At 42.9% G+C, this 57,445-nt stretch carries 60 protein-coding genes and 1 pseudogene (2 of these 61 cut by a window edge); 13 read left to right on the top strand and 48 right to left on the bottom strand.

Translation table 11 applies throughout. From position 1 onward, the window contains the following. Positions 1 to 372 carry the 3' portion of an RNA-binding protein gene (locus GSF04_RS21650; protein ID WP_039490939.1) on the top strand. The gene continues 96 nt to the left of window position 1, outside the view, so the window shows 372 of its 468 coding nt (coding positions 97-468); the start codon falls outside the window, past its left edge; its stop codon occupies positions 370 to 372. Here the strand turns inward: GSF04_RS21650 and murI are convergent, their stop codons facing one another. Continuing rightward, entirely contained in the window at positions 373 to 1,149 is a 777-nt protein-coding gene (gene murI / locus GSF04_RS21655) for a glutamate racemase (protein WP_082083420.1), read from the bottom strand. Between the two features lie 63 nt (positions 1,150 to 1,212). Continuing rightward, complete coding sequence (locus GSF04_RS21660) at positions 1,213 to 2,340, bottom strand: DUF5610 domain-containing protein (RefSeq protein ID WP_211858772.1); 1,128 nt, start codon at positions 2,338 to 2,340, stop codon at positions 1,213 to 1,215. Between the two features lie 164 nt (positions 2,341 to 2,504). On the opposite strand from GSF04_RS21660, the gene trmA reads away from it, so the two are divergent. Beyond that, positions 2,505 to 3,599 (top strand): tRNA (uridine(54)-C5)-methyltransferase TrmA, encoded by a 1,095-nt coding sequence (trmA, locus tag GSF04_RS21665; protein ID WP_211858773.1) that lies wholly within the window; start codon positions 2,505 to 2,507, stop codon positions 3,597 to 3,599. 10 nt (positions 3,600 to 3,609) lie between these two features. Here the strand turns inward: trmA and GSF04_RS21670 are convergent, their stop codons facing one another. The 5 genes from GSF04_RS21670 to ccoG are packed head-to-tail and all read right to left on the bottom strand — an operon-like array spanning position 3,610 to position 7,881. Beyond that, positions 3,610 to 4,068, bottom strand: a complete 459-nt coding sequence (locus GSF04_RS21670; protein ID WP_211858774.1) for a DUF523 domain-containing protein — start codon at positions 4,066 to 4,068, stop codon at positions 3,610 to 3,612. Between the two features lie 48 nt (positions 4,069 to 4,116). Beyond that, positions 4,117 to 4,746 (bottom strand): thiol:disulfide interchange protein DsbA/DsbL, encoded by a 630-nt coding sequence (locus tag GSF04_RS21675; RefSeq protein ID WP_010604382.1) that lies wholly within the window; start codon positions 4,744 to 4,746, stop codon positions 4,117 to 4,119. 18 nt (positions 4,747 to 4,764) lie between these two features. Then, positions 4,765 to 5,388, bottom strand: coding sequence for a thiol:disulfide interchange protein DsbA/DsbL (locus GSF04_RS21680; protein ID WP_039490929.1), 624 nt, complete (start codon positions 5,386 to 5,388; stop codon positions 4,765 to 4,767). A gap of 16 nt (positions 5,389 to 5,404) precedes the next feature. Next, positions 5,405 to 6,379, bottom strand: a complete 975-nt coding sequence (locus GSF04_RS21685) for a serine/threonine protein kinase (RefSeq protein ID WP_010378535.1) — start codon at positions 6,377 to 6,379, stop codon at positions 5,405 to 5,407. A gap of 44 nt (positions 6,380 to 6,423) precedes the next feature. Continuing rightward, a complete protein-coding gene (gene ccoG, locus GSF04_RS21690) occupies positions 6,424 to 7,881 on the bottom strand; it encodes a cytochrome c oxidase accessory protein CcoG (protein ID WP_039490925.1) in 1,458 nt (485 codons plus the stop codon). Positions 7,882 to 8,130: 249 nt separating this feature from the next. Between ccoG and GSF04_RS21695 the strand changes: the two genes are divergently transcribed. Both GSF04_RS21695 and GSF04_RS21700 read left to right on the top strand, forming a co-directional pair. Next, on the top strand, positions 8,131 to 8,490 hold the full coding sequence (locus GSF04_RS21695; protein WP_026001103.1) for a hypothetical protein: 360 nt from the start codon (positions 8,131 to 8,133) through the stop codon (positions 8,488 to 8,490). Next, positions 8,490 to 8,693: a hypothetical protein gene (locus GSF04_RS21700; RefSeq protein ID WP_010604378.1), complete on the top strand. Its 204-nt coding sequence runs from the start codon at positions 8,490 to 8,492 to the stop codon at positions 8,691 to 8,693. Before GSF04_RS21695 ends, GSF04_RS21700 begins: the two co-directional genes overlap by 1 nt. An 11-nt stretch (positions 8,694 to 8,704) precedes the next feature. On the opposite strand, the gene GSF04_RS21705 is transcribed toward GSF04_RS21700, so the two are convergent. From GSF04_RS21705 to gspC, 13 genes are all read right to left on the bottom strand, one after another. After that, positions 8,705 to 9,274, bottom strand: a complete 570-nt coding sequence (locus GSF04_RS21705) for a UPF0149 family protein (protein WP_045988282.1) — start codon at positions 9,272 to 9,274, stop codon at positions 8,705 to 8,707. A gap of 106 nt (positions 9,275 to 9,380) precedes the next feature. Further along, the gene (locus GSF04_RS21710; protein WP_039490918.1) at positions 9,381 to 10,139 is read right to left on the bottom strand and encodes a type II secretion system protein N; all 759 of its coding nucleotides are present in this window, start codon (positions 10,137 to 10,139) and stop codon (positions 9,381 to 9,383) included. Positions 10,140 to 10,141: 2 nt separating this feature from the next. Beyond that, the gene (locus GSF04_RS21715) at positions 10,142 to 10,615 is read right to left on the bottom strand and encodes a type II secretion system protein M (protein ID WP_211858775.1); all 474 of its coding nucleotides are present in this window, start codon (positions 10,613 to 10,615) and stop codon (positions 10,142 to 10,144) included. Then, a complete protein-coding gene (gene gspL / locus GSF04_RS21720; RefSeq protein ID WP_211858776.1) occupies positions 10,612 to 11,817 on the bottom strand; it encodes a type II secretion system protein GspL in 1,206 nt (401 codons plus the stop codon). The genes GSF04_RS21715 and gspL overlap by 4 nt, the downstream gene beginning before the upstream one ends. Then, on the bottom strand, positions 11,814 to 12,815 hold the full coding sequence (gene gspK, locus GSF04_RS21725) for a type II secretion system minor pseudopilin GspK (RefSeq protein WP_211858777.1): 1,002 nt from the start codon (positions 12,813 to 12,815) through the stop codon (positions 11,814 to 11,816). The genes gspL and gspK overlap by 4 nt, the downstream gene beginning before the upstream one ends. Positions 12,816 to 12,817: 2 nt before the next feature. Next, positions 12,818 to 13,450, bottom strand: a complete 633-nt coding sequence (gspJ, locus tag GSF04_RS21730) for a type II secretion system minor pseudopilin GspJ (protein WP_211858778.1) — start codon at positions 13,448 to 13,450, stop codon at positions 12,818 to 12,820. Further along, a complete protein-coding gene (gene gspI, locus GSF04_RS21735; RefSeq protein WP_039490909.1) occupies positions 13,450 to 13,827 on the bottom strand; it encodes a type II secretion system minor pseudopilin GspI in 378 nt (125 codons plus the stop codon). The genes gspJ and gspI overlap by 1 nt, the downstream gene beginning before the upstream one ends. Further along, entirely contained in the window at positions 13,824 to 14,417 is a 594-nt protein-coding gene (locus tag GSF04_RS21740; RefSeq protein ID WP_039490907.1) for a prepilin-type N-terminal cleavage/methylation domain-containing protein, read from the bottom strand. The genes gspI and GSF04_RS21740 overlap by 4 nt, the downstream gene beginning before the upstream one ends. Positions 14,418 to 14,420: 3 nt before the next feature. Then, a complete protein-coding gene (gspG, locus tag GSF04_RS21745) occupies positions 14,421 to 14,846 on the bottom strand; it encodes a type II secretion system major pseudopilin GspG (RefSeq protein ID WP_026001105.1) in 426 nt (141 codons plus the stop codon). 64 nt (positions 14,847 to 14,910) lie between these two features. Continuing rightward, a complete protein-coding gene (gene gspF, locus GSF04_RS21750) occupies positions 14,911 to 16,137 on the bottom strand; it encodes a type II secretion system inner membrane protein GspF (protein WP_010378505.1) in 1,227 nt (408 codons plus the stop codon). Further along, positions 16,137 to 17,675 (bottom strand): type II secretion system ATPase GspE, encoded by a 1,539-nt coding sequence (gene gspE, locus GSF04_RS21755; protein WP_275041413.1) that lies wholly within the window; start codon positions 17,673 to 17,675, stop codon positions 16,137 to 16,139. Before gspE ends, gspF begins: the two co-directional genes overlap by 1 nt. A 40-nt stretch (positions 17,676 to 17,715) precedes the next feature. Then, positions 17,716 to 19,782, bottom strand: coding sequence for a type II secretion system secretin GspD (gene gspD / locus GSF04_RS21760; protein ID WP_039490902.1), 2,067 nt, complete (start codon positions 19,780 to 19,782; stop codon positions 17,716 to 17,718). A gap of 27 nt (positions 19,783 to 19,809) precedes the next feature. Continuing rightward, positions 19,810 to 20,694, bottom strand: coding sequence for a type II secretion system protein GspC (gene gspC, locus GSF04_RS21765; protein WP_039490900.1), 885 nt, complete (start codon positions 20,692 to 20,694; stop codon positions 19,810 to 19,812). A 276-nt stretch (positions 20,695 to 20,970) separates the two neighbouring features. On the opposite strand from gspC, the gene hslR reads away from it, so the two are divergent. From hslR to GSF04_RS21780, 3 genes are all read left to right on the top strand, one after another. Further along, positions 20,971 to 21,381: a ribosome-associated heat shock protein Hsp15 gene (gene hslR, locus GSF04_RS21770; protein WP_010378496.1), complete on the top strand. Its 411-nt coding sequence runs from the start codon at positions 20,971 to 20,973 to the stop codon at positions 21,379 to 21,381. Positions 21,382 to 21,392: 11 nt separating this feature from the next. Next, entirely contained in the window at positions 21,393 to 22,238 is an 846-nt protein-coding gene (gene hslO / locus GSF04_RS21775) for an Hsp33 family molecular chaperone HslO (RefSeq protein ID WP_039490898.1), read from the top strand. A gap of 263 nt (positions 22,239 to 22,501) precedes the next feature. Next, on the top strand, positions 22,502 to 24,040 hold the full coding sequence (locus GSF04_RS21780) for a phosphoenolpyruvate carboxykinase (protein ID WP_010378491.1): 1,539 nt from the start codon (positions 22,502 to 22,504) through the stop codon (positions 24,038 to 24,040). Positions 24,041 to 24,144: 104 nt separating this feature from the next. Here GSF04_RS21780 and GSF04_RS21785 read toward each other — a convergent pair whose 3' ends face one another. From GSF04_RS21785 to ompR, 6 genes are all read right to left on the bottom strand, one after another. Beyond that, positions 24,145 to 24,510, bottom strand: a complete 366-nt coding sequence (locus GSF04_RS21785) for a hypothetical protein (protein ID WP_211858779.1) — start codon at positions 24,508 to 24,510, stop codon at positions 24,145 to 24,147. A 252-nt stretch (positions 24,511 to 24,762) separates the two neighbouring features. After that, entirely contained in the window at positions 24,763 to 25,509 is a 747-nt protein-coding gene (locus GSF04_RS21790; protein ID WP_249122425.1) for a hypothetical protein, read from the bottom strand. Next, positions 25,509 to 26,183 (bottom strand): hypothetical protein, encoded by a 675-nt coding sequence (locus GSF04_RS21795; protein WP_211858780.1) that lies wholly within the window; start codon positions 26,181 to 26,183, stop codon positions 25,509 to 25,511. Before GSF04_RS21795 ends, GSF04_RS21790 begins: the two co-directional genes overlap by 1 nt. Next, positions 26,180 to 26,836: a hypothetical protein gene (locus GSF04_RS21800; RefSeq protein WP_017219443.1), complete on the bottom strand. Its 657-nt coding sequence runs from the start codon at positions 26,834 to 26,836 to the stop codon at positions 26,180 to 26,182. The genes GSF04_RS21795 and GSF04_RS21800 overlap by 4 nt, the downstream gene beginning before the upstream one ends. 69 nt (positions 26,837 to 26,905) lie before the next feature. Further along, positions 26,906 to 28,225, bottom strand: a complete 1,320-nt coding sequence (envZ, locus tag GSF04_RS21805; RefSeq protein ID WP_211858781.1) for a two-component system sensor histidine kinase EnvZ — start codon at positions 28,223 to 28,225, stop codon at positions 26,906 to 26,908. A gap of 5 nt (positions 28,226 to 28,230) precedes the next feature. Further along, positions 28,231 to 28,950, bottom strand: a complete 720-nt coding sequence (ompR, locus tag GSF04_RS21810) for a two-component system response regulator OmpR (protein ID WP_010378483.1) — start codon at positions 28,948 to 28,950, stop codon at positions 28,231 to 28,233. Between the two features lie 214 nt (positions 28,951 to 29,164). On the opposite strand from ompR, the gene greB reads away from it, so the two are divergent. Continuing rightward, entirely contained in the window at positions 29,165 to 29,650 is a 486-nt protein-coding gene (gene greB / locus GSF04_RS21815) for a transcription elongation factor GreB (RefSeq protein ID WP_010378480.1), read from the top strand. Between the two features lie 83 nt (positions 29,651 to 29,733). Further along, on the top strand, positions 29,734 to 32,046 hold the full coding sequence (locus GSF04_RS21820) for a Tex family protein (RefSeq protein WP_039490887.1): 2,313 nt from the start codon (positions 29,734 to 29,736) through the stop codon (positions 32,044 to 32,046). 116 nt (positions 32,047 to 32,162) lie between these two features. On the opposite strand, the gene GSF04_RS21825 is transcribed toward GSF04_RS21820, so the two are convergent. The 3 genes from GSF04_RS21825 to bioH form a co-directional block, all read right to left on the bottom strand. Next, complete coding sequence (locus tag GSF04_RS21825) at positions 32,163 to 33,047, bottom strand: putative metalloprotease CJM1_0395 family protein (protein WP_211858782.1); 885 nt, start codon at positions 33,045 to 33,047, stop codon at positions 32,163 to 32,165. Beyond that, positions 33,047 to 33,355, bottom strand: a complete 309-nt coding sequence (locus GSF04_RS21830) for a hypothetical protein (RefSeq protein WP_010378475.1) — start codon at positions 33,353 to 33,355, stop codon at positions 33,047 to 33,049. The genes GSF04_RS21825 and GSF04_RS21830 overlap by 1 nt, the downstream gene beginning before the upstream one ends. A 104-nt stretch (positions 33,356 to 33,459) precedes the next feature. Further along, entirely contained in the window at positions 33,460 to 34,191 is a 732-nt protein-coding gene (bioH, locus tag GSF04_RS21835; protein ID WP_211858783.1) for a pimeloyl-ACP methyl ester esterase BioH, read from the bottom strand. Positions 34,192 to 34,248: 57 nt separating this feature from the next. On the opposite strand from bioH, the gene GSF04_RS21840 reads away from it, so the two are divergent. After that, positions 34,249 to 34,920, top strand: a complete 672-nt coding sequence (locus tag GSF04_RS21840; RefSeq protein ID WP_039490882.1) for a phosphoribosyltransferase family protein — start codon at positions 34,249 to 34,251, stop codon at positions 34,918 to 34,920. Between the two features lie 85 nt (positions 34,921 to 35,005). Here GSF04_RS21840 and GSF04_RS21845 read toward each other — a convergent pair whose 3' ends face one another. Further along, entirely contained in the window at positions 35,006 to 37,528 is a 2,523-nt protein-coding gene (locus GSF04_RS21845) for a M14 metallopeptidase family protein (RefSeq protein ID WP_211858784.1), read from the bottom strand. Positions 37,529 to 37,673: 145 nt separating this feature from the next. Here GSF04_RS21845 and nfuA point away from each other — a divergent pair, with 145 nt between their 5' ends. Further along, positions 37,674 to 38,249, top strand: coding sequence for a Fe-S biogenesis protein NfuA (nfuA, locus tag GSF04_RS21850; RefSeq protein WP_010378467.1), 576 nt, complete (start codon positions 37,674 to 37,676; stop codon positions 38,247 to 38,249). Next, complete coding sequence (locus GSF04_RS21855) at positions 38,249 to 38,527, top strand: hypothetical protein (protein ID WP_211858785.1); 279 nt, start codon at positions 38,249 to 38,251, stop codon at positions 38,525 to 38,527. Before nfuA ends, GSF04_RS21855 begins: the two co-directional genes overlap by 1 nt. 10 nt (positions 38,528 to 38,537) lie before the next feature. On the opposite strand, the gene GSF04_RS21860 is transcribed toward GSF04_RS21855, so the two are convergent. After that, on the bottom strand, positions 38,538 to 39,806 hold the full coding sequence (locus GSF04_RS21860) for an MATE family efflux transporter (RefSeq protein ID WP_211858786.1): 1,269 nt from the start codon (positions 39,804 to 39,806) through the stop codon (positions 38,538 to 38,540). A 27-nt stretch (positions 39,807 to 39,833) separates the two neighbouring features. On the opposite strand from GSF04_RS21860, the gene GSF04_RS21865 reads away from it, so the two are divergent. After that, the gene (locus GSF04_RS21865; protein WP_211858787.1) at positions 39,834 to 40,877 is read left to right on the top strand and encodes a polysaccharide deacetylase family protein; all 1,044 of its coding nucleotides are present in this window, start codon (positions 39,834 to 39,836) and stop codon (positions 40,875 to 40,877) included. Positions 40,878 to 40,910: 33 nt separating this feature from the next. On the opposite strand, the gene GSF04_RS21870 is transcribed toward GSF04_RS21865, so the two are convergent. The 17 genes and pseudogenes from GSF04_RS21870 to coxB all read right to left on the bottom strand — a co-directional run. Next, positions 40,911 to 41,939: a chemotaxis response regulator protein-glutamate methylesterase gene (locus GSF04_RS21870; protein ID WP_039490870.1), complete on the bottom strand. Its 1,029-nt coding sequence runs from the start codon at positions 41,937 to 41,939 to the stop codon at positions 40,911 to 40,913. A 9-nt stretch (positions 41,940 to 41,948) separates the two neighbouring features. Continuing rightward, positions 41,949 to 42,563 carry a chemoreceptor glutamine deamidase CheD gene (gene cheD, locus GSF04_RS21875; protein ID WP_039490868.1) on the bottom strand — a complete coding sequence of 205 codons (615 nt, stop codon included), beginning with the start codon at positions 42,561 to 42,563 and terminating at the stop codon, positions 41,949 to 41,951. Then, a complete protein-coding gene (locus tag GSF04_RS21880; protein ID WP_039490866.1) occupies positions 42,550 to 43,380 on the bottom strand; it encodes a protein-glutamate O-methyltransferase CheR in 831 nt (276 codons plus the stop codon). The genes cheD and GSF04_RS21880 overlap by 14 nt, the downstream gene beginning before the upstream one ends. Positions 43,381 to 43,432: 52 nt before the next feature. Then, positions 43,433 to 46,120: a methyl-accepting chemotaxis protein gene (locus tag GSF04_RS21885; RefSeq protein ID WP_211860109.1), complete on the bottom strand. Its 2,688-nt coding sequence runs from the start codon at positions 46,118 to 46,120 to the stop codon at positions 43,433 to 43,435. A 1-nt stretch (position 46,121) separates the two neighbouring features. Beyond that, positions 46,122 to 46,643: a chemotaxis protein CheW gene (locus GSF04_RS21890; protein WP_039490862.1), complete on the bottom strand. Its 522-nt coding sequence runs from the start codon at positions 46,641 to 46,643 to the stop codon at positions 46,122 to 46,124. After that, positions 46,640 to 48,730 carry a chemotaxis protein CheA gene (locus GSF04_RS21895; RefSeq protein ID WP_039490860.1) on the bottom strand — a complete coding sequence of 697 codons (2,091 nt, stop codon included), beginning with the start codon at positions 48,728 to 48,730 and terminating at the stop codon, positions 46,640 to 46,642. Before GSF04_RS21895 ends, GSF04_RS21890 begins: the two co-directional genes overlap by 4 nt. An 18-nt stretch (positions 48,731 to 48,748) precedes the next feature. Further along, the gene (locus GSF04_RS21900; RefSeq protein WP_010378447.1) at positions 48,749 to 49,111 is read right to left on the bottom strand and encodes a response regulator; all 363 of its coding nucleotides are present in this window, start codon (positions 49,109 to 49,111) and stop codon (positions 48,749 to 48,751) included. Between the two features lie 9 nt (positions 49,112 to 49,120). Further along, positions 49,121 to 49,393, bottom strand: coding sequence for an STAS domain-containing protein (locus tag GSF04_RS21905; RefSeq protein WP_010604348.1), 273 nt, complete (start codon positions 49,391 to 49,393; stop codon positions 49,121 to 49,123). A gap of 155 nt (positions 49,394 to 49,548) precedes the next feature. Continuing rightward, the gene (locus tag GSF04_RS21910) at positions 49,549 to 50,142 is read right to left on the bottom strand and encodes an SCO family protein (protein ID WP_211858788.1); all 594 of its coding nucleotides are present in this window, start codon (positions 50,140 to 50,142) and stop codon (positions 49,549 to 49,551) included. Beyond that, positions 50,139 to 51,038: a heme o synthase gene (gene cyoE / locus GSF04_RS21915; RefSeq protein WP_211858789.1), complete on the bottom strand. Its 900-nt coding sequence runs from the start codon at positions 51,036 to 51,038 to the stop codon at positions 50,139 to 50,141. Before cyoE ends, GSF04_RS21910 begins: the two co-directional genes overlap by 4 nt. After that, positions 51,022 to 52,034 (bottom strand): annotated as a pseudogene (locus GSF04_RS21920) (COX15/CtaA family protein). The gene cyoE and the pseudogene GSF04_RS21920 overlap by 17 nt, the downstream one beginning before the upstream one ends. Before the next feature lie 9 nt (positions 52,035 to 52,043). After that, entirely contained in the window at positions 52,044 to 52,535 is a 492-nt protein-coding gene (locus tag GSF04_RS21925; protein WP_039490848.1) for a hypothetical protein, read from the bottom strand. Continuing rightward, on the bottom strand, positions 52,528 to 53,256 hold the full coding sequence (locus GSF04_RS21930) for an SURF1 family protein (protein ID WP_211858790.1): 729 nt from the start codon (positions 53,254 to 53,256) through the stop codon (positions 52,528 to 52,530). The genes GSF04_RS21925 and GSF04_RS21930 overlap by 8 nt, the downstream gene beginning before the upstream one ends. 214 nt (positions 53,257 to 53,470) lie before the next feature. Further along, positions 53,471 to 54,346 carry a cytochrome c oxidase subunit 3 gene (locus GSF04_RS21940; RefSeq protein ID WP_039490844.1) on the bottom strand — a complete coding sequence of 292 codons (876 nt, stop codon included), beginning with the start codon at positions 54,344 to 54,346 and terminating at the stop codon, positions 53,471 to 53,473. Continuing rightward, complete coding sequence (locus GSF04_RS21945) at positions 54,336 to 54,914, bottom strand: cytochrome c oxidase assembly protein (RefSeq protein ID WP_039490841.1); 579 nt, start codon at positions 54,912 to 54,914, stop codon at positions 54,336 to 54,338. Before GSF04_RS21945 ends, GSF04_RS21940 begins: the two co-directional genes overlap by 11 nt. Beyond that, entirely contained in the window at positions 54,914 to 56,488 is a 1,575-nt protein-coding gene (ctaD, locus tag GSF04_RS21950; RefSeq protein ID WP_211858791.1) for a cytochrome c oxidase subunit I, read from the bottom strand. Before ctaD ends, GSF04_RS21945 begins: the two co-directional genes overlap by 1 nt. Continuing rightward, positions 56,488 to 57,445 carry the 3' portion of a cytochrome c oxidase subunit II gene (gene coxB, locus GSF04_RS21955; RefSeq protein WP_130125760.1) on the bottom strand. The gene runs 185 nt beyond the window's last position, so 958 of the gene's 1,143 nt are visible here — the last part of the coding sequence; the start codon falls outside the window, past its right edge; the stop codon is at positions 56,488 to 56,490. The genes ctaD and coxB overlap by 1 nt, the downstream gene beginning before the upstream one ends.

Consider the following 57,445-nt stretch of genomic DNA (forward strand, 5'->3'; position numbering starts at 1 on the left):
GACGCTGCTCTTATGCTTGCCGTAGGTATTATCATCGGTAGTGTAGTAAGCCAGTTTTTAAAAAGTGATACACAACAAGAAAAACAATCAAACTTATCAACTACTACATTATATGTAGGCAATCTACCATATCGAGCCAACGAACATGTTGTCCGCGAACTTTTCGAAGAGCAAGGGCAAGTATTTTCAGTTCGTCTACTTAAGGATAAAAACACAGGCAAACGACGTGGTTTTGGTTTTGTTGAGATGTCTAAGCAAGATGCAGAAAAGGCGATCACTCAACTCAATGAGCGTGAATTTCAACAGCGTACATTAAAAGTAAGAGAAGCAAAGCAAAAACCTGAAGGTGAGATGGATCACTCACCCGCTTAATTAATCTTTATTTAAATTAATTATAGAGATTACTTCTTTACTATCCATTACTGGTGCCGTTGCATAGAAACACACTTCCGATGCACTCGGCACCTTTTCTCCTACTACTATTTGACTTCCCAACAATGACACTGCACGGTTGGCTATTGCTTTGCCTGAATCAACCAGCTCAACATGCTTCTGTAAGCAATTCTTGATATCGTGAGCTATCAAAGGAAAATGTGTACACCCCAACACTAGCCTATCAACAGTGGCTGGAATGTTAAGCCGAGCTATTTCCGCGCACAGTGCCTCTTTATCCAACTCATTATGCCAATAAAAGTGCTCAGCGATCCTTACAAGCTCCGTTGAATGCAAAGTTTCAACTTTACAACCTGAGGTAAAATCCATGATGAGCTTATGCGTATATGCATTATTTGACGTTGCCGGTGTTGCTAATAGTGCGATGTGCTTGGTCTTTGAACTAGATGCAGCAGGCTTAACAGCAGGAACCACACCTATAATTGGTATCTGGGTATGTTTTCTGGCTTCTTCTAATGCGTATGTTGAAGCGGTATTACATGCAATGACGATGAGATCAACATTGTCCAAGTATTGCTGTTGCCAACGAATAAGTCCCTTGATACGTGATTTGATTAGCTCTTGAGGCTGAAGGCCATATGGGAGAAAAGCATTGTCCATAACATAACTAAATGAAACCCCCTGCAAACATGCCTTTAAGTGCGACAGCACACTGGTGCCACCGATCCCCGAATCGAAAACCAAAATATGCGACAAACTTCATACCTCAAATCAATGAAGTATGAAGTTTGCCATGAGTCCTCGCGAAAATAAACTGGCTTAGTTTGTTTGTTTTTGCTCTACTTGCTCTTTATTTAGTTCATTCAGTTTACTAAAAAAGCTACTAGCATAATCCAAAAACTCATTTAGTCTCGACTGACCTTCATTCATCCAAGCAAGCAGGTTTGGCAACTCATTATCGGCATTGAGTCCCTTAGCTTGCTCTTGCACATCTGCTAACTGCTTATTGAGTGGCATAAATGCCTTCTCTAACTCTTTCATTGGATTGCCTTGCTGATATTGAGCAATCGCAGCTGACGTTTTACTTTGTCTTAGATCCATCGTGAAATTAGTGATCTGATCGGAATTTAAACTAAGCGACTTTGCCAAATCGAAAGCTTCATCGTATTCACCACCGAAAAACGAGTCACTGACATTACGGATATCTTCCATCATATCGTTAATTGCTTGCTGCTCCTCTTCGTTCAACTCACCATTAACCTTAATTGAGAAACTGACTTCGTGAGAGGACTTAGTGCCATATGCCATGCCATAATCATTACCTTTTTGCGCGACACTCGCAGCGGCCCCCTGAGCATACGCATCGGAGAATGAAATAACGACTTCATCCCCTTCAGCTGTAGTAAATGCATATTCAGCCTGATTAGAGAGGCTTGCAAACTGTGCGGCACTGATCGCTAATGCCTTTGGCGACTTTTCTTCAAACAATTCTTTTTCAAAATCATCTAAACCTTTAAAAATCCCTTCTCGTGATTTTTCAATACCATCTTCGATGTCGGAATTGAAAGCGCCCATGCCTTTTAACTCTTCGCTGGCTTCATCAATACCCTGTAGCACGCCCTTACGTGCCCCATCTAGCATGGATTTCAATTCGTCATCATTTTTGCCGTCGACTTTGGCTTTCTTCACTGCACCCTGAACAAAATCGAGTACATTTTTGACAATAGATTCAAAATCAAATAGTGGCTTGTCTTTTTTATCTTGTGTCGGCTTCTCAATCCCCAACGCTTCTGCAAGCTTATCATCAAGAATTTTAGCTGCTAGCTTAGATTTATTCCCCGCATAGCTGTCTGAATTAATTTGGATATTTGGTCCTATCCCTTTGCTCTTTCCAGGCTTATGCTGCATCGCTGGATTGAGCAACTGATTTAATTGCCCGATTTTCATGGTATGCCCTCCAATATATTAGTTAGATTATCGGCATATTTGCGCAAAGCTAAAGTATAATGATTAAAAAAACAGCAAACCAGACGCACCAGTGATGCTAGACTGGACAAATTAGCAACGCTCCCTAAAATAGCGCCTCTTAATTCAACATAGATGGTTTTAGCATGGCAGTAATAAAAATTGATGATTCAGCATACGAGCAACAGTTAGCAGATAAAGCTGAGCGTATCACAACACAATTTGCACAGTTTGATGCACCTGCACTTGAAGTGTATGAATCTGCAACTCGCCATTACCGCCAGCGCTGTGAATTTAGAGTATGGCATGAGGGTGAAGATCTGTTTCACATCATGTTTGACCAGCAAACAAAAGAAAAGATCCGTGTTGATAGCTTTGATCCTGGTGCGCCGCTTGTCAATGAAATGATGCAGGTGATGATACATCAGCTGAAAGGCAACGAGATATTGCGTCGTAAACTGTTTCAGATCGACTATCTCACGACGCTGAGCGGTGAAGTACTGATCAGCTTACTTTATCACAAGCAGTTAGATGAAGCGTGGCAAACTGCCATGCAGACATTAAGAGCCGAATTGCAACAAACCTATAAAGTTGATTTTATCGGTCGTGCTAGAAAACAAAAGGTTGTGTTTGGCAACGACTATGTCACTGAAAAACTTAGCGTTAACGGTAAAGAGTATATTTATCAGCAGGTTGAGAACAGCTTTACGCAACCGAATGCGGAAGTGAATCAGAAAATGCTAGCTTGGGCGCAGTCCATTAGTGAACCGCTAAGCAACGACCTACTAGAGCTTTATTGTGGTAACGGTAACTTTTCAATCGCATTGGCAGGCTCATTCAATAAAGTGCTGGCTACGGAGATCTCTAAATCATCAGTAAAGTCTGCACAATTTAATATTGCAGCAAATAAAGTCGATAACTTAGATATTATTCGCATGTCGAGTGAAGAGTTTACACAAGCCATGAAAGGGCAGAAGTTTTCTCGATTAGATGGTATTGATTTACAGTCCTATGATTGCCAAACGATCCTTGTAGACCCGCCCCGTGCTGGCATGGATGAATTGACCTGTCGCTTAGTCGGCAACTACGACAACATTATTTATATCTCATGTAATCCAGACACGTTAGAGCGTGACTTAGCCTTGTTATGTGAAACACATAAAATCGCACGTATGGCGATTTTCGATCAGTTCCCTTATACCCATCATATTGAATCTGGCGTTTACTTAGTGAGAAAGTGATCTCTAACGATTAACGACTGGCTGCCATCGCTGTGATAAGTGCTGGCAGCTGAGTTTCGCTAAAAACCTGAATACCGGATTGCTGTAATAAAGACGCCGTCAGCCCCTGCCCTACTATTTTTTTACCGGTATGACTACCATCGTAAATCAGATTGCTGCCGCAAGACGGACTGGACTCTTTTAACAAGGCAAACTTTATATCGTGCTGAAGGCAAGCCGCTAGCGCTTTTTTAGCACCGAGTTCAAACGCGGTGGTAAAATCATCCCCTTGTTTACTCAAAACTTTACCATCTGTTATTTCAGCCGATGGGCGAGGTGTTGGTAAACCACCAGATACTTCGGGGCATAGCGGTAAGACCCAATTTTTTTGCCGCCAATACTGTAATGTATTGTCTTGCAGGCTTTGTGAAGAGGCGTCATACCTCACCGGATAACCTAATAAACAGCTAGAAACTAAAATTTTAAACATAAAAAAGCCCCGCAATAATTGCAGGGCTAGTCTAATACAAATTAGATTTTATTTCTTTGCTAAATAATTCACCAAAGCAGCAATTTGCTCAGGCTTAGTCGTACCAGACTCACGAAGTAATAGCTTGTATTTACCGTTTACCACGAACATTGGTACTCCTGTTAGCGCGCCTTTATCAGAAAGAGTCTTCTGCATACGTTGCATTTTTGAAGCTTTAGTACGAACAGAGAAACTGGCATAAAGTTTATCAAACTTCTCTTCTTCAACACCTTGTGCAATAAAGATATCTTTTACATCAGCAAGTTCATTGATTTTTGCACGCTTGCCATGGATATGATTAAACATGGCTGCAACTATCTTGTCTTTTTGTGGCAGCACTTCAGCAGTTGCAAGTGCTTGTGCCAACACCTGTTGGATCTCAGGCTCTCTTGGACCAACAAAATCTATATGGCTTTTTTTAAACTTAACGCCCTCGTCCAACTTTGGTTTAACGTCAACGATTAAATTTTCCATTGCGTTACAGGCTGGACAATAAAAAGAAAAATACTCCATTACCTCAGGCTTTTTCGTGCCACGCTCAGCAATAACTTCATAATGTACACCTTCTTCAAATGGCGCAGCCTGAGCAAGAAGAGGAAGCATTAGTGCAACCGCTAAGCCTTTTAATACTTTCAACATACTAACTTTCTCCAGTCGTTATTTTTTTAATAGATATGCGATCAATTCATCAAGCTGCTCTTGACTCTTGATACCTTTCATTTCGATTCTGTATTTGTCGTTTACGATAAAAGTTGGAACGCCTGTAAGCGCACCCGCTTCAGAAAACTTTTCTTGTGCTTTAAGCATGTTATTTTCCGCACTCACGACTGGCATGCTCGTTACAGCCTGATCAAAATTTTCAGCAGAAATCCCATTTAACTCCATTAGCGTTTTCAAATCTTTAATGTCTAACAGTTTGTTTCTTTCAACATGAATAGCATTAAAAATCTTCTCAGCAATCACATCCGCTTTGCCTGCTTGATCAGCAATAATATAGGCATAGCTTAGGTTGCTCTGCGTTTCTGTAGGAACACCTCGCAGGAAGTTCACATGGCTTTTTTCAAAGTACGCCCCCTCAGGTAAGTTCTTTTCAATCGCTTTTGCAATTGGCTCAAAGCGGAAACAGTGAGGACAGTAAAAAGAGAAAAACTCAGTAACTTTCTCTGATTTACTCTGTTCGGTTGTTAAGGTCGTGTAGTGTTCACCTTCGGTAAAGTCTGAAGCCATCGCAGCAATAGGCAAAAGTAATGCAATAAGTGCGATTTTTAATTTTTTTAGCATGTTACTCTCTCTAATTTTAAGGAAATAGGCTCAAACTTGGTTCATCTAATGCAGCAAATTGCTCTTTTAACGCTAGGATCTGTTGTTCCCAGTATTTGTCTGTCGCAAACCAAGAAAAGTTCCGTTCGAATGCAGGATCCTGCCAGCGCTGTGCCAACCAAGCCATATAATTCACCATTCTCATGGCACGTAGCGGCTCAATTAACGCAAGCTCTTTTGAATCAAACGGCATAAATTCTTCGTAACCCATAAGCAGGGTGTCTAACTGTACCAATTGCTCGTTGCGGTCGCCATTTAACATCATCCACAAGTCTTGTATTGCAGGGCCTTGCTGACAATCGTCAAGATCCACCAACATTAATTGATCTCTAGACCACAATAAATTTCCAGCATGACAATCCCCATGAAGCCGAAGTGTTTTGGCAACTTGATACTTTGAGGTTGCTTTGTTAATAACTTGCTCAAGAATAGTAACAAATGGAGTATGTAGATGACTAGGCACTAACTGGCTTTTTAGCAGTGTTTGTTGCGCATCAACCAAAAAACGCTGGGTATTGAGCTGTGGTCTATGCTCGAATGCTCGCTCAGCCGACAGACAATGCAAGCGCCCTAGGTAGCGACCTAAAATTTCTAAGTGATCTAGATTATCGAGCTCAAACTGACGTCCACCAACGCTTGGAAACAACGTATAGCGATAACCTTCATAAAAATGCAGACTACGCCCAGTAATAAGTAAAGGCGCGACAACAGGCACTTCAGCTTCTTTCGCTGCCAGTGCGAATTCATGCTCTTCTAGAATTTGTTCATCCGTCCAACGCGCTGGGCGGTAAAACTTCACCACATAACGTTTGCCGTCCTCAGCACCAAATTGATAAACACGGTTTTCATAGCTGTTTAAGGCCAATAATCCCGTTGTCGGATATATCTCAAGTGCCTCAATCGCATCTAAAATTAGATCCGGTGTCAACGCGTTAAAACTAAAATCGTTCATAATGTTTATAAAAAAGCGAGGTTTTATACCTCGCTTTTACCTTGTTATCTTCCTTTGAAGAAATTGGTCGGCTGCGCCAGCCGTTCTTCAGGATCGTCTTGGTTAATAAGCACAAACTCAAATTCAGTGACTGGCTTTTTCAAATCATATGGATCAATCACAACAGAGAGTGGCACATCTAATGTCGTGCCTGCTGCTAAGTGCACCTCTTGCTTACCGATCACCTGATAATTACTTAGACCTGTTATTGCAATAGAAAATTTCTGCTCAACTTGCGCTTTGTTTATCACTTTCAAGGTATAGGTATTTTCTACCAATCCCTCAATATTGACACGATAAAGCTGATTTCTATCCCGAATAATATCAAGATCCATCGGCTTACGCATCGCAATGTTCGCAACTAATGCACCAGTGATAACGACCAGAATCATTAAATAACCGATTAATTTACCACGTACTGGTTTGGTCTTTTCGCTGGATGATTCTAAATTGCGCTCTGTAGTGTAAGCAATCAATCCACGCGGGTAGTTCATCTTATCCATAACACCATCGCAGGCATCAATACACGCACCACAGTTGATGCATTCATATTGCAAGCCATTACGAATATCGATACCGGTAGGACACACCTGAACGCACAGGTTGCAATCGATACAATCTCCAAGCCCTAGCGCTTTTGGATCTTGCTTGCGTCCTCGAGGACCTCGACTTTCACCTCGTTCGCTATCATAGGCGACGGTAAATGTGTCCTTATCAAACATGGCTGATTGGAAACGAGAGTAAGGACAGATGTGTAAACACATGATTTCCCTCATCCAACCGGCATTACCATAAGTACAAATGGTAAACACGATAATGCTAATGACGGAATAAAATCCTGCAGAAAAAGTAAGTAAATCAGGGATCAACGAGCGGATTGGGGTAAAGTAACCAACAAAAGTGATTGCGGTATACAGTGAAAAGAGTATCCAGCTACCATGTTTTGCCGTTTTTCGCCAAAACTTGTCAAAATCCATCGCTCTCTGATCTAGCTTTTTCCGTTGGTTTGCCGTTCCTTCAAACTTTTCTTCAAACCAAATAAAGATAAACGTCCAAACGGTTTGCGGGCAGGTGTAGCCGCACCATACTCGGCCATAGAAGGTGGTCACCAAGAACAGAGCAAATGCCGCTATCATCAGAATAAAAGCAAAGATAGTCAGATCTTGTGGCCATAGTGTCATACCAAAAATATTAAACTTCTGCTCAAAAATATCGAACAACACCGCTTGATGGCCGTGAAAGTTTAACCAAGGTAAGGCCATAAATGCCAACATACCAATAAAGCCGATACGCCTTCTTAGCAGTTGATGTAGTCCTGACACCGCCCGGACATATATGCGATTGCGAGGATTAAAACGATCGGGCGTAGAGCTATTGAGCGATTTCCCTTCAGTGCCACCTATTGGCTTTTGAATTTTTACTTCAGACGGTATGTTTTTAACCTTGATTCTTTCGTTCTCCATGGAAGCTCCTTAGTGCTTTGGAACGAGATGCACTTGCTACAGTGACCTTGAAAAATACAGGCTAAACTATTGCAATGTGCCCCATGACATAGTTTAGCGCTTACTATTATACGCTTTGAAACTCTATGATTAATAGTAAGTTGAGCTAAAACCCACCATAAATGATGAGAGACTTGTTGCGACCTGACAGACAAGTTTATTACACTAGGAACAAGATTTTTGTTAGCTAGATCAAATCAGCGTCAGATTATGAAAAAATTCTTAGTATTAGCCATTATAGTCGTTGCTCTGTTTACTGTGGATCATCCATTGATTAAAGAGCCAAGAGATAGATTACTCGGTCAAGGCGTTGAAGTGCTAAGCGAGTCCAGCAAAGTACAACGCAGTACGGCCGCAAGGATCGCCAGAGCCAACGTCGTAAAAGCAATTACCATGACAGATGACGAAAAGCGCTATATTGACGAAGCCTTGGCAACAGATGAAAAAGTAAGGCTTTTCCACCTCAAGTATTGTAAAGAAAACGACTATAACTTGTATTTTTACGGCCCCGATCTCGTCAAAATCTGTGAAATTGCAGAGCAAGCCATTCATGAAGCGAAGGGATTATAATGGACTTTAGTCAATTAAATAAAAAGTCGGCAAAATCCTTTAATGATCAAAAGGCACTCATCAAAAAGCTTAGCCAGGGACGTGTTGTCAATTGCCCAAGCTGTCAGCAACCCATTGCACTCAGTTTAAGTCAATCGACGTCAAATAGAGCTGTGGCACAATGCCAACAGGGTTGCACATTTATCGAATTAGATCTCGCGTAAAGCATTTTCGATTAATCAAATAGTCCGCTATTCACTGCGGCAACTTCGACTAACTCAGCGTAGGAAGCAGCAAACTCGTCAGCCAATTGCGCTTGAGTTAGTTGAAACTCTGTCAGTGACTGTCCTACTTTGTCACAGTAAATCGTTAACTGTTGCTCACCAAGTGCAAAAAGCCCCAATTGTTCTGTGCTCACTTGCAAAGCTTGTTTAATATCGTCGGCGAGCGGACTGGACATCAATTGCTCATAAAAGGGCGTCGCCGCCATTAAAAACCCTTCGGCCCAATTAATTTTTTGCTCAAGTGGTGTTTCACCATTCCAAGGCAATTGAAATTCAGTTTCGTATACCTGCTCAGAAATTTCATGATGTAAAGCCATCAATGCAAATGCAATACTCTCATCTAGTTCGGGATCTGCGTTGGTTAAAGTCTTAAGCCACTTATCTACCTCGATACCGTTTGGGTCTATACAGGTAGCAAATAAATATCCTTGTAAAAAAGCAATATCAATAGAAAGTTTGCGCGCAGAAAAGTAGTTTTCTAAATTCAGCTGATCAGCTGCAGTAAAAGAGAAGTCGTGCATAGTGTTGCCTTGAACTTAGGCGCCGTCTCAGCGCCTACAAAAATGCTTTTATATTAATAACTAACCTGAGATTAGATTAACTAAAGTCTGATATGACAGAAGTATATTATAAATTTACTGGGTAGCGACCTTCGCCATCCGGTCTCCCCAAAAACTTAACCGCATCGTGTACTTCTTTCGGTAGACTTGCATCTGGCTTGATATTACCAGATACGCGAAACTGGAAGTTGGCAGCAAGTGTCGCATCAGCCTGTAAGCCCAAGCGATTTTCAGGGTCAACAACCACGGCAATATCTCCTGATTTACAATCGAGCTGGCCACTAAGATCACCGATACTAAACCAACCATTCATGCCTTTAACATCAATATTTGGACTACTTATCTCACCATTTAGTCCTTCGCAATACGGTGCACCACTTTGGTACTCCTTCACATTAACAATAACGCGCCCTTTGGCATCAACCGGCAATGGCAGAGTTACTTGGTCCATAGCCTGTTCAACACTGAAACGAAGTGAGGCATTATTTACCGTCATGGATTTACTTACTAAATTCGATGAGAAATTAGCTTTTCCTGAGATCTCATTTTTATCTCTCGCATTACCAAACTGTACATTGCCTGCCAACTCACCGAGTAGTAATGACGACGGTTCAAGCTCCCACTTAACCTGATTCAATTGAATGTTATTGAATCTCACACCGCTCACTTGACCATGCCAAACAGAACCATTTACTGCACCTAGCTGCAAATTAGCTGGCAATTGGCCTTTAAAAACTTGCAGCAACACCGCAGCTGGCATAGTAAAAGCACTAAAAATAATAAATGCGAGTAAAAATATAATGAGTAGAGATAGTGTTTTCTTCATAATTATTTCTCTAAAACCAAGCGACTAACACGCACAAAGCCAGGTAAATTCCCTTGTGTAAGGTCTAGGTTTTCTACTTTTACTCCATGCTTATTTGTCAGTTCATCTATCCAAGCAACAAGTTTATTAAATTCCACATCATCGATGGTTAAACGCAAGCTTTCGCCACTAGGTTGCATTTTGCTGATATCAATTTGAAAACGGCCACGGGTATTATTAACTATCTGACTGATATTGCCGCCGCTGATCACCTGTGTGGGACTGCTAGATTTCAGCTTACTCACGCTTTGACCAACCCAATTTACGAGTTCGTGGTTACGTTTTAGCTTAGTTTCGGCATCGCTGACAGCTTGATTCAAAGGTTTGAATATACCCATTACTAGAACAAAGACGATAAAAATAACGCCAGCAACAATCAACAGCTTTTGTTCTTGCTCTTTTAAACCACGCCAATAGCTCACTACTTGCTGCTTCATGCTGCACCTCGAATGCGAATTTCACCCACCACAAAGTCACCATCATTGTTCAGGGCGCCCTGTTCAACGCTTACACCGCGTTGCTCTAAAATTGCTTTGACCTGACCAAATACCTGGAACTCTTTTGCGCGTGCTCTAATTCTGAGTTCATTTCTACGTTTGTCGTAACGCAGCGTCTCAGGAGCGAAAGCATCAACCTCTTCATAAATTGCCACAAAGTGATTAGTTAATTCGAGCAAACCGCCTTGTTCCGTGCCAGATAACGCATCAAGCTCATTTTGGATCTGTTTTTTCAATAAGTGCGGACGCACTACTTTATTTGGAAATGCCTGTTGATACATAGCGACCGCTTGGGTTTCTAGCTGATTAGCTTGATGACTTATCACATACAGCTGAGTACCTTTAATTGCGATAAAGCTCACTACTGCCACGCTCGCCGCTATTAGGCCACTGCGCCAGTCACGCCACCACTGCGGCTGCTTTTTCTTCGCAGCGAACCGACCTTGACGCAAATTAAAATCAATATTTGATAGTGATTTAGCGAAGATGGCTAAAGGTAAATCGTAATCTTGTTGTTGCGCCGTAAGCATTATCGTTTCTGAGAAATCGCTTGCCGGGCTAAAATGCGCCAGCTGCTTAACACCCGCAATGGTGAGGTACTCGTTAACCCAGCTAAGTTCTGCTGTGCCAACTTGCCAAGCATTGTGTTTGAATAGCCATTGCTGGCCTAACTGCACGGCACTAGTCATCTCTTCATGAAGCGGCAAACATAAAGCATCCGGTAGCGCTTTATTTACACTGATCCCTGCATCATCGAAGGCACTAAACCAGCTTTGTAGCCAACTGCTATCACAAATCGCAACATCGATAGTATGTGTGTCGGCTTTCATGCCCGGCTTACCAATTGCGATAAATAGCGCATCGATGTCGGTCGCGACATGTTCCTCAAGCATAAACGGTAAGGCTTGCTCAAGTTTCCTATTCCATTTTGCTGGTAATTCTAGCGTGCGTAATTGCACCGCAGTCGCTGGTAGTAACAAAACAACCGGTCTCGTTTGCGCTTTTTCGGCAAGGCTACTAAGCTGTTCACTCCCTTCTAGTTCACCACTGGCAATAATTTGTTGTTGTTCTGTTGACCACACTAACCAGTGTATTGTCGCCTGGTGTGACTGATCCACACGGACCAATAATTGTTCTGTCACTCTACGCCTCCAAATTTACGAGCAAGCACGTACGCTTTACCATCTTTTGTTTCTATAATTGATGTGAGAGAAAAGCGTCGCTCATCAAACACAGCTGTTGCTCGCAACTGAAAATAATTGCTGTTAATCGTAAAAGTTTTGGAAGTCTTGTTAGGGTCTTTGACCCCTTGATTCGCGACTTCCGTGTAAAATTCATTAATATCGGTAAAACCTTTTTTTGGTCTTGCTGAAATAATAGCTTCAGCACCTGACTTCGATAAACCAGGTATAAGCGCACTGAGTAGAAGCGCTTGTTCTGGCAATATCGTATTGACGTTTACCGCGAGTTCCTCACTTCCGGGGATCACGCAAACATAAGGCTTAATCTTTTCCATCACCAGCGGGTTAAAGCCCTTAATCACGCGTAGCTCACTGACAGACGCCATCAAATTATTAGCCGTTAAATAAGGCATCTGATTAGACATATACTCGTCTTCTTCTGCCCCTGAGCGGTAAGTAATGCTATCTTCATCAAGCCAATCGTAGACACTATCAGCAAGAGCTTCCTCGCTTTCGTTACTCGGCAAATCCTCGATATTCTTCAAAAGTTCCAATAGCGCAGCATGGGCTGGGTTTGTATTCTTTCCACCAATCTGCCGACCACCTTGGTCATTTCCATTTGTTTGTGACTTTGCTCTCAAGGCATTCAGGTTTAGGCATGCCTGTAAGTCTGTCACTTTACCGCTCAACGTACCATGATCGACAGGGTAAGGCACTTCTTCACGAGCCCAAGGCTGGTCTAGATTAACGCTATCAGGATCATCTTTTTTCGCTTGTATCAACGCTCTTTTGACTAATTCCTCAGCGCCATAGCTATACCACTTGGCTTGTTGCTGAGTTTGAATATTCGAGGCCTTTTGTACCTGCACCATTAAACTACTCGCCATTTCAGCGGCAATTGTCGCTGCCAACGCAACGATGAAAAGTACGATAACAAGCGCCGCACCTTGCTGCTTCATGGCTATTGCCCCTTATCATCAGCGACACCACTGCCTGGCGTCAAAAATAAACGGCTTATTGGATCCGAGTCTTTTCTTTGCAACGTCACTTTGACCGCTTTAGGTAACGATTTCGATTTCCAATCAGCTTGCCATTTTAGTTTGTCGTCCAAAAATTCAAACTTTAACTCTTCTACATCTTCCAAGATGACCTGCGCTCGGGGCTCTGTTCCATCAAGCTGGTCAACATATACTCGATAAATACGCTCCAGCTTGTCATCGATAACTCGATAGCCCACAGCCTGTAGTTCAGAACGTGGCAATAAACTAATAGGGTTAGTCCAACCATCACGAACAAAAGCGATACCATCATATTGGCTTTCAAGCTCATAACGGCCATGGATAATATAAGTTGGGCTAAAATCCCCAGCTTCATTTCTGACTTCTCGCTTAGTGATCTGATTAAAATCCTGATCCATCAAGCGGAAAGTCGTTTGTAGACCTTCAATTTCGGCAATTTTTTCCGCTGAAGCCGCTTGGGCCTTCAACGTTGAATCTAAAATTTGATGAGTCGCCGTCACCACCACCGCTAAAATAGCCAGTGCCAACAATACTTCTATTAGCGTGAAACCACGCTGAGGTGTATGCACTGTCACTACTTACTCCGGTACATAAAAGTGGTGATGTCATACACTGAGTTTTTGAGTTCAGGTTCGCGGAAAACGTGTACGGTGAGCTTTACAAAGCTAGGATCTGCGGTTTGTTGGATATGCTGTTGCCAATACCAAGTGACCCCGGCCATTTCCTCTTCGCCTTTGTTACCATTCTTCCCATGCCAGTCATCGCCTTGCGCGCGCAAAAATACCAAGCGATTTTCTGCCACCCACGACGCATAGGTCTGCTCTTCAAGCGAGCTGATATGATTTATATGTTCGCTTGTTGCTTGCATTGCAGCAATACCAGCGACAGCACAAATACTTAGCGCAACCATGACTTCAAGTAAGGTAAAGCCTACGCTTTTTCTAGCGTTCATTCTTCAGGTTCCCGCTTCAGCCCTACCGGCGCCATAAATTCGCCTTCGACAAAATATATTGGCTCTTGCAGTTCTTTATTTTCCACACTTAATCTAAATGCGCTGACTTCACCGGAAGATAAAATAAGTACTTGCGGGATCTTGAGCTTTTTAAGTTCAAGTAAATTGTCGTCGTCGCCGCCACTCATCAACTCTCGCCAATTTGCTTGCTCAAGTAAGTTATCTTGAGACCACGGCAGATCTTCTAAGATCAATTCCACTTTGTACTGCTCAGGCAGCTCAATAGGTTTGTAGATATCGTCGGCTTCGAAAGTTCGCCACTTCTCACCGTCAAAAACCAAAAACTCAATCACACCTTTATCTAAGTGAAAACCAAGTTCAACCTGATTTAGTACTGCAAATTCTGACGCAAGATTAATCGTCCCCTGCACACGCATAGCCATGGTTTCGAGCTCTTCTTCATCACTATCACTGACGGTATAAGTAATGAGGTTTACTGAAAAAGCAATGATCACCAAGACAATAAGGACTTCAAGTAAACTGAAGCCCTTTACCTTAGCTAATGCCGGTTTATGCAGAGGTGCTAACATAGATTAACGTTCGTCTTCCGTATCCCAGTTACCGATATCATCATCAGTGCCAACTTCGCCATCCGGACCCATTGAAAAGATATCGATTTGGCTCATTTCGCCAGGGCTTACTAATTGGTAAGGATTACCCCATGGATCTTCTGGAAGCTTAGAAATAAAGCCACCTTCAGGGAAACGTTTTGGTACCGGGTCAATATTGGTTTGCGTTACCAAAGCTTCCAAGCCTTGCTCTGTGGTTGGATAGCGTTTGTTTTTTAGCTTGTACATCTTCATTGCGTCTTCAATCTGACGAATATCTAGACGTGCCTTTTCTTTTGCTGCTTCTTCTTGTTGACCCATCACGTTAGGCGCAACGATAGATAAGATCATACCGATGATAACAAGTACCACCATCACTTCTAGTAGTGAGAAACCTGATTGTTTTTTCACAATGTTTACCTCAATGCTGTTATTGATGACCATGCAAAAACATGCGATGGCCTTTCCTTTTTGACTACAATCCTACGGCTTTGTTCATCGCCATAATTGGCTGAAGAATCGCCATAACTATAAACAGTACAATAATTGCCATCGTCGCTATCATCGCAGGTTCTAGCAACTTCAGCGAGACATTTACCATACTTTCAAATTCTCTTTCTTGGTTATTCGCTGCACGTTCAAGCATCTGTTCTAATTCACCCGACTTTTCACCGCTGGCAATCATGTGCAGCATCATAGGTGGGAACATTTTAGTCTGTTGCAACGACGCTCTAAGGCTTGCACCTTCACTCACCCGAGTCGCGGCTTCTGCAACGGAGGCTTTGATTTTTTCGTTCTCAAGTACTTGACCTGAGATTTTCATGCCCTCAAGTAGCGGAACAGAACTCGATGAGAGAATACTTAAGGTACGCGCAAATCGTGCAGTATTCACGCTACGAGTTACCTTTCCAAGACCCGGTAAACTCAGCAGCTTGCTATCATACCAAAAACGGATCTTAGGTTTTTGTAATGCTTTTTTAATCGCGTAGGTGCCAATGACAACCACTGCCAACGTGATCATCCAGTAGTTTTGTACAAAATTACTGGCAGCCATAACCCACTCGGTTGTCCAAGGCAGTGCTTGCTTAGACTTCTCAAAGGTCTTCAAGATCTTTGGTACTACCGTTCCCAATAGAATGGAAACAATCGCGATAGCAAAGATAACCAAAATAATGGGATACACCATCGCTTGTGTAATTTGACTACGCATATGTTGGCGCTGTTCAGTGTAATCGGCCAAGCGATTTAGTACTTCATCTAAGTGCCCTGACTTTTCTCCAGCGGCAACCATTGAACGGTACAAGTGATCAAATACGTGAGGAAACTCCGACATACCATCTGCAAGCGTATAACCTTCAACGACTTTTGATCTTACCGCCATCAGCATACGCTTTAATCTTGGCTTTTCACATTGCTCAGCCACAGCCATCACCGCAGCTTCAACAGGTAAAGAAGATTGGATCAAGGTCGCCAACTGGCGCGTGATCAAGGCAAGGTCTGATACCGAGGGACGGTAGCCTTTAAAAAGCGTAAAACCACCACTACTTTGGTTTTTATCTTTCTCAGCAGCAGGCAAAACTTCAAGTGGCATCATGGCTTTTTCTCTCAGCATCTGCCTAACTTGCTTTGCCGTGTCTGCTTCTAAAATTCCTTTCTTCTCTTTGCCTTTACCATCTAAGGCGCGGTATTCAAACGCAGCCATTAGCCTTCCTCACGCGTTACACGCATTACTTCTTCTAAGGTTGTTTGACCAGCAAGTACTCGCGAACAGCCATCTTGTCGGATGCTTGGCGTACGCTTACGAATATACTTCTCTACCGCTTGCTCACCTTTACCGTTATGAATAAGTTCACGGATAGGCTCATCAACGATGAGAAGCTCATGAATACCTGTACGGCCTTTGTAACCATTGAAATTACACTCTTCACAGCCGACAGCACGGAAGATTTGCGTGCCACTGTCTTTAGCCACACCCAGTAGTTCACATTCTCGTTCATCCGCCAAATGCGCTTCTTTACAGTTAGGGCAAAGCGTTCTTACCAGTCGCTGTGACAACACGCCTAGCAGTGATGAACTCAAAAGAAACGGCTCAACCCCCATATCTTCCATACGCGTGATAGCACCGGCGGCCGTATTCGTGTGTAGTGTGGATAATACCAAGTGGCCGGTCAAAGATGCTTGAACACCAATTTGCGCGGTTTCTAAATCTCGGATCTCACCGACCATCACTACATCGGGATCTTGACGTAGGATCGCACGTAAACCTCGAGCGAATGTCATATCCACTTTTGGATTTACTTGTGTTTGGCCAATGCCTGGGATCTCATATTCAATCGGATCTTCAACCGTTAAAATATTACGATCCCTAGAATTGATTTGTGTCATGCCGGCGTACAAGGTCGTACTCTTACCTGAACCCGTTGGACCGGTAACCAGTATAATACCGTGCGGTTTAGCAATTATCTCTGCAAACGCGTCGCGGTTTGCTTGGGTCATGCCCAAATCTTCAAGATCTAATCGCGCATTATTTTTGTCTAGTAGACGCAGCACCACGCGCTCACCAAAGCTTGATGGCATCGTCGATACACGCACATCCACGGCTCGCCCCGCAATCCGCAGACTAATACGGCCATCTTGCGGTACACGTTTTTCTGCGATGTCGAGCTTAGCCATTACTTTGATACGAGACACTAATAATGAAGACAACTTACGATTTGGCTTCAATACTTCTTTCAGTACGCCATCAACCCTAAAGCGAATAACCAGTTCTTGCTCAAAGGTTTCGATATGAATATCCGACGCACCTTCTTTTATCGCTTCACTCAACATGGCGTTAATGAGCTTGATAATAGGCGCATCATCATCCGCAGCAAGCAGATCTTCTGTTTGTGGCAATTCTTCAGCAAGCGAGAACAAGTCCATCTCGTTGCCGATGTCTTCCATCATCTGTTGTGTTTCAGAGCTGTCTCTTTGATAAGACGCTTCAAGCATATGTTCAAAGCGGTCTTCATCTAGCGCTTCAAGATGTAATGTTTTGCCTGCAACGCGGCGTACTTCCATCAGCGTTTCAAGGTCAAGTGTGCCTTTGTGAAAGAGCTTAGCCTGATCGCCATCTGGGCTGAGTAACACCCCTTTTCGACGTGCAAACGAAAATGGTAAACGCAATGAAATCGTTGGTACGACAGGCATGTCAGCCACTTCGCCTAGTATTGGCTCAGCGCTTTGTAGCTGCGCTGCCATCTCTTCAGCTTCAGCTCCTAAATCTGGCGTGACTTTTTCATCAATCATTTTCACGCTCTTTTCTGTTTTGTTCTTTCAAGAACTCTTCATACGTCGGTGGCAAAGTAAGCTTGTCGTCCCACTTAGGAAGGATTGGCGTATCTTCAAATGGCATTAACTCGATACCATCTTCTCTTTGTTTATGCTGCTCACCACGGATAAAGTTGTATTTTGAATGGCTAATCTCGTTCATACTGCGGCTATCACGTACAATAGTCGGACGGATAAAGACGAGTAAGTTACGCTTTTCCTTCTTAGTCCCTGTTGATCTAAATAGGTGACCTAACACTGGAATATCACCTAATAGTGGTACTTTAGAAACACTTTCTTGAACGGTTTCGTCAATCAGACCACCTAAGATAACCATGCCGCCATCATCAGCGATAACCGTGGTATTGATAGCACGTTTAGCCACTCGAATATCCACCGACGTCGCACCTTTCACGCTTGATACTTCTTGTTCTATCGTCAGTTGAACCGCTGTGCCATCGTTAATCTGAGGGGTTACTTTTAATTTAATACCCACTTCTTGGCGGTCCACCGTTTGGAATGGGTTTGAGTTATTGTCGTTTGCAGTAGAACCAGTCACGATCGGTACTTCTTCACCGACGATCATGGAGGCTTCTTCGTTATCCATAGTAGTAACAGACGGTGTAGCTAGAATATTTGAGTTGGTATCCGTAGTTACCGCTTGAATGATTGCCCCCCAATCATTCTTCACAATACCAGCCGCCAGACCATTTATATTTTTCAGTAGGCCTGCCAAACCGCTATAATCTCCGCGCTCGGTAGTGGTGGTATTAGATACATCATTATCGTCTGTTCCAACGATAGTTCCTTTAATCTCTCTATCACGTGCTTGTTCAGCAGCAACAGCTAGTGAACCGATCGGAACAGTGTTGCCATCATTAAACTGCAGCATACCGCCTTTTTCAGAGATCCATTGTAAGCCAAGGTTAATACCATCAGCTTCAGAAACCTCAACAACGATCGCTTCAACCAGTACTTGAGCTCGACGAATATCTAACTTTTTAATCACCTGAGTTAATGAGCGCATTGTATCTGGCTGTGCGGTAATCACCAGCGAGTTTGAGTCTTCATGCGCCTCAATACTGGTTTCATTTTTGCTACTACTGCGAGTTCTTGCTTGCTGACCTGCGGCTTGCTCTTCTTCAATTGATTTACTCACGCCTTGAAGAACCTTAACCAAATCTTCCGCTTTTGCGTAATTCAGATAGAAAACCTGAGTATTGCCTTGAGATTGTAGTTCATCATCTAAACGCTTGATGAGTTCAGCCGCCCGGCTACGGGCCTGTGATTCGCCACTAACAATGACGCTGTTGGTACGGGTATCTGACACAATTTTCGGGATAAGGAAGTCTGGTACACCGCCTTTCCCTGAGTCTTGGAAAATCTTTTCAACGACTTTAACAACATCTTCAGCAGTGGCATGCTTCAGCTTAACGATATCAACACGCTTATCGCCCGCTTGGTCAACCGTTTTGATAATATCAACAAGGCGATTAACCGAGGACGCATGTCCGGTTAGCATCATCACGTTTGCTGAATTTAGATTGGTTACGTGACCACCATCTTTTTGGTCACTGAATTGACGAATAAGTGGACCAAGCTCTTGCACACTAACGTTCTTCACGCGAACAACGCGTGTTACCATTACGTCACCATTCCCTAGCTCTTCACCAGATACCAAAGGCACGTTCGACTTTTTACCATCAGAACTACGAACTACCTTAAGCACACCGCTATCCATTTCAATAACTGAATAACCATATACTTCAAGCACGTTTAAAAAGAACTGATAATAAAGTTTTTCATCCATCAGCTCATAACTGCGAACATTGATATTTCCGCGCACGTTAGGGTCTATGATGATAGTTTTATTCAGCTTATCACTAACGATATTAATGAATTCATTAATATCGGTACCTTTGAAGTTCGCGGCATATTCAACCGCAGAAACAGAAAGTGAAATACCAGCAGCAATCAAGAGCGTTGCATACTTAGCTAACCCTTTTTTGGTTTTTGTGAGGTGTAGCTTTTTACCCATTATTCTAAAACTCCAAAATTAGTAACTTTACAGGCTAAACTGCACATCCATCACCTGACCGTCTCGCTCGATCGTGATGTTTGCATCTGTGCTCGTTCTAAGTTCATTTATAGCTGACATAGCCTGTTTCATATCCGTGAGCTGAAACCCATTAATTGCGATCGCTAAATCATTCGCTTTAAGCCCCACCTGTTCGAACAATTCAGGATCCTTTCCAGGTGAGAGGCGATAGCCAATAACTTCGCCGTTACGCTGTTCCGGAGCAATCTTAATATAATCAAATAATTTACCTGGATCGCTGAGCAATTCCTGGCGACGATTAGCTAATTCATTTCGAGGTGGGGTAGGTGAAGTTGTGCTGTTGACGATTTTCTTTGGCTTAGTTGGCATCGCCACAGTGCGACTAAACTCTATGCCATCTAACATCAGCGTTTCAAAACGCCCACTAACATCTAAAATCACACGATCAGGTAATACCCGAGCAAGCTTTGCGCGAGTGCCTGTGATTGGCGCGTCAACAGAATAGGTCTCTTGCCGCCCCTGAGATTCAATAATAGCAAGGCCTGCACCATCATCTTGGCTAACAGCCACGATGCCAGTTAGCCTAACGTTAAGCGTTGTTTCCGGTGCATCAGAAACCACGGGCTGTGGTTTGGTATCAGGCTTAGCATTTGCTTCACCAAACAAATTTTGAGCGACAATTCCTTGGCTTGTGATACCGCTACTTGATTGACTATACAGTTGTGATGCAGGGAGCAAGGGTTGAGTTTGTGGCACAGGCCATAACAACCAAAATAATTGCGAAAAGAGAAACGCAACGTAAACAACCGACAGGACAACAATGATACGACTCAATTTTGCATGAGGCAAACCAAGCCAAAACTTCTGAAGCTGTTGTAACTGTAATTCCATATAATACTTTTCTTATTCTCTTGAACGCCCCAGTGTACCGCCTCGAAATTTTTTCAACAAGCGTGCATTTGTTAAACTTTTAATTAAATAGGTACACCGTAGGCCAATTAACTGAATCTAAACTTAACCTTGGAACATAGACACACATATTAGTTCATTTTTTAGGTAAAGTGCGATTAACTCACAAGTTTAGTGCCTGTCATCTACTTTGTTTGCATAACGAAATATGCTAAATTTGTTAGGTTAAATTTCACACTAGCAAATAGTTAACGAATTGTGACAAAACTCCAACAGGAAAACAACCAATCTGAACAGAAAGTTCGTATTGATAAGTGGTTATGGGCAGCTCGCTTTTACAAAACACGAGCGCTTGCTCGCGATATGGTCCAAGGTGGCAAAGTACATTACAACGGTCAACGCTGTAAACCAAGTAAAACGGTTGAAGTCGGCGCGGTAGTGAAATTAGCCCAAGGATATGAAGAGAAAGAAGTAACCATACTCAAAATCATGGAAAAGCGACAAGCGGCTCCAATTGCTCAAACTCTTTATGAAGAGTCTGAAGCAAGTATTGAAAAACGAACGCAAAACGCGTTGGCGCGCCAAAACAATAGTTTGTTTGCGCCTCGTCCTGCCACTAAGCCGGACAAGAAACAACGCCGTGAATTACTTAAATTGAAATCAAACTAGGATTTTCATTGATGCAGACTGATTTACTTCATCGTTATATTTTCGACAAGTTAGATGTACGTGGTGAGCTTGTACAAATAGAACAAACTTTTACTGACATCATTAGCGGTCACAACTACCCAGAGCCTGTGCAACAGCTATTAGGCGAGTTATTGGTTGCGACGAGTTTGCTTACCGCTACGTTAAAATTTGAAGGTGACATTGCGGTTCAGCTTCAAGGTGATGGTCCAGTAAAATATGCGGTGATCAATGGTAATCACAAACAACAGATGCGCGGCGTGGCAAGGCTGCAATCTGAGGTTTCAGGATCATCTGTACCTGAGCTCATGGGCAAAGGGTATATGGTTATCACCATTACGCCGACAAAAGGCGAACGCTATCAAGGCATAGTTCCTCTTTCTAAAGCATCACTTGCCGAATGTTTAGAAGAGTACTTCGAGCAATCAGAGCAATTGAAAACCCGTTTATGGTTCGCAACAAGCCTAGTTGGCGATAAAGTGAAAGCGGCAGGTCTGTTTTTACAAGTACTGCCTGTCAATAAAGAAAAGTCTGTTGCCGATTTCCAACATCTTGAAGCACTAAGCGACACGATTAAAGATAGAGAGCTACTAGATTTAGACGCCAATACCGTACTAACAAGACTGTATCACGAAGACAATCCTCAACTTTTTGAACCACAAGCTATCTCGTTTGTATGTGGATGTAGCCGTGAAAAAACCGAGAATGCGCTGGCCAATGTCGGACTAGAAGCCTTAATGGAAGACTTGCAAAAACACGGCGAAGTCAATATTAGCTGTCATTACTGCTTGAAAAACTACGTTTTTAACGAGCAAGATATTAAATCGTTATTTAATTAAGTTGCGCTTTAGCCCTTAATTGCAAAATGAAACCGCCATTTTTGGCGGTTTTTTAATGTCTATTGGGTGATACCGGTGTCATAAAACATACAAAAGTTATGACACCGGTATCATTGAAATTATTCAAGTTTTTTGACGTTTTTATGTAATTTTAAGCACTCTAAAGGCTCGAATATCTCAATTTCATCTGTTACTATAAATTTAGCTAAGGGCAAGAGTACCCCAGAGCTATCCCGTTCAACTCTCACTTTTTAGGTATAAACATGACTTCAAGCGCTACTCGTTTTGTCGATTTAACCGCAGCTGAACTTGTCGAACACGCTATCCGTCGTGGCGAGGGCACTTTAGCCGCAAATGGAGCTTTTGTTGCAAAAACTGGTCGTCGTACTGGACGTTCACCAAACGACCGTTTCATCGTAAAAGAATCAAGCACAGAAAATGACATCCAATGGGGTAACGTAAACCGCCCATTCGAAGGTGCTAAGTTTGATGCTTTATGGGCTCGCGTAGAAGCGCACGTTCTTGAAAATGACCACTTCGTCTCTCACTTAGAAGTCGGTGCGGATCCAGAGCACTATTTACCAGTCGTTGTAACGACTGAAACTGCTTGGCACCACATTTTCGCTAAAAACATGTTTATCGAACCTAACTCTTATAACAAAACTGATTTACCTGAATGGCAGGTGATGAACGTACCTTCTTTTGTTTGTGATCCTGAGCGTGATGGCACAAACAGCGATGGTACCGTTATCATCAACTTTGCACAGCGCAAAGTGCTAATCGCAGGTATGCATTACGCCGGTGAAATGAAGAAGTCGATGTTCTCTGTACAAAACTTCTTACTACCAGCAAAAGGCGTGCTACCTATGCACTGTAGTGCAAACGTAGGTGAAGCTGGCGACACAACGTTATTCTTTGGTCTATCAGGAACAGGTAAAACTACGCTTTCTGCGGATCCTAAGCGTTTTCTTATCGGTGATGATGAGCACGGTTGGGCGCCAGGTAGCGTATTCAACATTGAAGGCGGTTGTTATGCGAAATGTATCGACCTGTCACAAAAGAACGAGCCAGTTATTTGGGATGCAATCCGTTTTGGTACTATTTTAGAAAACGTCGTGCTAGATGAAACGCGTACTCCTGACTATACCGATTCAAGCTTAACGCAAAATACGCGTGCAGCTTACCCTCTTGAGCATGTTGAAAAGCGTAAAGTTGAAAACCGCGCGGGCGAGCCTCGTGCAGTTGTATTCTTAACTTGTGACGTGAGCGGCGTATTACCTCCAGTTTCAATCCTAAGCGAAGAAGCTGCGGCTTATCACTTCCTTAGTGGTTACACGGCGAAAGTAGGCTCAACTGAGATTGGTTCAACCTCTGATATCGAATCAACTTTCTCAACTTGTTTTGGTGCTCCTTTCTTCCCGCGTCCAGCAGGCGTGTACGCTGAGCTACTAATGAAACGCGTGCGTGAGTTTGGCGCTAAAGTTTACCTAGTAAACACAGGTTGGACTGGTGGTCCTTATGGCATTGGTAAGCGTTTTGACATTCCAACAACTCGCGCCGTGATTGATGCAATCGTAAACGACACATTAGAGGGCGTTGAGACACAGCACATTGAGGCACTAAATTTAGATGTACCAGTGGCAGTAGAAGGTGTTGATAGCAAGCTACTTAATCCGGTAAATACATGGCAAGATCAGGCTAAGTATGCGGAATATGCAGCTAAACTTGCGGCTGACTTCAAAGAAAACTTCGCTAAATACGATGTTTCTGAAGCAATCAAAGCAGCAGGTCCTCGCGGCTAAACCTAAGAAAGATTCCTTTATCAAAAGCGCCCCTTGTTTGGGCGTTTTTTTGATCTAAAAACCCACTTGAAGTGGGTTTATTGTATTACGCTAAGGCTTTTTAATCAATTACATAGCCGTTGCTCAGAAGCAAAGCGTCCTCTTTGGCCTTTATAGGTTTTATAAAGCTTAGTCTTTGAGTATGCCTCAATTCGAAACTCAACAGGGTATATATAATTAAAATCAATATCATGGTATATGTAAGTCAAGATACGACATTGTGAAGTGATATTAGCGACTTCGTCCGTATCTATAATATACCGAAAGTACTGCTTAAACTCTGGAATAGACATAGATGCAGTGCCAATATCTCCATTAGCACTAATTTCGCCAAACTCACCAACTGTCACATTTTTTTCATTGGCATGTGCTTGATTGCTCATAGTTAAAGTTGCCACAAGTAAAGCAACTGCGGGTAATAGCTTATTCATACAATTTTCCTTTTATATTAAGTTAACTATCACCCAAAAGACTTACATAAATAAAACATTAAATCAGCACATTGAAAACAATAAAACGTTGCTTGGGAAATCGAACTTACTCTTCACTAGTGCACAATAGGAACTGAATTCAGCTTAGTAAATATTAAGGAAAAAGGAGATATATCATAAAGTTAAACCAGCTTAATCGGCTAAGACCTTTTGATAGACTTAGAAGCAATAACACATATCTAGCGACGGTACTTATCCTCGCCCTAACACACCAGATACTCTACTCGATAATATTTTCTTTAGTGTTAAGATGAATTGTGTAAGCGAAATAGGAATGATAACAACAAGCGCAATTCCCTTATCAAAGTCAGGATTAACACTGCAGTAAAGTGCAATCTCAGTTTTGCTGCTTTCTCTAAAGCGTGCGATTTCAGCCTCGCTGTAATTGGTTTTGCGTCCAACAGCCTTCAAACACCTTAGGCCATTATGAGGGCTTACCAAGCCACTCGGGTTAATGGTGTCATAGAGCGTTGCTATCGCACTATTTTGAGGTAAGTTATTTGGATAAACTTCGGCGATATTTTTTGCCATGGCCCTGAACATAGCAGGGCTGAGCATAGTATCTGCATATAAAAGTTTTCTACGAGGGTTACGTATATAACGTTTTAATACTTCTATAAGAGAAAACCTAAAGGTGCTGTTTTTCCCTCTAAAGTCAGGTAAAAAAGCAGCTGAAGCGCCAACAATACATACATCCTTGTTGCTATCATCAAAGGTCAATAAGCAATAGCCGACAATGTCACCACCTGATAAAAACAAACGGAGTCTACGCTTTGTGCTTTCACCTCTTTCAAAGTACAGAGCAAAGTAATGCTCAACCTCTACATTGGAAAAGCTCGTTGCAATGATGCACTTTAATTGAGCCAACTGAGCATTTGTTAAAACATTTTGGGTATAGGTCAAATCACGATATGACACCTTCTTCGATATGCTTCGCATCAATTATCCACACCCTGCGCAACTATCTGAATACTCGCGATGTTATCTCTCGATAGGATCACTGAACGATTTTTAGATTTTTCATAGAGAAAAACATAGCGTTCAGACTCCAGTATGATTTGCATATCTTGAAAGTGACGCCTTTTTTGTTGATCAAGACTAATCGAGTTAATTAAATCAAAATTGTAAAGCTTACCATTACCTTCTTTTATGCTCTCAGCGTTCCAAGAGCCCAGTAGTCCAGCGTATGCATTTGGATAAATAAGCATAGCTACAACAACTAAACTATAGAAAGGATTGAGTCGATATAAAATACGGTGGCTCAAGAGCCAACTTTTCCACCCCTTAAGCTCTTTAATCTGAGCACGCTTTCTATCGAATTTACTCACTACATAAGCCACTCCTCCTCCCACTGCAATTGCGCAAGATGTTGCAAAAAGAATATCTGGCTCTGCCAAGAATGACATCAATAAGTCGCTAAGTTCCATATATTTGATGATCTCGATAGAAAAAGCATTGAATAAAGAAGTAAGATACACGAAGCCTGCCAAATTTAGTGTCAGATATCCCAAAGTAATAAGAACACCAGGTTGTTCATAAATAAATTTTGCGGTCTTTTTACTTACTTCATCGAACCAAGCGTAATATTCAGCGTCATTGGTAATTTTTTTCATTTCCCTCCCCCTGAAGCCGAGAGTGTAGTAATGCTACCTAAATTCGCATCGGGAATGGCCACCGCCTTTTTTGTTTCAGGGTGATATATAAAAGTATATCGTGAAGTCGACAGCACAATTACAACTGAAGGAATTGTCATTACTTGTTCGCCAAACCAATCTATCGGATAACTTAAATAAATATCAGTGTTTCCACGCTGTAAAGCCTTTACGTCTCTTACAGCACTTTTTGCTGCGAAATCAGCCGCATATGTAGACAAAATAAGCGTAGTAATAATCGTTGTGGAAAGTGGAAAATTATAGAGTGGCTGGTTAACTATATAGTTCAACTTATCAACGCCAAGAAACTTAACCTGAACAAGCTTTTTATCTTGCCTGATTATCGTGAGTAAGCTGAAGACAACGAAAGTAAATGCCGGTAGAAATAAAAAATTAGTCATGATCACGGTTAAAAAGTCACTTATCCCTATGTGCTTCAGTGCAGAAAACCCAAACGAATTAAGCAAACGAGCAACATAAAACAGAGCGATACCACTGACGGCCAGATAGAGCATAAAGGGAATGAGCGTTGGGTGGAGTTTGGCAAACTTTTTGACAGCGACAATACGCCTCAAAACAGGGATCAATCGTGCGCTGGATACTTCTATAGCCACAATAGCATTCCTTACTATTACTTAACGGCCCGGAAAAACCAGTGTTATACCTCAAGCCGTTAAAGTTTATTAATTGTTATTTTCCTCAAGTTTACCACGGTAAGCTGGCAAAGAAACCTCCGCGATCAGACCACCGCCATCTCGATTTCGTAGTCTTACTTTACCGCCGTGTGTGGTCACGATACGTTTGATAATGGCAAGCCCTAAGCCACTTCCCTCACTCCCTCTAGCCTGATCTCCCTGTTTAAATGGCTCGAATACAGACTCCAACTCTGACTCAGGAATACCTGGCCCTCTGTCCATTACTTTTACGATAACAGCACGGTGCTTGGGGCTGTATTCTGTCGTCACCTCAATATCTTGTTCAGAATAGCGGATCGCATTTTCAATCATATTAGTAAACACTCGCTTTAACGCGACGGCGTTCATCATCACCGTTGGTAAGTATTCCTCTGCTTGCAGGTGAATTGGTCGCTGATGTTGCTGCTCTGCATGAACGACTTCTTCAATAACCGTGTTAACGTCATCTGCCGACATTTCTGCACCGTTGTGATGACGGAGATATTCGATGAATTGGTCAATAATCGCATTCATATCTTCAATATCGTCGATAATTCCCTCGCGCAGATAGTCTTCTTCATCCGACATCATTTCAGTTGCTAGACGAATTCGGGTTAAGGGTGTACGTAAATCGTGTGAAACACCAGCCATTAACAGTCGCCTATCACTTTCTAGGTCTGCGATCCCCTTAGACATTTTATTAAATGCCCGAGTCACCTCTATGACTTCAGTAGAACCTTCTTCGACAAGACGTGTTGAAAAGTCCCCGACGCCTACTCGACTAGCTGCAATTTGTAGCGATTTTAGCGGTTTGTTTAGGTGCCTAGCAAAAAGCCACCCCCCTAATACACTTAAGAAACCAATACTGGAGAGGTAAAAAACTAAAAACTCCATTTTTGTTTCACTGAGTCCGCTAAGCGGTACTCTTACCCAATACCCAGGCGCTTGCGGTGCTTCGACCCAATAAACAACCGGATCTCCTTGGCTTATCCTGACTCGCGCAGAACCATTAAGTTGCTCCGACATACTACGAGACAGCAATGTATATTCTTTGGCCTGCCCCAGCCCATTTACATAGGCCTCTCTTTGTGTCATCACCTCAATACCCGTTATCTCGAAGAATTTGCGAGATACACTGTTATCAACTTCAACACCATTCTCCCAATCAATGAAAACCGTTTTAACCTGCTTAGCAAGCATCAGGTTCACTTGTTCAAAAGTTGGTTTGAAGACGTATAAGGTAACGGTAATGTAAGACACGACTTGATTTATCAATAGTAACGCGCCGACAAAGAAGACGGTTTGCCCGAATGCACTACGAGGTAACATGCTGGCTACTTCACGCCGTCAGGCACAAATACGTACCCAAGACCCCAAACCGTTTGTATATAGCGAGGATTAGAGGCGTCATCTTCAATCATACGACGCAAGCGCGAAACCTGAACGTCAATGCTACGCTCAAGTGCGCTATAATCACGCCCTCTAGCAAGGTTCATTAACTTATCTCGACTAAGCGGCTCTCGAGGGTGACTCACCAGTGCTTTAAGTACCGCAAACTCACCTGAGGTCAGTGAAATTGTCGCTTCCCCATGTTGCATCTCTCGCGTCGCTAAATTAAGGGTAAAGTTACCAAAGCTCACTTCATTTTCTTCTGCCGCAGGCGCACCTGGTACTTCTTTGGCACGACGACGAAGAATGGCTTTTATTCGCGCCAACAGTTCTCTTGGGTTGAAGGGTTTTGGAATGTAATCATCCGCGCCAAGCTCAAGACCAATAATACGGTCAACTTCGTCACCTTTCGCCGTCAACATGACAATTGGGATCTCATTCTCTTTTTGTCTTAAACGACGACAGATGGAAAGGCCATCTTCTCCAGGAAGCATCAAGTCTAACACCATCAAGTGAAAGTTTTCGCGTTCAAGTAGTCTATCCATTTGTTCAGAATTGGCTGCGCTGCGGACGATAAATCCCTGCTCTACGAGATAACGCTCTAAAAGACTGCGCAAACGCATATCGTCGTCAACTACGAGCACTTTGGTGGTTTCATTTCCCATTTATATTTCTTCTATTTATTAATTTACTAAAGCTTGCTGATCTGCGACATTTCGTGCACAAATCATCATCCTGTTCATTTAACGCTCATGGCGATAATGGACCATGATATTATTATGCTTAAATATAATTGAATTTGGTGCTTTTCGACACCATACATTGATACTAGATTGTTACCGAACATTACAAGGGTTTAACCCAAAATACCTGAGAAACATGAAAACGAATTTGATCACGCCCGAAGGATACCGCCAACTGCAGCAAGAACATGATCACCTGTGGTTTGAAAAGCGCCCAGAGATCACCAAAATTGTGAATTGGGCAGCGAGTTTAGGCGATCGCTCCGAAAATGCCGACTACACCTTCAATAAACGTTTATTAAGGCAAATAGATAGACGGGTACGCTTTTTGCGAAAGCGTATGCCCGAACTGAAAGTCGTGGAATATAGTCCCGAACAAGAAGGTAAAGTATTTTTTGGCGCTTGGGTAGAAGTAGAAAGCGAAGAAGGCGAGGTTCGTGCATTTCGAATTGTTGGACCTGATGAAATATACGAACGCAATGACTACATCTCCATCGATGCGCCAATGGCTAGGGCTTTACTAAGCAAACAAGTCGATGATGAAATTACAGTCACCACACCGCATGGCCGAAGACTTTGGTATATCAACCAAATCGAATATCGCAGAAACACCGAACAATGATAACATTGAGCTAAATTTTGTTTGCCAAAGATGAGTATTGTCTAGGCAACACAGACCGATTAAGAAGAGTATAAGGATTTTGCATGAGCAATATCACACAACGTTTAGCAACGGAGCTTAACGCCAGAGAACAGCAAGTTAATGCTGCTATTAGTTTGCTAGACGAAGGGGCAACCGTTCCATTTATTGCACGTTACCGTAAAGAGGTAACGGGTGGCTTAGATGACACTCAACTACGTTTGCTTGAGCAAAGGTTAGGTTACTTACGAGAGCTTGATGAACGTCGCGAGTTTATTTTAAAAACCATCGATGAACAGGGTAAACTCACTGCCGAGTTAAATGCAGAAATACAAGCCGCTGACAGCAAAACCGTACTCGAAGATTTATATCTCCCATACAAACCAAAGCGCAGAACAAAAGGCCAAATCGCGATAGAAGCAGGTTTGGAACCCCTAGCGGACGCTTTATTTGCAGATCCAACGTTAGACCCAGAACAACAAGCGACTCCTTTCATTAATGAGAGCAAAGGCGTTGCAGACAGCAAAGCGGCTTTAGATGGCGCTAAATTTATTCTCATGGAGCGTTTTGCAGAAGACGCAAAGCTACTTGCTAAACTCCGTGCACACCTTAAAGACAACGCGCAAATCGAAGCAAGAGTCATTGCGGGTAAAGAAGAAGCAGGAAGCAAATACCGTGACTACTTTGAACATAATGAGCTGCTAAATAAAATTCCATCACACCGCGCGCTGGCGATGCTAAGAGCACGTAACGAAGGCTTTTTGCAGTTATCTATCAACCCAGAACCAAGCGCAGAGGACCCTGCTCAATTTTGTGCACAGATCATTGCTGATCATTACCGCCTAGCCGTCTCTGGTAAAGCTGCCAGTGATTGGTTAATGGGTGTGGTCCAGTGGGCATGGAAGATTAAAATCGCCCTGCACTTGGAAAACGAATTCTTAGGGTCAATGCGTGAAAAGTCAGAGCTAGACGCTATCGAAGTTTTCGCGAAAAACCTAAAAGATCTGCTGATGGCTGCGCCTGCTGGTGCAAAAGTGACAATGGGTATCGATCCGGGGTTACGTACCGGGTGTAAAGTCGCCATTGTCGATGCCACAGGCAAACTGATTGCAACCAGTACTATCCACCCTCATGCCCCTCAAAACCAGTGGGATAAGTCGCTGAAGACACTAGAGCAAATGTGCCGCCAATACAAAGTTGAGCTTATTGCTATCGGTAACGGAACCGCGTCTCGCGAAACCGACAAACTGGCCGCAGAACTGCTAAAAAGCGCTACCGAATTAAAGCTCAATAAAATCATGGTGAGTGAAGCTGGCGCATCGGTGTACTCAGCCTCTGAATTTGCCGCAAACGAATTTCCAGATCTTGATGTATCTCTACGTGGTGCAGTTTCTATCGCAAGAAGATTACAAGATCCGTTAGCAGAACTTGTGAAAATCGAACCTAAATCAATCGGTGTTGGCCAATATCAGCATGATGTTTCTCAAAGCCAGTTAGGACAAACACTAACGGCTGTGGTCGAAGACTGCGTAAACTCAGTAGGTGTCGATGTGAACACGGCATCGATACCATTATTAACGCGCGTCTCGGGTTTGAATAAAACATTAGCCAGCAATATCGTAAAATACCGCGACGAAAATGGCTCTTTTACGGATCGCAAGGCGCTTAAAAAAGTTGAGCGATTAGGACCTAAAGCATTTGAACAAGCAGCTGGTTTCTTACGTATCGCCAATGGCGACGATCCACTGGATGCATCAGCAGTGCACCCTGAAGCTTACCCTGTTGTCAAAGCGATTTGTAAAAAGCAAAATCTAGAAGTGAATACCCTTATCGGTAATCGCGAAGTCTTGAATGGCCTTGTGGCAAACGACTATGTAGATGATAAGTTTGGGGTACCAACGGTCACTGATATTATCAAAGAGTTAGATAAGCCAGGCCGAGATCCTCGCCCAGAATTTAAAACAGCGCAGTTTAAAGCTGGTGTTGAGACAATCACAGATCTTAAAGTCGGTATGATTTTAGAAGGTGTGGTCTCTAATGTTGCCAATTTTGGGGCTTTTGTGGATGTAGGTGTACATCAAGATGGACTTGTTCACATTTCAGCACTCACGGATAAGTTTATTTCCGATCCGCGTGAAGTCGTTAAAGCGGGAGATATCGTTAAGGTCAAAGTGATTGAGGTTGATGTGCCTCGTAAACGCATTAGCTTTACCATGCGCCTAAACGATGAAATATCTCAAGCTCCAGCGCAAAAACAAAACGCGAAGCCGCACAAAGGGAAAGCGGCGCCTAAGTCTTCTAAGCCAAAGTCACGAGATGCAGGTAACGCCGCGATGGGTAATGCGTTTGCTGAAGCCTTCGCAAAGCTGAAGAAGTAATTTCAACAGTGCAACGAACAAAGAAAAGCGCGGCCTTGGTCGCGCTTTTCGTTTGTCGGGGGTTTTAACTCGTTTTCACTGCAATGACCCGCGGAGGAGAAGGCCAATATCTACGGTTAAATTTGCACTGATAGCGATGCGGGTTGATTAGGCATCGCTACATGTTGATAAAAATTTGAGATCCTGAGCGATCTTGCTTGGATTTCAGGGTCGGCTTCAATTGGCATCGCAACAGCATAAGGATCTGCATCCTGCTTAAGCTTGGCTTGCTCTTCTTCACTCTCTGCTTTTGCCTGCTCACCACTCAAGCGGCGAGTTTGAATGTTTTGCACCCGCTTGCTATCACTTTGTTCTTCACCACTGATAGAAGCTTTTGCCAACTCAGCCTGCGCCGCCGAGAGTTTTTGAGTCGCATCTGCTGCGATGGCTCTGTCAGCGCCAGATGGTTCTGCTGGTGCTAACGCTGCCGCTCTCACCGTTTGCATTTTTTCAATCGTGCCCTGCGGATCACCTTCAAGCGGCGCAACGTCGATCATCACCTCACCGCCAATAGCGTAGTTATTACCATCAGGACCGCGCTGATATTCATAACTCGGTGATCCGGCATATTGCCCGCCTACTCTGGCATGAGCCTGCTCATGTAATCTTACTTCTCTATCTCGAGATTTTAATTCTTGAACGACCTGCTCATCTTGCTCTGTTTGTTGCTGCTCTTGTTCATTATTTTCTTTTTCTTGGCCTTCGCCTTTTTCACCTTGCTCTTTGCCTTGAATGGTTTTGCTTTGCTCTGTTTTACCATCAGAACCGTAAACTTTTGCATCGTCTACGTTAGAAGAGCGGCCTTTTTCAGAATCGGAAAGGTTGCGGTTTTCGGTAAATGAGGGATTAGTTGGTGCAGGTTTTGGGATCGCTTCACGCAGCTGATTATCGCGTACAACCGTTTCGGTGTACACGTTGGCAGTGTTTAAATTCATCGCCGGTGGTGGCGTTACTATGTTCATTACACTTTAATATCAATCAACGTACCTAGCACTTCATCTGCAGTGCGAATAGTTTGCACATTGGCTTTCGCGTTAAACTCTTCAACTTTTAAGGCTACCACTGATTCGGTCAAGCTTGGGGTTTCGCTCACAGGAGCCGTCACAGCTTCACCGGCACTAGCACCTTGCAACTGCCGCCCAGATGCACGTTCAGAATCACTTTGTTGATCGATGGCAGCGCGGTTAATATCAGCACTTGCTTGGGCAATCCCCTGAGCAGCGCGGTTATAACCGTCAATTCCATTATTTAACACATCACCTATTGGCATATTCGCACCTAGATAAACCTTTTCTTACTGACTAATTATTGCGCAAAATATCAACAAAGAAAAGTAAAAGCGGCAATTTTTTGCCGCTTTATTATTCCAAATATCTAAATAATTGATTTAAGGAGTGATAAAAAGGCTTCTTTATGAGAGATAAAAGGCGCATGAGAGGCCTTTGCAAGCGTATGAGCCTTAAAATTTGGATTGAGTACCTGCATTTTCTCTACAGCCACTTGTGGCACAAGAGAGTCTAAACGGCCGAATATGCCTATTGTGGGGAGCTGCAGCCGTGAAAATTCATCACGTAAGTCCTGCGATTTCAATATCTCCAGTCCACCAGCTAGTGCTTTCGCCTCCGCTTCCGGCAGTGTGCCTAGTAGCGCTTTAAGTTGTTTGATGTCTTCTCTGGCGTGTTCACTGCCCATCGCTTGAATAGCTAAAAACCTTTCTATCGTCTTTGCGCTATTGGTTTGCAGTTGAGTCTCAAAGTTGTTTAGCACCTTAGGGGCTATTCCGGGCCAATCAGCTTGCTCACAAAAAAATGGCGTTGAAGCGACCAAAATAACCTTGCTAACTTTGTCTGGAAAATGAGCAGCTAAATACAATGCAAATAAGCCCCCCAAAGACCAGCCTATCAACACGCTTTGTGGCATCAGCTGCTCAGCAATAAGTAAAGCATTACGCTCAAGAGAATAATCACCCTCGGCGCTTGGTGTGCCACCAAATCCAGGAAGATTGACCGCTTTAATTGCTGTTGTAGGTGCTAAGGCTTCCTCGCATAACTGCCACACCGCTTTGTTCATCCCCCAACCATGGAGCAGCACAACTTCATTTTGCATTTATCTGTTCTCTATACCAAACTTGACGCCATGATAGCTAACCCGGGATGGAAAGCAATGATCCAACTTAATCGGTTATTACCTAAAAAGTGGTGTCAGCCTTGTGTATGCTGTGAACAACGCACAACAGAAGCCTTGCTTTGTCCACACTGCTTACAAGCGTGCTTAGACTTTATGGATCAAGAGATTAATCTACTTAATTACCCCAATATCCAACGTATGGTTAGCCTTGAAGACTGCGATGGGTTAACCGTGGCGAGTTGGTACCGTACGCCTATAAACACATGGTTGCAAGGAGTAAAGTTTAACCATAGCAAAGCGTATCAATGTGCCTTGAACCTGCTGGCTCAAACACTATGGCAGCGCTTCAGTGAAGAGGATGCTTTCCCCGTAGACCTTGTTTGTTGTATGCCACTACACCGAAGACGGTTAATCCGACGAGGTTACAATCAAGTTGAGCAAGTTTGGCAAGGGCTACCACTCACCCAGACAATACTGAAAAGAACAAAGCACACCAAGCCGCAATCTGAGCTGACCAAGGCTAAACGAAAACGTAACTTAAACAATGCCTTTGCGCTCAACCAATCTGTTGAGGGGAAAAATATCGTATTACTTGAGGATGTGATCACAACGGGCGCGACCATGAATGCAGCGGCAAAAGTGTGTAAACAAAACGGGGCGAAAATGGTGTGGGCGATGGCTATCAGCCTCACACCATTCGACGCTTAAAAGCGTATTATTTGCTTGATATCACGACAATAGATATCAATCAAATCGCTAAAAGTCTCACTGCACAGATAAGCTGTTCTGGACCTTATATGCCGTGTGCAAAGAACAGCGCGTTATTTAGCAGTCGGCTAGAACCGAACCAAAAGCCACGAAATACCGGGTTGTCAGTCATTCCTACAGCCACTCCACGTCCAGACTTTGACGCAATCAAGACAGAAGAACCTGCGATCTGTTCAACGTTAATATTATCAGCATACCCTGCCAATAAAGGCTTTTTAGTATACGTCAACGACTCGATAAATGGCTTATTAATACGATGCATCACCCAAGTGCTATTTTTAAAGACAGGTAATTCCCGGTTCTCAAAGCCAAAAGATAAAGGATGGCTTAAATCCAAACGCGCATCAAAAATTGCGCCGGCAATCCGCTGTTTTGCCGAAAGGCTATCTTGATCTGCAAAGGTGAGATTTTTGCTGTCAAACTGGGCTCGCATTTCTTTGCTTGAAACCATTTCAGCGTCTAGTAGCTGCTGTTCGATTAGCCACTGCGCACCACGCTTTTGCCCCCAAATCACACCGCCTTTAGCAACCCAACTCAAGAGCTTGGCTTTGCTCTTGTCACTTAAATCTCCATATTTACCATCAGCCAATAAAATGTGGGTATAGCGCGTAAGATCGAGTTTCTCGATATGCTGCTTTTCCACAATTGACGGGGCAAGTTTTAAATGCCTATCCAAATGATACCAAAGCTCACCCGCTTCATATTGACTTACACCCGCACCACCTATGATGAGGACTTCTGGCTTTTGCAGCTGCAGCATTTGTCTTGACCCAAAATCGACGCCACTTTGGGTCATGCCTGTAGTCACACTATATACTGGAAGTGAAAGCTCTCTGGCGATTGTTTCAAGCTGAGTAAACCAGTCCGCTTGCTGCTGAATACCACTTGCTATCACCAGTGTCCCGGCCTGAAAGTCATGAGAGCCTGAGGTGGTTGATGCTGAAAATGGTGACATTGCAGCTGCTACTTTCACTCCAGCCTGTAAGAGGCGATTTGCTAATTGTGGCGCTAGGTAATGATGCCACTCTATGGTGTAGGCATAACTTCCTGCAACGGGAGCCAATAGATTTGAGTCAGTGCTCGATTCACCTTGAAGCTTTAAACCCCAGCCACTTTTTACTGCGGCAAAATCTAAATCATAAGCATACGGCATCGTCCAACCTGAAACATCGTAGAACGTGTTGTCCTTAAAATGCGTCTGTGTGCTAAATAGTGCTTTTATCAAGCGATATTGCGGCTGGGCCAGTGGAATGTATAAATCCCCTTGCTGATATTCGGTGTTATCAACTTCTTTGGCTTTTGAGAGGTATTTCACCTCTATCTGATGCTGCTTCAATAAATCCACAAACGCTTGAAAACGGTAGTTATCTTTGCCGCGAGCAACAACGTAACCGTTGATTTCATCTTTACTCGCAAGCTCGTTCACTTGTTGATAAAACTGCTGCTGATAATCAAGTAAAGCGCGTCGATGCGTCGTGCTGGCTTGAAATGTCGAGAGACTCGTCGTGACCTGATTTTTAATCGTTTCAGGAAAACTCAACACGCCATACTGAGTTTCTTGTGCATGCCCTCTACTACTCGCTTGTTCGAATAAAATGCCAACCGCACCATTTACGTCGGGGTACGTAGAACCTTTGCCATAATAAAAGTCATCAAAACTCTCTTGAGTAAAATATAACTCCCCTTGCGCATCAAGAGCTTTGGCATGAAACTTACCAATCTCGTTGGTTAGCGCTACGTTTTGTAATGGGGTAATTGGGTGAGTCCTTGATGGGATCCCTGGTTGGAAAAAATACGTACTATTTGGTCCCATTTCATGAAAATCGGTCAGTACGTTAGGTTTCCAACGATGGAACGCTTTGATACGTGCTTTTGACTCAGGATGCTGTAGTAGTAACCAATCACGATTGAGGTCAAACCAATAATGGTTAGTGCGACTAGAAGGCCAAGACTCATTATGCTCACGATGTGCAGGGTCGGTTGATAGAGACATGCTCTTATTGGCGTTTGCCCATGTAGCAAAACGTGATAAGCCATCAGGGTTCAAAGCTGGATCTAACAATATCACCGCATTATCAAGGAGCTGCGTAACTGACTCGCCCTGCGCCGCAGCTAAATAATATGCCATGAGTACCGCGGCATTGCTTCCTGAAGACTCATTACCGTGCACGCTATAGCCCATCCACATCACAACAGGCTGGTCTGAACGGTTTTGGCTACTGCTCAATGCAGCAATATGATCTTGCTGAATACGTGCCAAGTTTTGTTGGTTTTGTGGCGAGCTCGCTTTTAGGAGTAACAAAGGACGTCGCTCATGGCTAAACCCGATTGTTTCGACACTCAACCTTGGGCTTTCACTTGCAAGGGTATGTAGATAATTAACGATTTGATCGTGGCGCAAATGCCACTGCCCAACTTCATATCCAAATGCTTGTTTTGGCGTAGTTATTGTGGGATCAAATTTTACTTCATCGCCAAAATAATAGGCAATGGGCTTGGCCTGCAAGCTAAAGCTCAACAGCACGATAATACAGCTTATTAACCGCATGATAATGTCCTTTAATTCCGATTACTTTTCAAGCTAACAAGCGCACCGCCGATTGCCAAATTTTTACGCCGAACACTAGCGACAACACGACGAGGAGAGTATGATACGTATTAACCGAGTAATTTAGTCAAGTATAGAGCGAATTATGATCCATATTTCAGATTCTGCCCAAAGCCATTTCGCGAAACTATTAGCCGATCAGGCTGAAGGCACTAATATTAGAGTTTTCGTGGTTAATCCAGGCACCTCTCAAGCTGAGTGTGGCGTGTCATATTGCCCAGCAGATGCCGTTGAACAAAGCGATATCCGCTTACCGTTTAATGGTTTTGAAGCCATCGTTGATGAAGAAAGCGCACCATTTTTAGAAGAAGCCGATATCGACTTCGTTACCGATAAAATGGGGAGTCAGTTGACGCTTAAGGCACCAAATGCCAAAGCTAAACGATTACGTGACGATGCGAGCCTAGCTGAGCGCGTAGAGCACATGCTTGTGACAGAAGTAAATCCACAACTGGCCAATCACGGTGGTCAAGTTAGCCTAGTAGAAATTACCGCAGATGGTATTGCTGTACTTCAATTCGGCGGTGGTTGTAACGGCTGCTCAATGATTGATGTCACATTAAAAGAAGGCATCGAAAAAGAGATGATCGCTAAGTTTGAAGAAATCAACGGCGTACGTGACATCACGGAGCACGCTCGCGGCGAACACTCTTACTATTAATGAGCAAAACCCTCATTTATCGCTTAGGGTCTCACCCTAGGCGAAGCCTCAAGTTCTTCCTTTTTGGCCTTGTTATTGTGTTACTCGCTGGTGCTTTTATCGCACTGGGTTACTATCAAGATCATCGCTTTCAAATCGCAGGTTTGGTGCTTTTACTTCCTGGTTTGTGCTGTGCCTTTTACGGTTATATTGGTATTTTTGCTAATCGCTTTTCTCAAGTGATAGAAGCCAGAGAAAAACGCCGCCAAACTCTAAAAGATAACGACCCATTTGCTTAACATAGGCCCATTATTCGAGTAAGGCGACCTCTCGAGTGAGCTGGTGATATTTATATGCTAAGGTTAATCCACGCAACCCCATAAAACAACTCATCGCAAGCCAGAGTGCATGGTTACCGAGTGGCAATGCAATCAAAAACGGCAAGAAGAAACCGAATACCGCAGAAACTAACATGCTGTTTCGCATTTCTTTAGCACGAGTAAGCCCAACAAAGATGCCGTCAAACAAAAAGCAACTCATGGCAATCAAAGGTAATAGCACCAACCAAGGTAAGTAAGTACCTGCCAATGTTATCACTTCGGGGATATTGGTTAATAAGCTGATGATCCAGCCACCAGCTAGATAAAAAATAGCGCTGTATAAAAGCGCAAATGCAGCCCCCCAAAACAGGCTTACTTTTACCCATAATTGCAATTGCCCCAACGAGCCTTGTCCTTTTGCTCTGCCGACCTTAGCCTCCGCAGCGTAAGCGATGCCGTCCATCGCAAAACTAACTAACATCAAAAAATTAAGTAATACGGCGTTAGCCGCTAGCGTGATCTCACCAAGCCTTGCGCCATAAAAAGTCATGAAACTAAAGCAGAGTTGTAAGATCAAGGAGCGAATAAAAATATCACGATTCAAGGTGAGTAAACTGAGCCACTCGGCGCGCTTTGGTAGAGTGAATTTCAACGCAATACCGTGACGCCTTGCGACCAATACGCTCAAAAACAAGGATAAGCCTAATGCCGAATAGTCTGCAATCAGTGAAGCCCAAGCTGCGCCTGCTACTCCCCACTCAAATCCGACAACAAATAAAATGTCCAAAGCTATATTCACTATGTTTGTGAACAACACCAGATAGAATGGCCCTCGCCCGTAATGCATCCCAAGCATAAAGCCCAGCAGCACAAGATTTAACATTGCTCCAGGCGCACTAAATACACGGATTTGAAAATATAATTTTGCTTGCTCAAATACTTCACTAGAAGCATTTGAAAGCTGAGCAATAACTTGGATCAGCAGAGGAGATAACACAATCAAACTCACGGCAAAGAGCAGCGCAATGAGCATACTGGTATATAGTGAACGTGTTAGCTTGTCATGGTCTTGCTGGCCGCTTGATTGAGCTATCACTCCTGTTGTACTCATTCGCAGAAAACTTGCAAGCCAAAATAGTACCGAGATAGCGCTAGAGCCAAGCGCAATCCCAGCCAAAAAATGCGCATCCCCCATATGACCAATTACTGCCGTATCGACTAATCCTAACAGTGGCACCGTAATATTTGATAGTATCATCGGACCTGCAAGTAGTAAGAGGCTCAGATGTTGCGCTTTATGGCATTTAAGAAATTGATACAACATATTATTTTTGGTTTGGCCCTATTCTCAGCAAATAGTTGGAGTGCGGTTATCTTACAGTATCATCACGTGAGTGAGAAACTCCCAGCGGTCACCAGCGTGAGTGAAGAAACCTTTAAATCTCATCTTAACCACATTAAAGAACATGGTTTTTCGGTGATACCTTTACCACAGTTGTTAGATAGCCTGAAGTCCGGTAAGTCTCTACCAGAAAAAACGTTAGCTATCACCTTTGATGATGGCTATGAAAACAATATCACTGCGGCGGCCCCGATCCTGGAATCTTTTGGCTTTCCCTATACTATTTTCGTCAACCCTCAACTTATTGACGAAAAGAAAAGCTATGTCATGACGTGGGATGAACTGAGAGCATTAGCAAAACGTGGAGCTATTATCGCAAATCATAGTGCTAAGCACGATTACCTCCACCTCAAACTAAAAGATGAAACAGCGGCGCAGTGGCGTGCGCGTGTTGAGCACGATATCAGATGGTCACAGCAGCGAATTAAAGAAGAGATTGGCCACGATTACCCCTACCTCGCATACCCGTACGGCGAATTTAATCATGAATTACAAAAGCTAGTAGCAGAGCTTGGACTTATTGGTATTGGGCAACACTCTGGTGCGGTTGGTATTTCTTCAGATTTTACACGTATCGCTCGCTTTCCCGCATCGGGAAACTACAGCAACTTAGAAACATTAAAAACTAAGCTCGAGACCAAAGCCTTCTCTCTACAAAAATTAGAGTACCTTGATAGCGTCACGAACAATAAAACCCCAGCAATCACGTTGCATTTTAACAATAAGGATTTTCATCAGAGTCAATTTGCATGCTACGTTTCAGGTGTTGGGCAAGCTGAGCTGACGTGGCTATCAGAAACCAGCGTACGTATCCAAACCCCGAAAGCGCTATCCATAGGACGGTCACGATATAACTGTACTGCACCTTCAATCAAAGACACAGGACGATATTATTGGTTTTCACAACCTTGGGTTATTGAAAAATAACAGCTTTGGGTAGGAGCAAATTAGCTCCTATCCTTACTTTTTAACCGCGCTCAGCATGGTTTCAGTCACTTTACTCAAAGGTACTAGGCTTTGCACTGCACCAAGCTCGTACGCAGCTCTAGGCATTCCCCATACCACACAGCTAAGTTCATCTTGTGCAAATGTTTTAGCACCTGCAGCTTTCAAAGCTAGCATTGCTTTTGCTCCATCACTGCCCATTCCCGTGAGCATAGCAGCACAAACATGCTTACCCATTGGCACAAGGGAGTTAAATAACACTTCAACGGAAGGTTTATGACGATTAACAGGCTCAGTATCATCTAATCGGCAGACATATCCGGTTGCTGTGTGTGCCACCTTAAGATGTTTGTCTCCCGGTGCTATGAATACATGACCTGGTAATAAAACATCTCCCTCTTCCGCTTCTTTGACTGATACCGCACAGGTGCGATCCATTCTTTGTGCGAATGAGGTACTGAAAACTGGTGGGATATGTTGCGTGATAACAACAGGAGGCGCGTGTGTTGGTAATCGCATAAGCACCTCTCTGATAGCTTCAGTTCCCCCTGTTGAGGCGCCTATGGCTAAAATAGTATTACGCGAAAATGTATAATTACGGCCAATTTCTAATTCGCTTTCCTGTTTTGGTGCTTTAAAAGCCCTCACTCGTGCACCGGCCGCTACTCTAATCTTCTTAACCAGTAAATCGGAATAAGACATTAAGGTATCAGCAACATTGCTGGTGGGCTTAGAAATAAAATCAACGGCACCTAATTCTAGTGCTTCTATCGTGGCGGGAGATCCCTCTTGGGTCAACGTAGAGATCATCACAACAGGCATAGGCCTTAAACGCATTAAATTTTTAAGAAAATTAATGCCATTCATTTTTGGCATTTCTATATCCAAAGTTAATACGTCAGGTGAAGTAGACTTAATGAGCTCTCTAGCTTCATAAGGGTCTTCCGCGGTGCCAACGACTTTAATACCATCCGCCTGACCTAAAATTTCTTTTAACAACCCACGAATTAACGGCGAGTCGTCAACAATCAGAACCTTGATCATATTTCACACCTAAAATAGCTCAATATCCGTTTTATTGTCTTGAGCCTCAATGTCATGTAAGTAACGCACTTCACGTTGTTCAATTGTGTTATTGTGCATGGTTCGTAACTTTTTCACTTGCGCTTTGCCACTTTGAGGATGAAAGATAACTTTTCTTGGCCAGGGGCCGCCTACATCTTGTGAAATTAAATTCAAACTTTCCTCTTCCACATAGGCTTGAGCAAACCTGATGTTCCCTTCCCCAATATCAGTCATTGCGCTAATAATTTTTCCACCGCCAAAAAGTTTGATTTTTAAATTGCTTCTAGACGCCCCATTTTTGAGTACTTCATTTATCAGATACTCCATCGCCCAGTTACCATAACGACAATTTAGGTCATCCGCATGTACTTCTTTTAGTGCCTTCGCTCCGGGTAACATAAAGTGATTCATGCCACCAATCCCCAGCTTCTCGTCATATACACAGGCGGCAATACAGGAACCTAGTACAGTCGAAATCAATTCGTCCTGCTTGGATACATAAAATTCCCCCGGAAGTACTTTTGCGACGACTTTGGCACGCCCTGAATCCCAAAAGCGTTTTACATGCTCGAAGCCTCTGAGAACGGGTCTAAACTCTCTCATTCAACTGGCCTTTTTGATAAATGGTTTTACCTAGATTTTTAAATTCTAGGTGCTCTTTTCCCATCGTTTCGGAGTGCCCGATAAGTAAGTAACCATTGGGAACTAACATGTCATGATATTGCTCAAAGAGTTTATCTTTAGTTTCTTTATCAAAATAAATCAAAACATTACGACAGAAAATAACATCAAAGGGTCCTTTCATTGGCCATGGTTCTAGAAGATTAAGTCGTTTAAAATGGATGAAAGATTGCAATTTAGGCTTCACTTTATACATTGCTCCATCTGCACTTCTAAGAAACCATTTTTTGAGCTTATCTTCATCTAAACCCGTGACGTTATTTGCCGTATATTCTCCGAGACTCGCTTTGCCCAAGACGTTGGAATCTAGATCTGTTGCTAGCACTTTGACGTCCCAACCACTTGGAAAAGCATTCGCAATGGTCATCGCGATGCTATAAGGCTCTTCACCTGTAGAGCATCCAGCAGACCAGATCCGAACTCTTCTGTCGTGTTTATGTCGGGCAATAATTTCAGGAACTATTCTTTTCGTTAAGAACTCGAAGTGATGATTTTCTCGAAAGAAAGAAGTTAAGTTAGTTGTTATTGCATTAATAAAATGGCTAAACTCAACATCTTGATTTTCTTCCAAAAAAGATAAATACGCCTCAAATGAATTTAGCCCGTTGGCTCTTATGCGTCTTGCCAACCTGGAATAAACCATTTCCCTTTTATGCGGCCCGAGTACTATGCCGCATGTGTCATAGACCCGGGCCGAAATTTCGGAAAAATCCTTATCGGTCAACAGAAACTCTCGCATCGTCGTATTCCTTCAGCCAACCCCCACTAAGGAATTGATCTATTACCTAACCCTAAAACTCTTCCCACTCTTCCGAGTCATCTGCAAACTGATTACTTCTCGTGTTTTGCTGGGGAGGCTTATTGGAGTTCATTGTCCGTTTTGGTAATTGTTTTTCTGATGCCTTATAATTCTTCGGTGACTCAGATATTTCTAAACTACGATGTGAGGGTTCATCAAGTGTGAAGAAGTTTAATAATCTTCTCATATCATTTGCTTGCTCAGCCATCGACTCCCCAGCGGCCGATGCTTCTTCAACTAAGGCAGCATTTTGCTGCGTCATTTCATCCATTTGTGACACTGCTTTATTAACCTGCTCAATACCTGAACTCTGCTCAATAGAAGCTTCGGCAATGTCGGAAATCATGTTCGTTACTCGCTTAACTGACTCAACTATTTCTTTTAGTGTTTCACCAGATTCATTAACCAGTAACGTGCCATCTTCGACTTTACTTACACTATCTCTGATTAGATCTTTAATCTCTTTCGCTGCTGCTGCAGAACGCTGAGCGAGATTGCGCACTTCACCAGCAACCACAGCAAAGCCTCGACCTTGCTCTCCGGCCCGAGCAGCTTCAACGGCTGCGTTTAATGCCAAAAGGTTTGTCTGGAAAGCGATTTCATCAATAACACCTATAATGTCAGCAATTTTCTTACTTGAATCATTAATTTCAGACATGCTTTCAACTGCGCGTGTGACTACTTCGCCGCCTTTGGTCGCCTTGTCACAAGTATCTTCGGCCAACTCATTAGCTACTTTCGCGTTATCTGCATTTTGTCTAACTGTGCTCGTCATTTCTTCCATGCTAGAAGCAGTTTCTTCTAGTGAGGAGGCTTGCTCTTCGGTTCGCTGACTCAAATCCGCGTTACCCTGGGAAATTTCATCAGCACCACTGGCAACTAAATTTGCAGAAGTACGGATCCGACCTAACACCTCAGTTAACTTCTCAGCTGTAGTATTTGCGTCTTTTTTCAGCTTTTCATAAGCCCCACGATAATCGCCTTCAATACGTCTGGTTAAATTACCAGTTGCTAAGGCGTCTAACATGTCCCCCATATCTGTAACCGTTTCATCAACTGTAGACACTAAACTATTTAACCCTTTGGTTAGTCGTAAGTAGAAGCCATCTTTCCCATCTTCTGATAAACGAACACTAAGATTACCGGCATTAGCCGACTGAACTAGGCCATTCACCTCTTTCTCGATCGTGACTTCTTTGGTTCTATCTTCCCATTCGACAACAGTGCCCACGCGTTCGTTATTACCATCAAATATCGGATTCGCGACTAGGCCAAAGGTTCTTCCGCCGACAACAATTTCCGTTTTATACTCGGTTTCAAGCCGAGAGAGCATACTGCGTTGGTGACTTGGGTTACGGTGGAATACATCAATATTCGCCCCCAAAAGATGGTTACTATCAAAATTAGGCAGGTCACGCCTTAAATCACTCTCAGCATTTCTCATCATATCTTTCACTGCACGATTCAAGTAAACGATCTCAAACTGCTCATTTGCTATCATCGTATTCGTTGAAACGTTGTCTAATGCTCTTCGGACGCGCAAGTTTTCAGCTGCGGCAGTTTTTTCTTCCTCTTCACGAACTAAACGCTCTGTTTTGTCGTCCCACTCAACGACAGTACCAATCCGCTTTTTCTCATCATCAAACACAGGGGTCGCAATTAAACCAAAGGTGAAGCCAGCGACTTTGATATCTGTGCTGTATACATCGCTCAGTTTCTCAAGCAGGTTTCTTTGATGGCTGGGGTTTGCATGAAATACATCAATACATTGCCCTACAAGTGTATCCACATCAAAGTTCGGTAATGATTTTCTAAGCTGCGTTTGATTGTCTCTCAGCATTCGCACAACCGAATCATTAACATAAATAATATTCAACCCTTCGTCCGCTAGCATTACGTTTGCCTGACAAACGTCCAGCGCGCTCGATATACGAGCATTGTGGCTCGCCAAATCCGCCTGCTTTTTCTCTAACGCTAATTCTCTTGTAAGGTCTTTCCACTCAACTAAAGTCGCGATCCTTTGTCCTTCATCATCGAAAACAGGCGTGGCAATAAGATCAAAGGTCAAACCTGCCACTTTGATTTGTGTGACATATGGACGGGTCAAATTAGCGAGTATGCCTCTCTGATGGCTAGGGTTTTTATGGAACGTATCAATGTTGGCACCAATCAAGCTATCAACATTAAAACCAGGTAACTCTTGCTGTAACTTAGCCTGATTTTTACGCAGCATACTGGTTACTGAATCGTTCAAATACACAATGTTGAGAGAGGCATCTGCAAGCATAACATTGGCCTGACAGACCTTTAAAGCTAGCAACAAACTATGGCTATGGTCTTGACCATCTACTGCGTCACCATTTAATAAATTAGCAACCGCTTTGTATAAAGATGATTGGCGTGATGCATTACTCGCATTGAGTAAGCTAACATCTTTACTCTCTATCGCGGGAACAATTTCCTCAACATCCTGTAACTTAGAAAGCAGAATGTTTGCGCTTTGCTTAAGTAGTAAAATTGCCAGCACCACACTGACAGCTGCTATAACCATCGCCACATAGGCTTGTGTAGACATATTAATATTCAACATTTGAACACTAATTGCCAAGCCCACAAATATTATGGCACCCGCAATCAGAACTCTATTGTTGAGTTGACTTGCTAATGCTTGATCGCTCATGTTATCCCCCGACAACCAATTGCTCATTCTGCTTTACTTCAAGATCTAATATCTTCTTCAAATTTAAAAGTACGACCATTTTTTCACCAACATTTACAAGTCCTTGTACAAATTGACTATTTTCCGAGTCTTGAAAATCTGGAACATCCTTCGCTGTTTCTTCGTTGATGCTGTATACGTCAGACACCGCATCAACAACTAACCCCATAATTTTTGTTGCCTCTTTTATTACAACGGAGACAACGATAACCACGGTTAGCGCTCCATATTCGATTTGTGGTAAGCCGAATCGAACCCTTAAATCTATGATTGGCACTATCGTGCCACGTAAATTAATCGCACCGTTTACATACATAGGAGCATTTGGAATTGCAGTGACTTCTTCCCACCCTCTTATTTCCTGTACGGCCAGAATATCCATGCCATACTCTTCGCCCGCCATCATAAAGGTGAGAAATTGTGTATCGTCATCTCTGTCTGCAAGCATGACTTGTTCATTAATCGAGGCTTTTTCAGTGATCATGACACCACCTCATCTAACTCTTGTTCTACTAATAACTCTTGAGTTCCTGGACGCTTTAAGCCACTCAGTTTGATAAGACCACTAATATCGACAATTAAAGAGACTCTGCCATCACCTAAAATTGTCGCCCCTGAGATCCCATTTACTTTCTGATAATTCGCTTCAAGACTTTTAATAACGACCTGTTGTTGCGCCAGTAAATCATCCACCAACAATCCCACTTTGTGATTATCACTCTCTACAACTACTAACAGTGTTTTATCCAACTCTTCTATTGCACCACCATGGTTAAATAGTTGATATAGCCTTAGTATTGGTATGTATTCATCTCGTAACCGAAGCACCTCTAAGCCATTACCTACTTTGCTCACTTTTTTAATATCTATTTGTAAAGACTCAACAATAGAAATAAGTGGAATGATGTAGGTATGCTTTGCAACTTTAACCAGTTGACCATCAAGAATGGCCAGCGTTAATGGCAACCTAATTGTAAACGTTGAGCCAACCCCTTTTGCAGAAGTCACTTCAACGCTGCCGTTTAATGCTTGAATATTTCGTCGAACAACATCCATACCCACGCCGCGACCAGAGATATCACTCACTTCATCGGCTGTTGAAAATCCAGGCCTAAAAATAAGTTCATTAACCTCTTCAATAGTCAGCTCATCAGTTGCTTGAATAAGGCCATTGGCAATCGCTTTACTTTTTATTTTTTCGGTATTCAAGCCTCTGCCATCATCCATGATTTCAATCACAATATTTCCACCTTGGTGGAAAGCATTCAGTGTCACCGTACCCACGGGATCTTTTCCGGCTTTAATTCTGTCTTCCGGTGTTTCTAAGCCATGATCCAAAGAGTTTCTTACTAAATGAACCATAGGATCGGAAATCTTTTCCATCACGGTTTTATCTAATTCTGTTTGCTCTCCTAGCAGCTTTAGTTCAACCTGTTTATTCAACTTCTGTGACGTATCTCTTACTAAGCGAGGAAATCGGCTGAAGACAAAACTAATAGGTAACATCCTGATTCGCATTACATTTTCTTGCAAATCTCGCGTATTATGGGCTAATTGAGCGAGGCCTTCTTGCATCGCAGCAAGTGTATTTTCGGTCGGTTCTTGCTCGCCTAATTGAGTCAACATAGCTTGGGTAATAACCAACTCCCCTACCATATTGATAAGCGAATCTACTTTATCAATCCCAACACGGATCGAAGTCGACTCTGCTGATTTCTTACTAGCCTCAGGCTTAGCCTTTGTCGCTGTCGCTGAGGGTGTTTTTGGTACATCAATATTTTGAGTGTCGTTGCTCGACGTTTCTTTCTTCTCACTCTCTGGTTCTGGCGTTGTGGAGACACTCACATCATCTTCAAATAAACCACCACATAAGGTAATAGAAATTTCAGCATCATCCTCAACCCACTCAAATACTTCTTTAATCGCCGACTCTGGATGACTGGTTGTTAAGTATAACCGCCAACTGAGGTAGCAATCCTCTGGATTGAAGTCATCAATTTCAGGTATTGCATCACAAAACGCATGAGTTTCTAAATCCCCCAATTCCGATAGCTCACTTAACATATAGAGCGGTTCGTTACCGGTTTTAAACAAGTGGGGGAGCGGTTTAAAGTCTATTTGATAGGTTTGAGATTCTTGCCCTTGAGGTATGCTATCGGCAGTATCTGAGCTAACACTCTCTTTACCACCTAAAATCTCTTCAAATTTAACTTTCAACTCATTCGCATTGGAAAGATCTGGCTCTTCTTCGGCTTGTAATGCGGTTAGTAAGGCCCTTAAACAATCAACAGATTGGAGCAGCAAATTGACATGTTCAGCGGTCAACTGTCGACGCCCATCCCTGATCTGATCGAGTAAGGTTTCCAACACATGCGTGAAGTTAGCGACAGAAGTAAAACCAAATGTTCCACTGCCACCTTTGATGCTGTGTGCTGCGCGAAATATAGTATTGATCGTTTCTGAGTCTTCATGGCCTGGCTGTAAATTCAGCAGCTCAGCTTCCATGATGTCTAGACCTTCAAAGCTCTCTTCAAAAAAGACATCAAAAAATTGGCTTAAATCAATACTCATATCGACGCCTCTCTGTATCTATCTTATGACTTTTTTCAATACCGCTAGCAATTGTTCAGGGTTGAATGGTTTCACTATCCAACCAGTTGCTCCCGCCGCTTTACCTTCTGTTTTTTTATCCAATCCAGACTCGGTGGTCAGCATTAGTAAAGGGGTGAACTTATAGTTGGGTAGGCTACGCAGCTCCTTAATAAGTGTGATCCCATCCATTACAGGCATGTTTACATCAGAGATCACGGCATCGAACCCTTGTTGCTTGGCAATAGATAGTGCTTCACTGCCATCTTTGGCTTCCGTGACATCAAAACCTGCTTTTTTCAAAGTAAAGCCAACCATTTGGCGCATTGACGCCGAATCATCCACAGCTAAAATCTTTTTCATATTCACCTCTTAATTTTCAATACTATGGAATAAATAATGGGTTAATCCCAACTCATTTACCGCCTGCGCTAAAGCGTCACTTTCACCATGCCATACAATTTTATGTTCTAACGAGAGCAAGTGTTTTTGCACGGCACAGAGCAGTTGTATAGATGCTGTGTCGGCTCTTTGCACTTCACTAATATCAATCGTGATGTCTGATGTTTCCATAGAGTCCTGGAAAATCTGATGGTACAGGCTTTCCACATGGTTAATCGCCATTTCAGGTGGAAGTTTCAACATGAGCTGAAGACTATCCTTGTAAAAATGAGTAATAAAATTAGCTTAGACCGTGATGGTAAAAATGCCACAAAGATTGATTAAAAATCCGCAAATAATTAAAGCGTTAGAGGTAAGATAGTACAACGACACTGGGGTCGACCAGTGTCGATATAAGACTAATTGATGATCTTCTCTAGGTCAGCGAGAAGTAGTTTGTCATCGATTGTAGGGACAGCTCCAGCTGTATGTGTAGGTTTGAAAATAGCCTCAAGCTGACCTTTTGGGTTAATTAATGCTACAGACGCACTATGATCAACATAATACTCTTCTGTCTGTTCCTGATTTATTGCGTAGATTAAACCGAGATCTCTCACAAAAGGAAATAAAGCCGAATGCTCGGCAGATACCGCTTTAAAATCAGGATCAAAGTGCTTGATGTAGGCCAAACGCTTCTCTTCAGTATCTCGGTTAGGATCGACCGATACAAACCATACTTGTAAGTCACCTTTGCTTTTTACGGATTGATATACGTGAGTTAATTTCAACAACGTCATTGGACACACGTCGGGACAGCTGGTGTAACCCAAAAACAGCAAATTCCATTTACCGGTAAAGTCTTGGTTTGAGACAACCTCACCGTATTGATCCCTTAATTCAAACGCATTCACGTCCTTAGGCTTTGGATACCAAACCACTTTTTCAGAGACATCTGGTGCAGGCCCACAACCAAACAGAATTAACATAGAGATAATTAAGATAAATTTTTTCATATAAATGCTTTATCCACAAAGAGTGCAATGAACACTATCAAAAGATGCCAGATAGAGAAATAAAATACCCTCATAGCATACTCTAAACTATTTGTTCTCATAAGCTTGGTGGCTTTGTAAATAAAAGCGACATTTGCCATGCCAGAGACCAACAAATAGATCCAACCAGACATTCCCACTAGGTAAGGTAGCAAACAGACTAAAGTTAAAATGATGGTATAAAATAGCACACAGAGTTTTGTAAATTCGTTTCCATGCGTTACTGGTAACATGGGGACTTCGGCTTTTTCGTAGTCTCGTTTACGAGCAATAGCTAATGCCCAAAAGTGGGGAGGTGTCCAAGCAAAAATGATCATTACTAACAACCAAGGTCCTGCACCAAGCTGACCAGTCTCACTGACCCAACCTAGCAAGGGTGGCATCGCTCCTGCTAACCCCCCAATTACTATGTTTTGAGGTGTTGCGCGCTTTAACAATAACGTATAAACCACGGCATAACCGAATAGCGCGGCTAAGGTAAGTAGCGCACATAACTGATTGGCGAAAATAGTTAATAGAGCATACCCAGAAATAGCGAGGCCCGTCGCAAAGATTAACGCTGATGATACAGAAACAGAGTCTGTCGCTAACGGTCGGTTTCGTGTTCGCGCCATCTTTTTATCTATTTCTCTATCCACGATATGATTTACAGCTGCTGCACTACTTGAAAGTAAACCAATGCCAAACAAACTCATTAATTGTGCCAATAATGTTTTATCACTTTGTGGTGCTAACATCATCCCGACCCAAGCAGTAATAACCAACATACATACCACTTTGAACTTACACATGCCAAAGTAGGCTTTGAATAAAGTAGTTGCTTTTTGAAGCTCTGAAAAACTAGTTAATTGAAGCATATTTTACTCCTACTTTTTGCGTCAGGCTGATAAAGAAACACAATTTCACCATTGCTAATAACACCATTGCTGCCATGAAGTTATGGAATAAGGTTAACAACAGAGGAAATTGGAAGTGTACGATTGCCCCCCCACCAAAACCTGTATCGCAACCAAAGTTAACACAACAAGTGCTGAGCGTCGGAGTAAGCGGTTTTGACCAGCTCTAAGGAGTGGCCAACATGCAGCAAGTAGCGTTAAAACGGTAATAACTGCCCATATCCGATGGATAAAGTGAATAGATACTCTAGATTCGAATGGCAAAACACCAAACTCATAAGTCGCTGAAGCTTCAGGAAGTGTGAATAAACTCTGCCAAGAGAAAAGTTGAAGATTGTCACATAGCGGCAACCCTGTACAATGTGGAGCAGCATAATTGGCTGCAAGCCATCCACCTAGCGCAATTTGTATAATCAACACACCAAGAGCCACATAACATAAACGACAGGTAAGGCTAGTTACACTAGCAGTAATAGTGGTGTATTTCAGCCTTAAAACCAATAACACCAGCAATGCAAGAATACTAAACCCACCTAGTAAATGACCCATCACAATGACTGGCTGTAAATTCATCGTCACGGTCCACATCCCAAGTGCCCCTTGAAATAACACAAGCAATAGCAGTAAGTAGTAGTGACGATTAGGGCTTTTTGTTTTTTGCTTCTTGAACAGCCTTATGCATGCAAGTGCCAAAATAAGTAACCCGAGGAAACTGGCAAAATAGCGATGGATCATTTCAATCCATGCTTTTTCTGCTTCTATTTCTAAATGTGGAAAACTGTCTTTAGCCGCAGATAGTTCATGAGTCTCATTTGGTACTGTTAAAAAGCCGTAACACCCAGGCCAATCTGGACATCCAAGTCCCGCATCACTTAAACGTGTGAAGGCGCCAAGTGTCACTACCGTTATTGCGACGAAACAGGCAAATATTGCGATTTTTATTCTTACCTTGGACATATTTACCTCCTAACTTGAACGAGAGTAGTTCAATAATTTCTTCAGATCACTCAGTAGCCCTTTTTGTACATTTCGCATTTCTTCTAAGCTTGCTACTGGTGCATACTTAAGTACAAATAACCCCTTTTTATCAACCAGGTAGAGATAGTTGTCATCTAACTGGTTGAGGTATATCGGCAAAGAAGTAGCGTACTCAATACCTTTTTCATTTCGCTCTTGTAATACCACGAGCGATACTTTCTGCTGGTTTTTCCCCAGCGCTAAATACAAATTAGGTAAGCTATCTAGTAGTAAAGAACATTGCTTATTACACTGCTTTGGTCGCTGATAAACGATACTCCACTCAGTATCTAAAACCAGCTCTGATTGGCGAACCTCCTGACTTAAAAATTCACCGTGATTAGTCGTGCTATGTGGTATCCAGCCGACCTTCAAGGCAACAAATGCCAATAGTAAGGGGAATATAAACAGCCCTATAAACCATGCCGCGCTTTTAGACATCTTTATTCTCCTTTTTTGAAAGTTTCCAGCCAATCACTACCGCGGCCAAGGCAATAAGCAACCACTGTAAAGCATAAGCTTCATGTTTTTGCGGTGACATTACGACCGGTTGATAATGGGGCTCAGTCCCTGCAAATCTGTTTTTAGTCATGTAGGCAATTAGAGGTAAAAGAGGTTTACCTGACTCCGCAGATAAGTAATCAACATCAATATACTGAATCACAGATTGTTTTGTTGCCTCCTCAGCCGCAGACTTAGCTAAGGTGAACCGCTTACTAGCACTAGATTTGATATAGACAGGTAGAGAAACGGTGTCACTTGGAAGAGAAAAAACGGTAGGCACGCGACTAGCCTGCTGTGGCACAAAACCTAAATTAACAGCTAGATACTCATCAGTTTCGGAAATTTTTATAATACCAATTACATCAAAACCGACTCGGCCTTTCACGACTTGATTATCTAGATACCAAACCGCATCGCCTACAAAATTCCCTGTAATCGACACTTCAGCATTAACATATTGCGTGAGCGGCTGGGATGTTGCTGGCTGCTCATTAGCTAAGCCTAGCGATTTTTCAATCTCAACTTTATGCTGCAACACATGTTTTTGCTGCGCTCTTTGCCACTGCCAATAAGAGAGCGAGCCACATAAAAGAACAACGATTAATGCTGCCAATATGGGGGGTTTTGATCTACCTTTAAAAAGTGCACCTAAATCCATCGGACACCCCTTATGATTAAAATTATTATTGTTGTACTGCTACTACTCGTTTTTCTAAATCTATTTAGAGCTATGCTAGTCATGCTCAAGTCAGAGCAACAAGAGTCGATGGCGAGGCTATTGCAACAAAGAGTTTATGCATCAATAGCTGTCGTACTTCTAATCTGTCTTGCTGCTCAATTTGGCTTTATAAAACTACACTCTTCACCCGTTGTTACAACACATAAACAAATACAAACAGGCACAACCAAACAACATCAACAAAATGCCAATACCAAGCCCCAGCTTGAAAAGCAAAGTGATTCTTAGCGGTAAAGTGACCCTTCAACACCCTGATCCATATAACGAAAAGAATAACCGCACCAAGTGTGACATGGAAGCCATGAAATCCTGTCAGTAAAAAGAATGTATTACCGTAAACCCCCGACTGGAGAGTTAGCCCCAGATCTTGATAAGCGTGAATATACTCTTCCACTTGCAAGGTTAAGAATGCGACGCCAAGTAGTACTGTTAATCCTAAGAATGCCTTCACTTTCGCCCTTTGCTCTTTTTCTAAAGCTACGTGGGCAAAGCTAAGCGTTACTGATGATGCTAATAGAATAATCGTATTGATCAGCGGAAGTCCCTGCCAACCCATAGCTTGAGTGACAGTTCCATCTGGAGTTGTGAGCAATGGCCATACAGCTTCAAATTGAGGCCATAAAACCTCGTTGGTGCTGGCGTTATTACTTGCACCGCCTAACCACGGCACAGCTATCATTCGTGCATAAAAAAGTGCACCAAAAAAAGCAGCAAAAAACATAACTTCGGAAAAGATAAACCATCCCATTCCTTGCTTGAACGAACGATCCATTTGGGCAGAATATAATCCAGTTTGAGATTCTTGGATCACATTCCTGAACCAACCAAAAATCATATAGATCAGCACAGCAATACCCACGAGCAGTAGCATTACTCCACTATTACTGGTTGATTTAAGTTGAATAATCGTTAAGCCAGCGCCAACAGCGATAAAGAAAAGTGCAAAAGCCCCGACGATTGGCCATGGACTTTGCTCAGGCACATAATATTTTTCTTGTTCATGGTTCATATTTGAACTCCTCTCGAGCGGCTAGCATATTCAGTCCATCACTGTTTTGTTTGCTAACTCGCTCTGTAATATCAAACAACGTATATGAAAGCGTGAGTTCCTCAACATCACTTGGGAGCTCCGTATCTACATAGAACCTCAAGACAAACTCAACTTCTTCTTTGCCTTTCATTGGTTGCTGATCAAAACAAAAGCAGGCCATTTTGTGTAAATACTTTGCCGCTTTCCCTGGAGACACTGAAGGGATCGCTTGCAACACACGCTCACTATCACTCAAGTTTTTTGCAATGAATTTGACATCGGTTAGCTTACCGGGTTGAACTCTAACCGAGTGCTCGACTGCATCGACCTTAAATGGCGCCTGGCTTTGACTGTGCGTTGTGAAGCTCACATCTACTTGTCGACTTTGCGCAATTGACTCGCTCTGCTTTGCGATTTCCATGGATGGCTTACCATTTAGGCCTGTGACATCACAAAAAACGTCATATAGAGGAACCAGTGCAAAGGCAAAAGCAAACATACCTAGCGTCAACAAAATAAGCTTCTTAAGCAGGCGTCCATGTTGCATTACTTAATCTCCGGTGGCGTTGAAAAGGTATGATAAGGAGCCGGAGATGGTACTTGCCACTCTAATCCCTCTGCCCCATCCCATACTTTCCCAGAGGCCTGCTCTCCACCTTTTATACATTTATAAACCACTGCAACAAACAACAGTTGAGAAAGACCGAATGCAAACCCTCCGATACTAATGATCGCGTTGAAATCAGCGAACTGTAGAGCATAATCAGGGATCCGCCTTGGCATGCCAGCAAGACCAACAAAGTGCATTGGGAAGAACAGTACGTTCACACTAACCAAGGAGAGCCAAAAGTGAAATTTAGCCAATTTGATATCAAACATGTACCCTGTCCACTTTGGTAACCAATAATATGCGGCGGCCATTATTGAGAATATAGCTCCCGTAACTAACACGTAATGGAAATGCGCGACAACGAAGTAGGTATCGTGATATTGGAAATCTGCAGGCGTAATTGCTAACATCAAACCGGAAAATCCGCCAATTGTGAAAAGTACGATAAACGCAATGGCAAAAAGCATGGGCACCTCAAAACTAATAGCACCTCGCCACATTGTAGCTACCCAATTAAAAACCTTAACGCCAGTAGGCACTGATATGAGCATAGTTGCATACATAAAAAACAACTCACCAGCTAAAGGCATGCCCGTAGTAAACATATGATGAGCCCAAACGACGAACGACAACAGAGCAATTGAAGCGGTTGCATAAACCATTGATGCATAGCCAAACAGTTTCTTTCTTGAAAATGTCGGTACTATCGTAGAGATTATGCCGAAGGCAGGTAATATCATGATGTACACTTCAGGATGACCAAAGAACCAGAATATATGCTGGAACATAACAGGATCACCACCACCTGCTGCATCAAAAAAGCTCGTTCCAAAGAACTTATCAGTCAATACCATAGTCACAGCGCCAGCGAGTACGGGCATAACAGCAATCAGAAGAAATGCAGTTATCAGCCAAGTCCAGACAAATAAAGGCAACTTCATCCATGTCATACCTGGAGCTCTAAGATTGACGATGGTCACGATAACGTTGATAGCACCCATAATAGAGCTAATGCCCATTATATGGATCGCAAAAACAAAAAATGCAGTATTGTCATTGCTGTACGTTGTAGATAGTGGCGCATAAAAAGTCCAACCGAAAGCAGGCCCGCCGCCTTCCAAAAATAACGACATCAGTAAAATTGCAAATGCAAAGGGGAGTATCCAAAAACTCCAGTTATTCATTCTCGGTAACGCCATATCAGGAGCACCAATCATCATTGGGATCATCCAGTTGGCAAGACCAGTAAATGCGGGCATTACTGCGCCAAATACCATTATTAGTCCATGTACTGTCGTCATTTGATTAAAAAAATGCGGATCTACAAGCTGTAACCCAGGTTGGAAAAGCTCGGCTCGGATCACCATAGCCATAGCACCACCAATTAAAAACATGGTTAGTGAGAACAATAAATACAGAGTTCCAATGTCTTTATGATTAGTGGTAAACAGCCAGCGCTTTAAGCCTTTTGGAGCTGTATGGTGTGAATGTTCTTCTACGATGGCACTCATTACTTACCCTCCTCTAATGCATCTATCTCACGCTGTATTTGGCTTGGCTGAATAACATCGCCGGTGTCATTACCCCAACTATTTCTTTTATAGGTGATAACCCCCGCTATCTGCTTGATTGTTAATTGCTTTGCGAAAGATTGCATCGCAGTTCCTGGGCGACCTAAAAGTAGAATATCTATATGAGCTTTAATATCTCCAGTGACGACTTTACTCCCTTTCATTGCAGGGAAGACACCTGGTAGCCCAAGCCCGGTTGGTTGATGGCAAGCTGCGCAATAAGCCATGTAAGTTTGTTCACCAACCTCCATTAACTCTTCTTTCGAAAGGGTTTGTTGGGCAACTGCTTGTGACTCAGCCTCTGCTTTTGCTTTTTCAGCTTTAGCATCGTTGAGCCAACTATCAAATTTATCGGGACTTACGGCCTCGACAACGACAGGCATAAAGCCATGATCTTTGCCACATAATTCAGCACATTGGCCTCTGTAAATTCCTTCATCGTTTACCTTTGTCCATGCCTCATTTATAAAGCCTGGATTGGCATCCTTCTTCACCGCAAAATCGGGCACCCACCAAGAATGGATGACATCATCTGAGGTCATCAAAAAGCGAACTTTCCTATCGGTGGGAATAACTAAATGCTTATCAACTTCAAGCAGGTAATTTTCATTTTTTTCTTTGAGATCACTAATTTCATCTTTCGGAGTAGAGAGCAAAGAATAGAATTCAACATCATGCCCCATATACTCATAGTGCCATTTCCACTGAGAGCCTGTGACCTTAATGGTCAGATCAGCTTTACTCGTGTCTTCCATAGCAATAAGCGTTTTTGTGGCTGGTATTGCCATACCAATGAGTATCAGGAAAGGAATTGCTGTCCAAAGTATTTCCACTTTGGTGCTTTCATGAAATTGCGCTGCAACAACGCCTTTTGACTTTCTGTGTTTTATAAGCGCC

The sequence above is a fragment of the Pseudoalteromonas sp. A22 genome (assembly GCF_018141345.1).
GTDB classification, from domain to species: domain Bacteria; phylum Pseudomonadota; class Gammaproteobacteria; order Enterobacterales; family Alteromonadaceae; genus Pseudoalteromonas; species Pseudoalteromonas maricaloris.

Excerpts from the sequence above, each read along its gene's own strand:
- GSF04_RS21660 (WP_211858772.1), bottom strand. The coding sequence starts at position 2,340 with ATGAAAATCGGGCAATTAAATCAGTTGCTCAATCCAGCGATGCAGCAT.
- trmA (WP_211858773.1), top strand. The coding sequence starts at position 2,505 with ATGGCAGTAATAAAAATTGATGATTCAGCATACGAGCAACAGTTAGCA.
- GSF04_RS21670 (WP_211858774.1), bottom strand. The coding sequence starts at position 4,068 with ATGTTTAAAATTTTAGTTTCTAGCTGTTTATTAGGTTATCCGGTGAGG.
- GSF04_RS21675 (WP_010604382.1), bottom strand. The coding sequence starts at position 4,746 with ATGTTGAAAGTATTAAAAGGCTTAGCGGTTGCACTAATGCTTCCTCTT.
- GSF04_RS21680 (WP_039490929.1), bottom strand. The coding sequence starts at position 5,388 with ATGCTAAAAAAATTAAAAATCGCACTTATTGCATTACTTTTGCCTATT.
- GSF04_RS21685 (WP_010378535.1), bottom strand. The coding sequence starts at position 6,379 with ATGAACGATTTTAGTTTTAACGCGTTGACACCGGATCTAATTTTAGAT.
- ccoG (WP_039490925.1), bottom strand. The coding sequence starts at position 7,881 with ATGGAGAACGAAAGAATCAAGGTTAAAAACATACCGTCTGAAGTAAAA.
- GSF04_RS21695 (WP_026001103.1), top strand. The coding sequence starts at position 8,131 with ATGAAAAAATTCTTAGTATTAGCCATTATAGTCGTTGCTCTGTTTACT.
- GSF04_RS21700 (WP_010604378.1), top strand. The coding sequence starts at position 8,490 with ATGGACTTTAGTCAATTAAATAAAAAGTCGGCAAAATCCTTTAATGAT.
- GSF04_RS21705 (WP_045988282.1), bottom strand. The coding sequence starts at position 9,274 with ATGCACGACTTCTCTTTTACTGCAGCTGATCAGCTGAATTTAGAAAAC.
- GSF04_RS21710 (WP_039490918.1), bottom strand. The coding sequence starts at position 10,139 with ATGAAGAAAACACTATCTCTACTCATTATATTTTTACTCGCATTTATT.
- GSF04_RS21715 (WP_211858775.1), bottom strand. The coding sequence starts at position 10,615 with ATGAAGCAGCAAGTAGTGAGCTATTGGCGTGGTTTAAAAGAGCAAGAA.
- gspK (WP_211858777.1), bottom strand. The coding sequence starts at position 12,815 with ATGAAGCAGCAAGGTGCGGCGCTTGTTATCGTACTTTTCATCGTTGCG.
- gspI (WP_039490909.1), bottom strand. The coding sequence starts at position 13,827 with ATGAACGCTAGAAAAAGCGTAGGCTTTACCTTACTTGAAGTCATGGTT.
- GSF04_RS21740 (WP_039490907.1), bottom strand. The coding sequence starts at position 14,417 with ATGTTAGCACCTCTGCATAAACCGGCATTAGCTAAGGTAAAGGGCTTC.
- gspF (WP_010378505.1), bottom strand. The coding sequence starts at position 16,137 with ATGGCTGCGTTTGAATACCGCGCCTTAGATGGTAAAGGCAAAGAGAAG.
- gspE (WP_275041413.1), bottom strand. The coding sequence starts at position 17,675 with ATGGCAGCGCAGCTACAAAGCGCTGAGCCAATACTAGGCGAAGTGGCT.
- gspD (WP_039490902.1), bottom strand. The coding sequence starts at position 19,782 with ATGGGTAAAAAGCTACACCTCACAAAAACCAAAAAAGGGTTAGCTAAG.
- gspC (WP_039490900.1), bottom strand. The coding sequence starts at position 20,694 with ATGGAATTACAGTTACAACAGCTTCAGAAGTTTTGGCTTGGTTTGCCT.
- hslO (WP_039490898.1), top strand. The coding sequence starts at position 21,393 with ATGCAGACTGATTTACTTCATCGTTATATTTTCGACAAGTTAGATGTA.
- GSF04_RS21780 (WP_010378491.1), top strand. The coding sequence starts at position 22,502 with ATGACTTCAAGCGCTACTCGTTTTGTCGATTTAACCGCAGCTGAACTT.
- GSF04_RS21785 (WP_211858779.1), bottom strand. The coding sequence starts at position 24,510 with ATGAATAAGCTATTACCCGCAGTTGCTTTACTTGTGGCAACTTTAACT.
- GSF04_RS21790 (WP_249122425.1), bottom strand. The coding sequence starts at position 25,509 with ATGCGAAGCATATCGAAGAAGGTGTCATATCGTGATTTGACCTATACC.
- GSF04_RS21795 (WP_211858780.1), bottom strand. The coding sequence starts at position 26,183 with ATGAAAAAAATTACCAATGACGCTGAATATTACGCTTGGTTCGATGAA.
- envZ (WP_211858781.1), bottom strand. The coding sequence starts at position 28,225 with ATGTTACCTCGTAGTGCATTCGGGCAAACCGTCTTCTTTGTCGGCGCG.
- ompR (WP_010378483.1), bottom strand. The coding sequence starts at position 28,950 with ATGGGAAATGAAACCACCAAAGTGCTCGTAGTTGACGACGATATGCGT.
- greB (WP_010378480.1), top strand. The coding sequence starts at position 29,165 with ATGAAAACGAATTTGATCACGCCCGAAGGATACCGCCAACTGCAGCAA.
- GSF04_RS21820 (WP_039490887.1), top strand. The coding sequence starts at position 29,734 with ATGAGCAATATCACACAACGTTTAGCAACGGAGCTTAACGCCAGAGAA.
- GSF04_RS21825 (WP_211858782.1), bottom strand. The coding sequence starts at position 33,047 with ATGAACATAGTAACGCCACCACCGGCGATGAATTTAAACACTGCCAAC.
- GSF04_RS21830 (WP_010378475.1), bottom strand. The coding sequence starts at position 33,355 with ATGCCAATAGGTGATGTGTTAAATAATGGAATTGACGGTTATAACCGC.
- bioH (WP_211858783.1), bottom strand. The coding sequence starts at position 34,191 with ATGCAAAATGAAGTTGTGCTGCTCCATGGTTGGGGGATGAACAAAGCG.
- GSF04_RS21840 (WP_039490882.1), top strand. The coding sequence starts at position 34,249 with ATGATCCAACTTAATCGGTTATTACCTAAAAAGTGGTGTCAGCCTTGT.
- GSF04_RS21845 (WP_211858784.1), bottom strand. The coding sequence starts at position 37,528 with ATGCGGTTAATAAGCTGTATTATCGTGCTGTTGAGCTTTAGCTTGCAG.
- nfuA (WP_010378467.1), top strand. The coding sequence starts at position 37,674 with ATGATCCATATTTCAGATTCTGCCCAAAGCCATTTCGCGAAACTATTA.
- GSF04_RS21855 (WP_211858785.1), top strand. The coding sequence starts at position 38,249 with ATGAGCAAAACCCTCATTTATCGCTTAGGGTCTCACCCTAGGCGAAGC.
- GSF04_RS21860 (WP_211858786.1), bottom strand. The coding sequence starts at position 39,806 with ATGATACTATCAAATATTACGGTGCCACTGTTAGGATTAGTCGATACG.
- GSF04_RS21865 (WP_211858787.1), top strand. The coding sequence starts at position 39,834 with ATGTTGCGCTTTATGGCATTTAAGAAATTGATACAACATATTATTTTT.
- GSF04_RS21870 (WP_039490870.1), bottom strand. The coding sequence starts at position 41,939 with ATGATCAAGGTTCTGATTGTTGACGACTCGCCGTTAATTCGTGGGTTG.
- cheD (WP_039490868.1), bottom strand. The coding sequence starts at position 42,563 with ATGAGAGAGTTTAGACCCGTTCTCAGAGGCTTCGAGCATGTAAAACGC.
- GSF04_RS21880 (WP_039490866.1), bottom strand. The coding sequence starts at position 43,380 with ATGCGAGAGTTTCTGTTGACCGATAAGGATTTTTCCGAAATTTCGGCC.
- GSF04_RS21885 (WP_211860109.1), bottom strand. The coding sequence starts at position 46,120 with ATGAGCGATCAAGCATTAGCAAGTCAACTCAACAATAGAGTTCTGATT.
- GSF04_RS21890 (WP_039490862.1), bottom strand. The coding sequence starts at position 46,643 with ATGATCACTGAAAAAGCCTCGATTAATGAACAAGTCATGCTTGCAGAC.
- GSF04_RS21895 (WP_039490860.1), bottom strand. The coding sequence starts at position 48,730 with ATGAGTATTGATTTAAGCCAATTTTTTGATGTCTTTTTTGAAGAGAGC.
- GSF04_RS21900 (WP_010378447.1), bottom strand. The coding sequence starts at position 49,111 with ATGAAAAAGATTTTAGCTGTGGATGATTCGGCGTCAATGCGCCAAATG.
- GSF04_RS21905 (WP_010604348.1), bottom strand. The coding sequence starts at position 49,393 with ATGTTGAAACTTCCACCTGAAATGGCGATTAACCATGTGGAAAGCCTG.
- GSF04_RS21910 (WP_211858788.1), bottom strand. The coding sequence starts at position 50,142 with ATGAAAAAATTTATCTTAATTATCTCTATGTTAATTCTGTTTGGTTGT.
- cyoE (WP_211858789.1), bottom strand. The coding sequence starts at position 51,038 with ATGCTTCAATTAACTAGTTTTTCAGAGCTTCAAAAAGCAACTACTTTA.
- GSF04_RS21925 (WP_039490848.1), bottom strand. The coding sequence starts at position 52,535 with ATGTCTAAAAGCGCGGCATGGTTTATAGGGCTGTTTATATTCCCCTTA.
- GSF04_RS21930 (WP_211858790.1), bottom strand. The coding sequence starts at position 53,256 with ATGGATTTAGGTGCACTTTTTAAAGGTAGATCAAAACCCCCCATATTG.
- GSF04_RS21940 (WP_039490844.1), bottom strand. The coding sequence starts at position 54,346 with ATGAACCATGAACAAGAAAAATATTATGTGCCTGAGCAAAGTCCATGG.
- GSF04_RS21945 (WP_039490841.1), bottom strand. The coding sequence starts at position 54,914 with ATGCAACATGGACGCCTGCTTAAGAAGCTTATTTTGTTGACGCTAGGT.
- ctaD (WP_211858791.1), bottom strand. The coding sequence starts at position 56,488 with ATGAGTGCCATCGTAGAAGAACATTCACACCATACAGCTCCAAAAGGC.